This window comes from Klebsiella sp. HMSC16C06 (assembly GCF_001808325.1).
Lineage (GTDB): Bacteria > Pseudomonadota > Gammaproteobacteria > Enterobacterales > Enterobacteriaceae > Klebsiella > Klebsiella variicola.
The window spans coordinates 281,631-339,067 of record NZ_KV793012.1 but is presented as its reverse complement, the minus strand read 5'-3'; the positions used below and the strand labels follow the sequence as shown (position 1 = coordinate 339,067).

The 57,437-nt window shown below is 58.3% G+C and carries 51 protein-coding genes and 1 pseudogene (1 of these 52 only partly in view); 19 read left to right on the top strand and 33 right to left on the bottom strand.

The features are described 5' to 3' along the window. Positions 1-3,335, bottom strand: the 5' portion of a protein-coding gene (gene hrpA / locus HMPREF3142_RS20470) for an ATP-dependent RNA helicase HrpA (protein WP_070612506.1). Its footprint begins 568 nt before the window's first position; only the first 3,335 of its 3,903 coding nucleotides appear in the window; its start codon is at positions 3,333-3,335; the stop codon falls past the left edge of the window. A 203-nt stretch (positions 3,336-3,538) separates the two neighbouring features. On the opposite strand from hrpA, the gene azoR reads away from it, so the two are divergent. The 3 genes and pseudogenes from azoR to nadS all read left to right on the top strand — a co-directional run bounded on the left by azoR (position 3,539) and on the right by nadS (position 5,005). After that, positions 3,539-4,144 carry an FMN-dependent NADH-azoreductase gene (azoR, locus tag HMPREF3142_RS20465; protein ID WP_002902889.1) on the top strand — a complete coding sequence of 202 codons (606 nt, stop codon included), beginning with the start codon at positions 3,539-3,541 and terminating at the stop codon, positions 4,142-4,144. A 243-nt stretch (positions 4,145-4,387) separates the two neighbouring features. Continuing rightward, positions 4,388-4,708 (top strand): annotated as a pseudogene (locus HMPREF3142_RS20460) (type II toxin-antitoxin system RelE/ParE family toxin); the annotation flags it as partial. A 12-nt stretch (positions 4,709-4,720) separates the two neighbouring features. Further along, a complete protein-coding gene (gene nadS / locus HMPREF3142_RS20455; protein ID WP_023297513.1) occupies positions 4,721-5,005 on the top strand; it encodes a NadS family protein in 285 nt (94 codons plus the stop codon). A 32-nt stretch (positions 5,006-5,037) separates the two neighbouring features. Here the strand turns inward: nadS and paaY are convergent, their stop codons facing one another. From paaY to paaA, 13 genes are all read right to left on the bottom strand, one after another. Beyond that, positions 5,038-5,634, bottom strand: a complete 597-nt coding sequence (paaY, locus tag HMPREF3142_RS20450; protein ID WP_008805114.1) for a phenylacetic acid degradation protein PaaY — start codon at positions 5,632-5,634, stop codon at positions 5,038-5,040. 9 nt (positions 5,635-5,643) lie between these two features. Continuing rightward, entirely contained in the window at positions 5,644-6,570 is a 927-nt protein-coding gene (gene paaX / locus HMPREF3142_RS20445; protein ID WP_162493262.1) for a phenylacetic acid degradation operon negative regulatory protein PaaX, read from the bottom strand. Between the two features lie 99 nt (positions 6,571-6,669). After that, positions 6,670-7,986, bottom strand: a complete 1,317-nt coding sequence (paaK, locus tag HMPREF3142_RS20440) for a phenylacetate--CoA ligase PaaK (RefSeq protein ID WP_008805116.1) — start codon at positions 7,984-7,986, stop codon at positions 6,670-6,672. 26 nt (positions 7,987-8,012) lie between these two features. Then, positions 8,013-9,218: a 3-oxoadipyl-CoA thiolase gene (pcaF, locus tag HMPREF3142_RS20435; protein WP_039103256.1), complete on the bottom strand. Its 1,206-nt coding sequence runs from the start codon at positions 9,216-9,218 to the stop codon at positions 8,013-8,015. Beyond that, positions 9,218-9,640: a hydroxyphenylacetyl-CoA thioesterase PaaI gene (paaI, locus tag HMPREF3142_RS20430; protein WP_070612505.1), complete on the bottom strand. Its 423-nt coding sequence runs from the start codon at positions 9,638-9,640 to the stop codon at positions 9,218-9,220. The genes pcaF and paaI overlap by 1 nt, the downstream gene beginning before the upstream one ends. Next, complete coding sequence (gene paaH / locus HMPREF3142_RS20425) at positions 9,630-11,054, bottom strand: 3-hydroxyacyl-CoA dehydrogenase PaaH (protein WP_176747625.1); 1,425 nt, start codon at positions 11,052-11,054, stop codon at positions 9,630-9,632. The genes paaI and paaH overlap by 11 nt, the downstream gene beginning before the upstream one ends. After that, positions 11,055-11,843, bottom strand: a complete 789-nt coding sequence (gene paaG / locus HMPREF3142_RS20420; RefSeq protein ID WP_023297510.1) for a 2-(1,2-epoxy-1,2-dihydrophenyl)acetyl-CoA isomerase PaaG — start codon at positions 11,841-11,843, stop codon at positions 11,055-11,057. Between the two features lie 2 nt (positions 11,844-11,845). Next, positions 11,846-12,613 carry a 2,3-dehydroadipyl-CoA hydratase PaaF gene (gene paaF, locus HMPREF3142_RS20415; RefSeq protein WP_016160909.1) on the bottom strand — a complete coding sequence of 256 codons (768 nt, stop codon included), beginning with the start codon at positions 12,611-12,613 and terminating at the stop codon, positions 11,846-11,848. Beyond that, complete coding sequence (paaE, locus tag HMPREF3142_RS20410; protein ID WP_070612504.1) at positions 12,610-13,680, bottom strand: 1,2-phenylacetyl-CoA epoxidase subunit PaaE; 1,071 nt, start codon at positions 13,678-13,680, stop codon at positions 12,610-12,612. Before paaE ends, paaF begins: the two co-directional genes overlap by 4 nt. A gap of 7 nt (positions 13,681-13,687) precedes the next feature. Beyond that, positions 13,688-14,185: a 1,2-phenylacetyl-CoA epoxidase subunit PaaD gene (gene paaD, locus HMPREF3142_RS20405; RefSeq protein WP_042948403.1), complete on the bottom strand. Its 498-nt coding sequence runs from the start codon at positions 14,183-14,185 to the stop codon at positions 13,688-13,690. 11 nt (positions 14,186-14,196) lie between these two features. Next, positions 14,197-14,952, bottom strand: a complete 756-nt coding sequence (paaC, locus tag HMPREF3142_RS20400; protein ID WP_023340056.1) for a 1,2-phenylacetyl-CoA epoxidase subunit PaaC — start codon at positions 14,950-14,952, stop codon at positions 14,197-14,199. Between the two features lie 7 nt (positions 14,953-14,959). Then, on the bottom strand, positions 14,960-15,247 hold the full coding sequence (gene paaB / locus HMPREF3142_RS20395) for a 1,2-phenylacetyl-CoA epoxidase subunit PaaB (protein ID WP_004224492.1): 288 nt from the start codon (positions 15,245-15,247) through the stop codon (positions 14,960-14,962). Positions 15,248-15,258: 11 nt separating this feature from the next. Continuing rightward, positions 15,259-16,188, bottom strand: coding sequence for a 1,2-phenylacetyl-CoA epoxidase subunit PaaA (gene paaA, locus HMPREF3142_RS20390; protein WP_070612502.1), 930 nt, complete (start codon positions 16,186-16,188; stop codon positions 15,259-15,261). 286 nt (positions 16,189-16,474) lie between these two features. On the opposite strand from paaA, the gene paaZ reads away from it, so the two are divergent. Both paaZ and tynA read left to right on the top strand, forming a co-directional pair. Continuing rightward, positions 16,475-18,520, top strand: a complete 2,046-nt coding sequence (gene paaZ, locus HMPREF3142_RS20385; protein WP_048267849.1) for a phenylacetic acid degradation bifunctional protein PaaZ — start codon at positions 16,475-16,477, stop codon at positions 18,518-18,520. 493 nt (positions 18,521-19,013) lie between these two features. Then, positions 19,014-21,281 (top strand): primary-amine oxidase, encoded by a 2,268-nt coding sequence (gene tynA, locus HMPREF3142_RS20380; protein ID WP_064323454.1) that lies wholly within the window; start codon positions 19,014-19,016, stop codon positions 21,279-21,281. Between the two features lie 2 nt (positions 21,282-21,283). On the opposite strand, the gene HMPREF3142_RS20375 is transcribed toward tynA, so the two are convergent. The 7 genes from HMPREF3142_RS20375 to HMPREF3142_RS20345 form a co-directional block, all read right to left on the bottom strand. Beyond that, positions 21,284-22,267: a zinc-dependent alcohol dehydrogenase family protein gene (locus HMPREF3142_RS20375; RefSeq protein ID WP_162535955.1), complete on the bottom strand. Its 984-nt coding sequence runs from the start codon at positions 22,265-22,267 to the stop codon at positions 21,284-21,286. A gap of 22 nt (positions 22,268-22,289) precedes the next feature. Next, complete coding sequence (locus tag HMPREF3142_RS20370; protein WP_023322510.1) at positions 22,290-23,108, bottom strand: phytanoyl-CoA dioxygenase family protein; 819 nt, start codon at positions 23,106-23,108, stop codon at positions 22,290-22,292. A gap of 24 nt (positions 23,109-23,132) precedes the next feature. After that, positions 23,133-24,305, bottom strand: coding sequence for an acetylornithine deacetylase (gene argE / locus HMPREF3142_RS20365; protein ID WP_124038086.1), 1,173 nt, complete (start codon positions 24,303-24,305; stop codon positions 23,133-23,135). Continuing rightward, on the bottom strand, positions 24,283-24,957 hold the full coding sequence (locus HMPREF3142_RS20360) for a DUF1028 domain-containing protein (protein WP_008805132.1): 675 nt from the start codon (positions 24,955-24,957) through the stop codon (positions 24,283-24,285). The genes argE and HMPREF3142_RS20360 overlap by 23 nt, the downstream gene beginning before the upstream one ends. Continuing rightward, complete coding sequence (locus tag HMPREF3142_RS20355; RefSeq protein ID WP_004190423.1) at positions 24,954-25,388, bottom strand: RidA family protein; 435 nt, start codon at positions 25,386-25,388, stop codon at positions 24,954-24,956. The genes HMPREF3142_RS20360 and HMPREF3142_RS20355 overlap by 4 nt, the downstream gene beginning before the upstream one ends. Before the next feature lie 24 nt (positions 25,389-25,412). Beyond that, a complete protein-coding gene (locus HMPREF3142_RS20350) occupies positions 25,413-26,672 on the bottom strand; it encodes a flavin-containing monooxygenase (RefSeq protein WP_022065437.1) in 1,260 nt (419 codons plus the stop codon). Between the two features lie 168 nt (positions 26,673-26,840). Then, the gene (locus tag HMPREF3142_RS20345) at positions 26,841-27,755 is read right to left on the bottom strand and encodes a LysR substrate-binding domain-containing protein (RefSeq protein ID WP_004190428.1); all 915 of its coding nucleotides are present in this window, start codon (positions 27,753-27,755) and stop codon (positions 26,841-26,843) included. Positions 27,756-28,243: 488 nt separating this feature from the next. Between HMPREF3142_RS20345 and HMPREF3142_RS20340 the strand changes: the two genes are divergently transcribed. The 4 genes from HMPREF3142_RS20340 to HMPREF3142_RS20325 are packed head-to-tail and all read left to right on the top strand — an operon-like array spanning position 28,244 to position 32,254. After that, a complete protein-coding gene (locus HMPREF3142_RS20340; protein ID WP_004190429.1) occupies positions 28,244-29,764 on the top strand; it encodes an amino acid ABC transporter permease/ATP-binding protein in 1,521 nt (506 codons plus the stop codon). A gap of 26 nt (positions 29,765-29,790) precedes the next feature. Continuing rightward, positions 29,791-30,663, top strand: coding sequence for a phytanoyl-CoA dioxygenase family protein (locus HMPREF3142_RS20335; protein ID WP_004224469.1), 873 nt, complete (start codon positions 29,791-29,793; stop codon positions 30,661-30,663). 23 nt (positions 30,664-30,686) lie between these two features. Further along, on the top strand, positions 30,687-31,517 hold the full coding sequence (locus HMPREF3142_RS20330) for an ABC transporter substrate-binding protein (protein ID WP_012541942.1): 831 nt from the start codon (positions 30,687-30,689) through the stop codon (positions 31,515-31,517). A gap of 5 nt (positions 31,518-31,522) precedes the next feature. After that, positions 31,523-32,254: a class II aldolase and adducin N-terminal domain-containing protein gene (locus HMPREF3142_RS20325; protein ID WP_004224462.1), complete on the top strand. Its 732-nt coding sequence runs from the start codon at positions 31,523-31,525 to the stop codon at positions 32,252-32,254. Between the two features lie 17 nt (positions 32,255-32,271). On the opposite strand, the gene HMPREF3142_RS20320 is transcribed toward HMPREF3142_RS20325, so the two are convergent. Both HMPREF3142_RS20320 and HMPREF3142_RS20315 read right to left on the bottom strand, forming a co-directional pair. Further along, on the bottom strand, positions 32,272-33,162 hold the full coding sequence (locus HMPREF3142_RS20320) for an oxidoreductase (RefSeq protein ID WP_016160898.1): 891 nt from the start codon (positions 33,160-33,162) through the stop codon (positions 32,272-32,274). Positions 33,163-33,286: 124 nt separating this feature from the next. Continuing rightward, entirely contained in the window at positions 33,287-34,786 is a 1,500-nt protein-coding gene (locus tag HMPREF3142_RS20315; protein WP_012541945.1) for an aldehyde dehydrogenase family protein, read from the bottom strand. 235 nt (positions 34,787-35,021) lie between these two features. Here HMPREF3142_RS20315 and feaR point away from each other — a divergent pair, with 235 nt between their 5' ends. Beyond that, positions 35,022-35,924 (top strand): transcriptional regulator FeaR, encoded by a 903-nt coding sequence (feaR, locus tag HMPREF3142_RS20310; protein ID WP_012968374.1) that lies wholly within the window; start codon positions 35,022-35,024, stop codon positions 35,922-35,924. Here feaR and HMPREF3142_RS20305 read toward each other — a convergent pair whose 3' ends face one another. The 3 genes from HMPREF3142_RS20305 to HMPREF3142_RS20295 are packed head-to-tail and all read right to left on the bottom strand — an operon-like array spanning position 35,925 to position 39,077. After that, complete coding sequence (locus HMPREF3142_RS20305) at positions 35,925-36,248, bottom strand: YdbL family probable chaperone protein (RefSeq protein WP_070612500.1); 324 nt, start codon at positions 36,246-36,248, stop codon at positions 35,925-35,927. A gap of 7 nt (positions 36,249-36,255) precedes the next feature. Further along, a complete protein-coding gene (locus HMPREF3142_RS20300; RefSeq protein WP_012541949.1) occupies positions 36,256-36,441 on the bottom strand; it encodes a YnbE family lipoprotein in 186 nt (61 codons plus the stop codon). Further along, positions 36,438-39,077 carry a YdbH family protein gene (locus HMPREF3142_RS20295; protein WP_070612498.1) on the bottom strand — a complete coding sequence of 880 codons (2,640 nt, stop codon included), beginning with the start codon at positions 39,075-39,077 and terminating at the stop codon, positions 36,438-36,440. Before HMPREF3142_RS20295 ends, HMPREF3142_RS20300 begins: the two co-directional genes overlap by 4 nt. Positions 39,078-39,283: 206 nt before the next feature. On the opposite strand from HMPREF3142_RS20295, the gene HMPREF3142_RS20290 reads away from it, so the two are divergent. From HMPREF3142_RS20290 to hslJ, 3 genes are all read left to right on the top strand, one after another. Beyond that, positions 39,284-39,784, top strand: a complete 501-nt coding sequence (locus HMPREF3142_RS20290; protein ID WP_004204015.1) for a DedA family protein — start codon at positions 39,284-39,286, stop codon at positions 39,782-39,784. 147 nt (positions 39,785-39,931) lie between these two features. Next, positions 39,932-40,921, top strand: a complete 990-nt coding sequence (locus HMPREF3142_RS20285; RefSeq protein WP_008805143.1) for a 2-hydroxyacid dehydrogenase — start codon at positions 39,932-39,934, stop codon at positions 40,919-40,921. Positions 40,922-41,043: 122 nt separating this feature from the next. Further along, positions 41,044-41,484, top strand: a complete 441-nt coding sequence (gene hslJ / locus HMPREF3142_RS20280) for a heat shock protein HslJ (RefSeq protein ID WP_008805144.1) — start codon at positions 41,044-41,046, stop codon at positions 41,482-41,484. A 45-nt stretch (positions 41,485-41,529) separates the two neighbouring features. On the opposite strand, the gene HMPREF3142_RS20275 is transcribed toward hslJ, so the two are convergent. Then, on the bottom strand, positions 41,530-41,793 hold the full coding sequence (locus HMPREF3142_RS20275; protein ID WP_070612496.1) for a putative hemolysin: 264 nt from the start codon (positions 41,791-41,793) through the stop codon (positions 41,530-41,532). Between the two features lie 362 nt (positions 41,794-42,155). On the opposite strand from HMPREF3142_RS20275, the gene nifJ reads away from it, so the two are divergent. The 5 genes from nifJ to HMPREF3142_RS20250 all read left to right on the top strand — a co-directional run bounded on the left by nifJ (position 42,156) and on the right by HMPREF3142_RS20250 (position 49,355). Continuing rightward, positions 42,156-45,683, top strand: coding sequence for a pyruvate:ferredoxin (flavodoxin) oxidoreductase (gene nifJ / locus HMPREF3142_RS20270; protein WP_070612494.1), 3,528 nt, complete (start codon positions 42,156-42,158; stop codon positions 45,681-45,683). A gap of 358 nt (positions 45,684-46,041) precedes the next feature. After that, on the top strand, positions 46,042-47,166 hold the full coding sequence (gene ompK37 / locus HMPREF3142_RS20265) for a porin OmpK37 (RefSeq protein WP_070612492.1): 1,125 nt from the start codon (positions 46,042-46,044) through the stop codon (positions 47,164-47,166). Positions 47,167-47,308: 142 nt separating this feature from the next. Then, positions 47,309-47,521, top strand: a complete 213-nt coding sequence (locus HMPREF3142_RS20260; protein ID WP_008805148.1) for a KTSC domain-containing protein — start codon at positions 47,309-47,311, stop codon at positions 47,519-47,521. Between the two features lie 82 nt (positions 47,522-47,603). Then, complete coding sequence (uspF, locus tag HMPREF3142_RS20255) at positions 47,604-48,038, top strand: universal stress protein UspF (RefSeq protein WP_070612490.1); 435 nt, start codon at positions 47,604-47,606, stop codon at positions 48,036-48,038. 630 nt (positions 48,039-48,668) lie between these two features. Beyond that, a complete protein-coding gene (locus HMPREF3142_RS20250; RefSeq protein ID WP_070612488.1) occupies positions 48,669-49,355 on the top strand; it encodes an SOS response-associated peptidase in 687 nt (228 codons plus the stop codon). Positions 49,356-49,862: 507 nt separating this feature from the next. Here the strand turns inward: HMPREF3142_RS20250 and HMPREF3142_RS20245 are convergent. From HMPREF3142_RS20245 to HMPREF3142_RS20230, 5 genes are all read right to left on the bottom strand, one after another. Next, positions 49,863-50,615, bottom strand: a complete 753-nt coding sequence (locus HMPREF3142_RS20245; protein ID WP_070612486.1) for a hypothetical protein — start codon at positions 50,613-50,615, stop codon at positions 49,863-49,865. Between the two features lie 424 nt (positions 50,616-51,039). Beyond that, on the bottom strand, positions 51,040-52,305 hold the full coding sequence (locus tag HMPREF3142_RS20240; protein WP_070612484.1) for a Y-family DNA polymerase: 1,266 nt from the start codon (positions 52,303-52,305) through the stop codon (positions 51,040-51,042). 1 nt (position 52,306) lies between these two features. Beyond that, positions 52,307-52,726: a translesion error-prone DNA polymerase V autoproteolytic subunit gene (locus HMPREF3142_RS20235; RefSeq protein WP_040219432.1), complete on the bottom strand. Its 420-nt coding sequence runs from the start codon at positions 52,724-52,726 to the stop codon at positions 52,307-52,309. 661 nt (positions 52,727-53,387) lie between these two features. After that, a complete protein-coding gene (locus HMPREF3142_RS29975) occupies positions 53,388-53,810 on the bottom strand; it encodes a site-specific integrase (RefSeq protein WP_032422722.1) in 423 nt (140 codons plus the stop codon). A gap of 50 nt (positions 53,811-53,860) precedes the next feature. After that, positions 53,861-54,439: a recombinase family protein gene (locus HMPREF3142_RS20230; protein WP_064182669.1), complete on the bottom strand. Its 579-nt coding sequence runs from the start codon at positions 54,437-54,439 to the stop codon at positions 53,861-53,863. Positions 54,440-54,530: 91 nt separating this feature from the next. Here HMPREF3142_RS20230 and HMPREF3142_RS20225 point away from each other — a divergent pair, with 91 nt between their 5' ends. After that, entirely contained in the window at positions 54,531-56,870 is a 2,340-nt protein-coding gene (locus tag HMPREF3142_RS20225; protein ID WP_064182647.1) for an SGNH/GDSL hydrolase family protein, read from the top strand. Positions 56,871-56,904: 34 nt separating this feature from the next. On the opposite strand, the gene HMPREF3142_RS20220 is transcribed toward HMPREF3142_RS20225, so the two are convergent. Then, on the bottom strand, positions 56,905-57,437 hold a 533-nt coding region (locus tag HMPREF3142_RS20220; RefSeq protein WP_228706483.1), incomplete at its 5' end, for a TBP family protein.

Genomic DNA, 57,437 nt, shown 5'->3' with positions numbered 1-57,437 from the left:
CAATCGTCAATCAGATCCAGCACTTTACCGTACGGGTTAAAATAGAGCCCAAGCTTGGCTTTGTTCGGCAGTTTTTCGTGCAGATACTTAATCGGCGACGGGATGTTGAGCAGCAGCAGGCGGCGCAGACCACGCCACATGGCCTGCTGCTGTTCCTGTGGATTATCAAACAGCTTGATAGCCACGCTGTCGCGCTCGTCCACCAGCGCCGGCCAGGCTTTCACCTTATAGTTGCCGCGTTTCTGTTCGTAACTTTCCGCCAGCGTACCAAAGCTCCAGATATGCAGCCCGCTCTGCTCGATGCCGTCATCGGCCACCGCCGACAGCGTCTCCTGAACTTTGCCCTTCAGCGCGTCTTTCAATGCCTGCAGCGAGCGCCCTTCCTGCAGCTTCTTGTTTTTGTCATCCACCACCCGGAAGGTGATTTTGAGGTGATCGGGCACCTGATCCCACTGCCAGGCCTCGCGGTCGATGGTCACGCCGGTCATCTTACGCAACTCACGCTCCAGCGAATCAAGCAGCGGCAGCTCAAGCGGCGTCGCCCGGCCGAGAAACGCTTCCGCATAGTTAGGGGCCGGGACGAAATTGCGCCGCACCGGCTTCGGCAGCGATTTTATCAGCGCGATAATCAGCTCGCGACGCAGGCCGGGGATCTGCCACTCAAATCCGGCCTCCTCCACCTGGTTCAGCAGCGGCAGCGGAATATGCACCGTCACGCCATCGGCATCGGCGCCCGGTTCAAACTGGTAGCTAAGCCGCAGCTTTAGGTTGCCCTGATGCCAGAAGTTCGGGTAGTCCAGCTTGCTGACCTGCTCCGCCCCCTCTTTAATCAGCATGCTCTTTTCAAAATTGAGCAAGTCTGGCGTTTCGCGGCTGGCCTGCTTCCACCAGGCATCAAAATGACGGGCGGAGATGACGTCGTGGCTAATGCGCTGGTCGTAGAACTCGAACAGGGTTTCGTCATCCACCAGGATGTCGCGGCGGCGCGATTTATGCTCCAGCTCTTCGATTTCCGCCCGCAGCTTCAGATTTTCCCGGAAGAAGGCATGCCGCGTCTGCCAGTCGCCCTCCACCAGCGCGTGGCGGATAAACAGTTCGCGGCACAGCGCCGGGTCGATCTGGCTGTAGTTGACCTTGCGTGCGCCAACGATCGGCAGGCCGTAGACGGTGACCTTCTCCGTCGCCATCACCGCGCCCTGCGCCCGCTCCCAGTGCGGTTCGCTGTATGAGCGCTTGATCAGGTGCTGCGCGACCGGCTCAACCCACTCCGGCTCAATGCGGGCGGCGATGCGCCCCCACAGCCGGCTGGTTTCCACCAGTTCCGCCACCATCGTCCATTTTGGCGGCTTTTTAAACAAACCGGAACCCGGGAAGATGGAGAAGCGGGCGTTGCGCGCGCCGGTAAACTCCTGCTTATCGGCATCCTTCATGCCGATGTGCGACAGCAGACCGGTCAGCAGCGCAGTATGGATCTCGCGATATTCCGCCGGCTCGCTGTTGATCGGCAGGCCGAGCTCTTTCACCACCTGGCGCAACTGGGTGTAGATGTCCTGCCACTCGCGCACGCGCAGATAGTTAAGAAAATCGACCCGGCACTGGCGGCGGAACTGATTCGACGACAGCGCCTTCTGCTGCTCGCCAAGGTAGTTCCACAGATTGACGAAGGCGAGGAAATCGGACTCTTTATCGTGGAAGCGGCGGTGCTTCTCATCGGAGGCCTGCTGTTTGTCCATCGGCCGCTCGCGCGGGTCCTGAATCGACAGCGCGGAGGTGATGATCATCGCTTCCCGCACGCAGCCGTGCTTCTGCGCCTCCAGCACCATGCGCGCCAGACGGGGATCCACCGGCAGTTGGCTGAGCTGGCGGCCCATCGGCGTCAGCTTATAGGCGGTGGCCTGCTCATCGGTGGTGATGGCGCCCAGCTCTTCCAGCAGGCGCACGCCGTCCTGGATATTGCGCTTATCCGGCGCTTCGACAAACGGGAAGGCGGCGATATCGCCTAAGCCCAGGGCGGTCATCTGCAGGATGACCGACGCCAGGTTGGTACGCAGAATTTCCGGGTCAGTAAACTCCGGGCGCGACAGGAAATCGTCTTCCGAATAAAGACGAATACAGATCCCTTCCGAGACGCGGCCGCAGCGGCCCTTACGCTGGTTGGCGGACGCCTGGGAAACCGGCTCGATCGGCAGGCGCTGCACCTTGGTGCGGTAGCTGTAACGGCTGATACGCGCAGTACCGGGATCGATAACGTATTTAATGCCCGGCACGGTCAGCGAAGTTTCCGCCACGTTGGTCGCCAGCACGATGCGTCGTCCGCTGTGCGGCTGGAAGACGCGGTTCTGCTCGCTGTTGGACAGGCGGGCATACAGCGGCAGCACTTCAGTATGGCGCAGATCCAGCTTATTCAGCGCATCAGCGGTATCGCGAATTTCCCGCTCACCGCTCATAAAGATCAGAATATCGCCGGGCCCTTCGCGCCCCAGTTCGTCAACCGCATCAAAAATCGCCTGTAATTGATCGCGCTCGGTGTCGTCCGCCTCTTCCACTATCGGCCGGTAGCGGACTTCCACCGGGTAAGTCCGCCCGGAGACTTCGATAATGGGCGCATGATTGAAATGCTTTGAGAAACGTTCCGGGTCGATGGTCGCCGAGGTAATGATGATTTTCAGGTCCGGGCGGCGCGGCAGGAGCTCTTTCAGATAGCCGAGCAGAAAATCAATGTTCAGACTGCGCTCGTGCGCTTCATCGATAATGATGGTGTCGTACTGCATCAGCAGGCGATCCTGCTGGATCTCCGCCAGCAGAATACCGTCGGTCATCAGCTTGACCATGGTGTTGTCGCTGACGTGATCGCTAAAGCGAACTTTATAGCCGATGCAACTGCCCGGCTCCGTTTGCAGCTCCTCGGCGATACGGTTGGCGACGGTTCGCGCCGCCAGACGACGCGGCTGGGTATGGCCGATCAGCCCTTTCAGCCCGCGGCCCAGCTCCATGCAGATTTTTGGCAGCTGGGTGGTTTTACCCGAACCGGTCTCTCCGGCGACGATCACCACCTGGTGATCGCGCACCGCCTCGAGAATCTCTTGTTTTTTCTGGCTAACCGGCAGGTTTTCCGGATAGTTGATGGCCGGACGCGCCGCTTCGCGCAGCAGGACTTTACCGGCTGCCTGGCTTATCTCCTGCGCCATCTCGTGGAGGATGGCTTGTTGCGATTCAGGATTTTTAACCTTCTTCACGCCGTGCAGACGGCGGGCGAAGCGCGTTTTATCGCGCAGCATCAGGCCATCGAGCTGTTGATAAAGCTGGGGGAAGGTGATTTTTTGTTGTTCTGTCATAGCGTTATCGGGCAGAGCTCTGCCGGGAAAATCTCTTTTGATGTATTGCCTTAGAGTACCACATCTGTGTCATCCGTGCCTTGTTCAAAAAATCTGAACATAGGATTCGATATATTGCGCTATCTCTGTGGCGCGATTGTGAATACAGTGTCAACAAGCACCAGGGCATTGACCCGTCAATCACATTAAAAAAGGAAACACCCATGAGCAAAGTATTAGTTCTGAAATCCAGTATTCTGGCAGGGTACTCACAATCTGGTCAGCTTTCCGACTATTTTGTTGAACAATGGCAGGAAAAACACCCGGGCGACGAGATCACCGTGCGTGACCTGGCCGCTAATCCGATCCCGGTTCTGGATGGTGAACTGGTTGGCGCCCTGCGTCCGAGCGACGCGCCGCTGACTCCGCGTCAGCAGGAAGCGCTGGCCCTTTCCGACGAGCTGATCGCCGAACTGAAAGGCAATGATGTGATTGTTATCGCTGCGCCGATGTACAACTTCAACATCCCGACGCAGCTGAAAAACTATTTTGACCTGGTGGCTCGCGCCGGCGTCACCTTCCGCTACACCGAGAAAGGGCCGGAAGGTCTGGTGACCGGTAAACGTGCGGTCGTCGTGACCAGCCGCGGCGGTATCCATAAAGATACCCCGACCGACCTGGTCACCCCGTACCTGTCCACCTTCCTCGGCTTCATCGGCATCACCGACGTGAACTTCGTGTTCGCCGAAGGTATCGCTTACGGCCCGGAAGTGGCGGCCAAAGCGCAGTCCGACGCGAAAGCGGCCATCGACAGCGTGGTTGCAGCCTAAGATTTCCACTCCCGCCGCCCGGCGGGAGTGTTTTTTCCCCCTCGCCCATCCCCCTTTTACGAGCCGCCTCGTAAATTCACACATCATTCCAACGCCTTAAGCCACCAGCCTGTACCATGGCTGTAGCCGCGCGAATCTGGCTCACTCCCGGTCGCTGACGGCAACCGTTGTCATGGTCAAAAACAGGAGTGCGTACTATGTACACTCGATGGTGTACATGGTACCTTAGCAAGGAGCGTTTTCGTGTGTCATGCCATTGAATTTATCGAAACGTCGCTATTTACCCGCCAGATAAAACAGCTGGCCAGCGATGAAGATCTGAGGGCACTGCAGAGGCAACTCATAGGCAATCCGGATTTCGGCGATCTTATCCAGGATACCGGTGGGTTACGGAAAATAAGAATGGCGACAGGCTCACAGGGAAAAAGCGGCGGCGTGCGGGTGATTTATTTTCTGGCAACCCGCGAGATCATCTATCTCGTCTTAGCCTACCCCAAGCTCACCAAAGAGAGCCTGAGCGCAGCGGAAAAAAACGAACTCAGGAAACTGACCCGGCGACTAAAAATGAGGTTTGAAATGGGTTACTTCGACGAGCTTAAAGCGTCCCTGGAAGAGGCTGTTGAGATCAAAGACGGCAACAAGGCCCCAGCCCGAGCGACGCGCTATGAAGTTGCTGATGTGAAAGCCATCCGCACGCAGCTTAATGTTTCGCAGGCGGAAATGGCAAAAGCGCTGGGTACCAGCGTGGATACTATCAAAAGTTGGGAGTCCAGGCGGCGCAACCCGACAGGCCTGGCAGCAAAAGTACTGGCGGTTATCCAGGCCAACCCGGCGTTCTTTCGCGAACTGGCTGAGCACTAATCCACTGAGCCCCTCCGGGTTGCCCTGGAAAGTTAGCGCTGCGTTTTTGGCCGCAGGTTTTCATCAAATTCCAGTCGCTTACGCCCTGCTTCCACTTCCCGTAATGGCTCCACCTGATGCAGCGTCTGCTTACAGCGCTCCACCAGCACCTGGTATTCACGGGTACCCTGTTTTTTCCACGCCAGCTCCTGTTCGCTCAGGGTGCGAATCGCTTTTGCCGGGCTGCCGATAATCAGATGGTTGGCGGGCATCTCGGCGTTGGCTTTGACAAAGGCCGAAGCGCCGACAATGCTGTTTTCGCCAATGACCGCCCCGTCGATAATCACCGCGCTCATGCCCACCAGCGCGTTGCGGCCAATCACACAGCCGTGCAGGATTGCACCGTGGCCGATGTGACCGTCCTCTTCCACCACCGTATCCTGGCCGGGGAATCCATGCATGACGCAGTTGTCCTGAATATTGGCGCCGTCTTTAACTACAATACGGCCGAAGTCGCCGCGCAGGCTGGCATTTGGCCCAACATAGACCCCTTTACCGAGGATCACGTCGCCAATCAGCACAGCGGTTGGGTGGACGTAGCTCTCCTCCGGCACCACTGGCGTCAGTCCATCAATCTGATAAATCGGCATGCAACCTCCTTATGCGCCCGGCAAACCGCCAAAGCGCTGATAATAGAGCGGGCCCGGCGCCGGAAGCTCGCCCACCGAGCTTTCCCCTTTCTCGCTGACGAACGCCAGCGCGCCGGGATTCACGCGTTGATAAATATTGATACACAGCTGGCGGGCGGTTTGCCCCGCCCAGTGCGCCGGCAGCAGCTCTTCCGGCAGCAGCGGATCTTTGAGCACCACCCGGCGATAAAAATGGATCAGCAGCAGCTGGATCTGGAAACAGCGCTCAGGCGTCAGCTCGGCCGGGTCGCAGTCGCGCAGCAGCGGCAGTAACGGTCGGAATAGCGAGATGAAAGATTCATACATCTCGTTTTGTTCAGTGAGATGCCAGCACTCCTCCACGCGGCTGCGCAGCGCCGCACGGGAGAGCGCCAGCGGCGAATGGGCTTCAAAACAGATGACGTTTTCGGCGACGCCCGCTTCGTGGAGCAGCGACTGGACATCGGCCAGTTTTTGCGACGGCGAGGCCAGCAGGCTGGGCGCCAGCGCGCCAAAGCCCTGCCACAGCAGCTGCTTTTTGACGTCGGCGAGCACATTTTTCTCCAGGCCTTCCGAAAGCAGCAGCAGCCAGGTACCGTCCCATTCCGGGGCACTGGCGCGATAAATTTTATGTTCCGCGCGCCGGGTCAGGCGCAGCCCTTTATCGCTCAGGCGATAGAAGCTGCGCCGGCCGATACGGACGACATCGAGCCACTCTTCTTTATTGAGGCGAAATAGCGCGGTGCGGACAAAGCGCTCGCCGAAGCCTAATCCTTCCAGCAGCGCCGCAACGCTGCCCAGCCACACTTCCCCACCGCGCTGCAATAAAGCGTCGCCATACAGCGAGGCAATTAATGACGTGCCGCTGATCGGCATCGCCGTCACCGCTTGTTGAATAAAGGCGTCGAGTTTACTCATCTGATTCATTCTGTTGTTATTTTTTTCCTTTATGAATCATAGCACAGGAAATTCCCGGCTTACGGCGTAAAGGCCTCAGCCGGGCTACCGGGGAGAGAATTAACCGCTGACCACCGCTTTACGCAGGTCGAATACCCGACAGGCTTTCCCTTCAGAGCGAGGAATGCTGCCGCAGTTGACGATAGTAATATCGGTGGAGATCCCGACCATCGACTTAATACGGTGACGCAACTGATGACAAATCTGGCAGCGTTGTTCATGACTTAACGCCAGCCCGCTCTCTTTCAGCTCAACGCGTACCGCCAACGAATCAAGATGACCACGGCGATTGACCTCTAACTGATAGTGCGGCGCCAGGTGTTCAAACTTGAGGATCTCCTCTTCCAACTGCGAGGGGAAGACGTTAACCCCGCGGATAATCAGCATATCGTCGCTGCGTCCACTGATGCGATCCATGCGGCGCATGGTCCGCGCGGTTCCCGGCAGCAGGCGAGTCAGATCGCGGGTACGATAGCGGATCACCGGCAGTGCTTCTTTGGTCAACGTGGTAAACAGCAGTTCGCCATGCTCGCCATCTTCCAGCGGCGTACCGTCGTCCGGGTTGACGATTTCCGGGAAGAAGTGGTCTTCCCAGATGGTCGGGCCGTCAACGGTTTCCAGACATTCCATCGCTACGCCCGGCCCCATGACTTCCGACAAACCGTAAATATCCAGGGCGGTGATCCCCAGGCGGCGCTCGATCTCCGCGCGCATCGCCAGCGTCCACGGCTCGGCGCCAAACACGCCGACGCGTAACGAGCAGCCGCGGGCGTCACCGCCCATCTGGCGCTCCAGCTCTTCAATCAGATTCAGACAGTAAGACGGCGTCACCATGATCATATCCGGCTGGAAGTCGCGGATCAGCTGCGCCTGTTTTTCGGTCTGTCCGCCGGACATCGGGATCACCGTCGCGCCTAAACGTTCCGCGCCGTAGTGCGCGCCAAGACCGCCGGTAAACAAGCCGTAGCCGTAGGCGACGTGAATTTTATCTTTCGCCGTGCCGCCGGCGGCGCGCAGCGAACGAGCGACGATATTGGCCCAGTTATCAATATCGTTTTGCGTATATCCCACCACCGTCGGTTTGCCGGTGGTGCCGGAAGAGGCGTGAATGCGCACCACCTGCTCCATCGGCACCGCGAAGGTATCGAAGGGATAGTTGTCGCGCAGATCTTGTTTGGTGGTACAGGGGAATTTTTGCAGATCGTTTAATTCCCGAAAGTCGTCAGGGTGCACGCCGGCGGCGTCGAATTTGCGGCGATACATCGGCACATTGTCATACGCATGCTTCAGCGTCCATTTCAGGCGCTGGGTTTGCAGGGCCTGCAGTTCGTCACGCGATGCGGTTTCAATCGGATCTAATTTTGTAGTAGTTATCATTGTAGGGTACTCGCAGGTAAATTAGCTCACACTCGCTCGAGGATCATGGCAATGCCCTGACCCACGCCAATACACATCGTACACAGCGCATAGCGCCCGCCCCGGCGTTGCAGCTCAAGGCTGGCGCTCAGCGCTAACCGCGCGCCGCTCATGCCCAGCGGATGGCCTAACGCGATGGCGCCGCCGTTGGGATTCACATGCGCCGCATCATCCGGCACGCCGAGCTGTCTGAGCACCCCCAGCGCCTGCGCGGCGAAGGCCTCATTCAGCTCAATCAGATCCATATCGTTAATATTGAGTCCGGCCCGCTCCAGCACTTTACGCACCGCCGGTACCGGCCCCAGCCCCATCAGGCGCGGTTCAACACCCGCCGTCGCCATCGCCACGATACGCGCCCGCGGCGTGAGCCCCTGGATAGCGGCCTGCTGTTCGCTGGCGATGATCAGCGCCGCGGCGCCATCGTTGACGCCGGAAGCATTGCCCGCGGTAATGACGCCGCCCTGGCGGAACGGCGCTTTCAGTTTCGCCAGCTGCTCAAGCGTGGTTTCCGGGCGGGGATGCTCATCATCGCGTACCGCGCTGACCGCCCCTTTCTTGCCGATGATCTGCACCGGCACGATCTCCTGCGCCAGAATGCCGTCGCGCTGGGCCTGCGCCGTACGCTGCTGGCTGCGCCAGGCGAAAGCGTCCTGATCGATCCGGCTGATATTTAACAATTCAGCTACATTCTCGGCCGTTTCCGGCATGCTGTCAGTTCCGAAGTGTTGCGCCATGAGCGGGTTCACAAAACGCCAGCCAATCGTGGTATCGAAGAGTTCCGCCTGACGCTGATAAGGCGCGCTGGCTTTTCCCATCACGAACGGCGCGCGAGACATCGATTCCACGCCGCCGGCAATCAACAGATCGGCCTCGCCGGCTTTGATCGCCCTGGCGGCAAAGCCGATCGCATCCAGCCCCGATCCGCACAGGCGGTTAATCGTGGTGCCCGGCACGCTATGCGGGTAACCGGCCAACAGCGTCGCCATGTGCGCCACGTTGCGGTTATCTTCACCGGCCTGATTCGCACAGCCGAAAATCACATCATCAATTGCTGCCGGGTCGAGCCCGGGGTTACGGCTCAGCAACTCACGTAGCGGGATCGCCGCCAGGTCGTCGGCGCGGACGCCGGCCAGCGCGCCGCCGTAGCGGCCAATCGGCGTGCGGATCCCGTCACAAATAAAGGCGTCGCGCATTACACTTCTCCCGTGATTGTGCCGCCGGTACGGTGCGATTTGCCGCGGAACAGGGCCACAATCTTTTGCTGTTGATTAACAATTTCGATGTCGTAGACGCCGGTCAGCTTGCCCTGCTGTTTGACTCTTGCGGTGGCGACCAGCCTGTCGCCGGCAAACGCCGGACGAAGAAAATCAATATTTGCCGCCGAAGCCACCGCCGCCAGCCCCTGGCTGTTACAGGCGTAAGCGAAAGCGGTATCGGCGAGCGTAAATAGCTGACCGCCGTGACAGGTTTGATGGCCGTTAAGCATGTCCGCCGAGACGGTCATGCTCATCTGCGCAAAACCATCGTCCATTTCGATAAGTTCGATCCCCATCTTTCTGGCGCAGGTATCTTTTTCGTACATCACGCGCGCGTTGCGCCACGCATCATTGCTCATGGTGCTTCTCCATCAGCGCCTTCTGGCGCAACAGGGAACAGGGACGATAGCGCTCCTCGCCATAATGGTGTTGCAGGTTCTCCAGCAGTTGCAGCACCCGTCGCCAGCCAAGGCGTTCTCCCCATGCCAGCGGGCCGTGCGGATAATTGACGCCAAGGCGCATCGCGGTATCGATATCCTGCGGGCTGGCGACGCCTTTTTGCAGCGCATCCAGCGCTTCGTTAATCAGCATCGCCACCGTGCGCCACACCAGCAGGCCGGGATAATCGGCAATATGCAGGACTTTCTTGCCCTGCTGTTGGAAGTAATGCACGGCCTTATCAGTGGCCGCAGGCGCGTTGGTCGCCGCTGCGGCCAGCACCACCGTATCGCTGGCGCACAGGTCATACACCACCACCGGGCGGTGATGCTTAACGCTTAGCGCCAGCGCGGTCTCACCTTCGGTCTCCAGCAACAGCAGTTCGTCCAGCTCAGTGACACTGTCACCTATCGTCATCACGGATTGAGCGCCATTGGCAACCGGCGGCAACGCCGCGTCCGGCAGTGTCTCAGCGGGCCAGCGATAGACGCCGTAACCGCTCTTTTTACCCAGCCGCCCGGCCAGCGCCAGCTCTTGCTGGAGGAGCGATGGCAGGTAGCGGCGGTCCTGCCAGAAGGCGTTAAACACCGAACAGGTCACGGCGAAATTGACGTCCTGGCCAATCAGATCAGTCAGCGCCAGGGGTCCCATCGGAAAACCGCCGCCGTCACGCAAAGCGGCATCGATAACCTCCGGGGCGGCAACCTGCTCTTCCAGCGCGCGCCAGGCCTCAGCGTAGAATGGACGCGCTACGCGGTTAACAATAAAACCGGGCGTTGAGCGGCAGCGTACCGGCTGTTTCCCCCAGCCGCTTACGCACTGGCACAGCTGCTCTACCACCTCAGCAGACGTCTCCAGGCCGCTGACCACCTCGACCAGCTTCATCACCGGCGCCGGATTAAAAAAGTGCAGCCCGGCCACCCGCTCCGGGTTTTTGACCCCGGCGGCGATGGCGGTAATCGAAATAGACGAAGTGTTACTGGTCAACAACGTTGACGGCGCGCAGATCTCCGCCAGCTGCGCGAACAGCGCCGTTTTGACCTCCAGCCGTTCAGAGGCCGCTTCAATCACTAAATCCGCGCCGGCAAGCGCGGCTAAATCGTGAGCCGGATGCAGGCGCGCCAGCAGCGCGTCGGCCTGCTCTGACGCCAGCTTGCCGCGCTCGACCCGCCACGCCAGACGCCTGGCAATGCCGTCGATCGCCCGGGCAATGGCCTGATGATCGATGTCGTAAATCAGCACCGGATGTCCGGCGGCAGCGGCTACTTCGGCAATACCGGCCCCCATGGTGCCGCTGCCGATCACCGCCACGTTGGCTAAGGATGTCGTCATCATCTATTTCCCGCTGAACTGTGGTGGCCGTTTGGCCAGAAACGCGCTGACCCCTTCGCGGTAATCATCGCTGCGTCCGGCCAGGCGCTGATAATCGCGCTCCAGATCCAGCTGCGCATCGAGACTGTTGGTTTCAGAAGCCAGCAGCGCCTTTTTAATCAGCCCAAGACCAAACGTCGGCTGCGCCGCCAGATGGCGCGCCAGCTGCAGACTGGTATCCGCCAGTTCTGAGTCGTCCACCAGCTGCCAGATCATTCCCCACTGCGCGGCCTGTTCCGCGCTGAGGCTATCGCCCAGCAGCGCCAGCCCCATCGCGCGCGCGCGGCCGGCCACCCGCGGCAGGAACCAGCTACCGCCGCAGTCCGGCACCAGGCCGAGCTTGCTGAACGCCATCACAAATTTGGCCGAACGCGCGGCCAGCACGATATCGCAGCCCAGCGCCAGGGTGGCGCCAGCGCCGGCGGCAACGCCGTTGACCGCGCAGATAACCGGCTTCGGCAGCGCCGCCAGACGGCGCACTAACGGGTTGTAAAAGCGTTCTACCGACAGGCCGAGATCCGGCGGTGGGCCGCTGGGGTCGACATTGCGATCGTTCAAATCCTGGCCTGCGCAAAAGCCGCGACCGGCGCCGGTGATCAGCAGGCAGCGCACGCCATCATCGCGCTCGGCCTGCTTCAGACATTCCGCCAGCTGGTGATGCATCAGATCGTTAAAACTGTTGAGACGGTCCGGGCGATTGAGGGTAATGGTCATGACGCCCTGTTCCACTGCGCTGAGAATGAAAGCTTCCACGATTAGCGTCCTTTAAAGTCCGGTGTACGTTTTTGTAAGAAGGCGTCGATGCCTTCGCGGCGGTCCTCGGTGGCGCTCAGCAGGCTAAACAGCTGGCGCTCCTGTTGCAGACCGGCCTGCAGGCTGACTTCCTGCGACAGGCGCAGCGACTGTTTTGCCGCCCGGAGCGCCAGCGGCGAGTGGCGGGCAATGGTGGTTGCCAGTTTCAGGGCATACTCATCGGTTAACGCCGCCGGATGGATATCACTAACCAGCCCGGCCTGCTGCGCCTGGCGGGCGTCAATACTCTCGCCGCTCAGCACCATTCGGCTGGCCAGCGCCTTGCCTACGCTGCGGATCAGCCGCTGGGTGCCGCCCGCGCCCGGCATAATGCCGAGGGTAATTTCCGGCAGGCCAAAACGGGCGTTGTCGCCGGCGACAATCAGGTCACACAGCAGGGCCAGCTCGCAGCCGGCGCCAAGCGCGTAGCCGTTGACCGAAGCGATGAGCGGTTTAGTGAAAGCATCAATTCGCGCCCACAACCGTGGGCGAATATCATCCAGGGTGGCAGGCAGATCTTTCTCCGCCATCTCATTGAGGTCGGCCCCGGCGGCAAAAAAACGCGGGTTGCCGCTGATAACGCAGACGCCGACGCTGTCATCAACTGCCGCAACCTCCAGCGCCTCGGCAATCTGGGTTAAGAGGGCATTGTTCAGCGCGTTGCGGGCCTGCGGGCGGTTTAGCGTCAACTGAAGCACCCGGCCATGACGGTGGATCAGCAGGTCACTCATGCCATCCCCCGCGCGTCAAAGTCGACCACCACATCGCCGCTGGTCGGCAACGACTGGCAGCTCAGGACATATCCCGCCGCCAGCTCATCTGCTTCCAGGCTGTAATTGGCGGCCATCGCCACTTCACCGCGTAGCACTTTGCATTTACAGGTGGCGCATACCCCGCCCTTACAGGCGAACGGCAGATCGGCGCCCTGACGCAATGCGGCATCCAGGATGCTGTCGTCTTCGGCGCTGAGGGCGATAAGCCGATCGCGCCCGTCCTGGCGGATGGTCACCGTGCGCCCTTCCGCCTGCACGCCGGCGGCCCGCTTCACATTGCCGCCTGGTGTATTAAAGCGTTCGAGATGAATCGATTTCTCCGCTACGCCAAGTTCACGTAACGCCGCTTCCGCCACATCCATCATCGCCGCCGGACCGCAGATAAAAGCCTCGTCGAAACGGCTAAAATCCAGCAGATGGTCAGCGAGCTGGCGCAGTTTGTCGCCGTCAATGCGCCCCTGTAGCAGATCGCTGTCCATCGACTCCTGGCTAAACAGGTGTATCACCTGCAGGCGCTGCGGATAGCGGTCTTTTAAATCGGCCAGCGCCTGGCGGAACATCATGCTATGGCTGCTGCGGTTGCCGTAGATCAGCGTGAAGCGGCTTTGCGGCTCGGTCGCCAGCGTCGCGCTCATGATCGCCATCATCGGCGTGATCCCGGAACCGGCGGCAATCGCCAGATATTCACCCTGCCGTTCAGCCTGCGGTTGATAACCGAAATGCCCCTGCGGCACCATCACCTCCAGCTCCATACCCTGCTGGATATCGTGCTGGGCGTAGCGCGAAAAGCGCCCGCCGTCGATAGCTTTGACCGCGACGCTAATTTCGCCTGGCGTGCGGCTGCGACAAATGGAGTAACAGCGGCGCAGTTCTTCGCCGCCCAGACGGGCTTTTAGCGTCAGATGCTGGCCCGGGCGAAAACAGTATTCCGCCTGCAGGGCTTGCGGGATCGCAAAAGTGATGGTCACCGCATCGCGGGTTTCCGGCTCGACTCTCGCCACCTTAAGCGAATGGAACGTCGTCATGGCAACCTCAAATACATTTAAAGTAATCAAAAGGTTCGCGGCAGCTGTCGCAGCGATAGAGCGCTTTGCAGGCCGTGGAACCGAATTCGCTAATCAGCGAGGTATGGGTGCTGCCGCAGCGCGGACAGCTCACCTCAGCGGGCATGTCCGCATGGCAGGCGTGCCCCTGGGGCGGGCTGATTCCGTACTGGCGCAGGCGCTCGCGGGCCTCCTGACTCATCCAGTCGGTGGTCCACGGCGGATCCAGCTGCAGGACGATATGCACCGGCAGAAAGCCATGCTCGCTCATGACCGTACGGATCTCGCCCAGCAGATGCTCCGTCGCCGGACAGCCCGAATAGGTCGGGGTAAAGCCAATCACCCACCCGTCGCCGTGACGCGCGACGCTGCGTACCATACCGAGGTCGGTGATGGTGAGTACCGGCACTTCCGGATCCGGGATTGCGCTTAATAATCCCCAGATGGTGCGAACCTCTGCAGGAGCGATGTCGGCAAGACGTTGCATAGTCACCTCACTTACCACTGCAGTCCGGGATGCGAACGCTGCAGATATTGCATCTCCGCCAGCAGCGGGCCGAGATGTTCACTGTGCAGCCCCTGTTTGCCGCCGCTGCGGAAGGCCGCTTCCTGCGGGATTTGTAAGCCGGAGTCGAGCAGCGCCGTGTGTACCGCGCTTTGCCATTCGGCCTGAAGCTCGCGCGGATCAACCGCAATGCCCTGCTCAACCAGGCTGAGATCCACTTCATCGGCAAGGAACAGTTCGCCGGTGAAGCGCCACAGATTGTCGACCGCCTGCTGCATTTTGCGATTTGATAACTCGGTGCCGTTACCCAGACGCTCCAGCCAGCCGCGGCTAAAGCGCTGGTGGTAACGCACCTCTTTCAGCCCTTTGGCGGCAATGGCCGCCAGCTGCGTGTCGCGGCTGTTCACCAGCCGGCTGTACAGGGCGACGTGCCAGACATCGATAAAGAACTGGCGGGCGATGGTGTCGGCAAAATTGCCGTTTGGCTGCTCCACCAGCAGCAGGTTGCTGTACTGGCGTTCATCGCGGCCAAAGGCCAGCGTATCTTCGTCGCCGCAGCCGTTAAGCTCGGCGGCATAGCTTAAAAAATTGCGCGCCTGGCCGAGCAGGTCGAGGCCGATGTTGGCCAGCGCAAGATCGATCTCGAGCTCGGGAGCATGGCCGCACCAGGCGCCTAAACGCTGGGCCAGAACCAGACCATTGTCGCCAAGCCGCAGGGCGTAGGTGGCTACGGGGTTAGGGTTATTCATCGCCGCCTCACATGTGTTCCATGCCATCCGGCACGGTATAGAAAGTCGGATGACGGTAGACTTTGCTTTCCGCCGGGTCGAAGAATTCGCCGCGCTCTTCCGGCTGCGAAGCAACGATTTCGCTGGCCTTCACCACCCAAATTGAGCAGCCTTCGCTGCGGCGGGTATAGGCATCGCGGGCATTCTCCAGCGCCATTTGATCATCAGCGGCGTGCAGACTGCCGACGTGACGATGGGATAACCCCTGTTTGCTGCGAACGAACACTTCATATAACGGCCAGTAAACTTTGCTCATGTTGTCTCTCCTCATGCCGCGCTGCGGGCCTGCTGTTTTTGCGCATGGGCCAGCGCGGCCTCGCGCACCCATTCGCCCTCTTCCCAGGCCTTACGCTTGGCGGCCAGCCGCTCGTGATTGCAAATCCCACGGCCGCTAATCACCTCGTTAAATTCCTGCCAGTCGATTTCGCCGAAGCGGTAGTGGCCGCTGGCTTCATCAAACTGCAAATCCGGGTCCGGGACGGTCATACCGAGGATCTCTACCTGCGGCACGGTGTTATCGACGAAGCGCTGACGTAGCTCGTCGTTGGAGTGCAGTTTGATTTTCCACGCCATGCTGCGGGCGCTGTTCGGCGAGTTGTCATCGTTGGGGCCAAACATCATCAGCGCCGGCCACCAGAAGCGGTTAATGGCGTCCTGCAGCATCTGCCGCTGCGCATCATTGCCCTGCGCCAGCGCCATGCTGGCTTCAAAACCCTGACGCTGGTGAAAGCTCTCTTCTTTGCAGATTTTGACCATCGCCCGGGCATAGGGGCCATAGGAGGTCCGGCACAGCGCCACCTGGTTGACGATGGCCGCGCCATCGACCAGCCAGCCGATCACGCCGATATCGGCCCAGCTCAGGGTCGGGTAGTTAAAAATGGAGGAATATTTCATCTGCCCGTCGAGCATTTTCTGATACAGGTCTTCCCGCGCGCAGCCGAGCGTTTCCGCGGCGCTATAGAGATAAAGCCCATGCCCGGCCTCATCCTGTACCTTAGCCAGCAGGATCGCTTTGCGGCGCAGCGTCGGCGCGCGGGTGATCCAGTTGCCTTCCGGCAGCATGCCGACGATTTCCGAGTGCGCGTGCTGGCCTATCTGCCGAATCAAGGTCTTACGGTAGGCATCCGGCATCCAGTCCTGCGGTTCGATGGCCGTTTCCTGCGCGATGCGCTGGTCAAAGCGTTGTTCTTCTGTCACGTCATCACCTTTATGATTCCTATATTCACAAATAAAACATTTATGTGAATCACTTTGTTTATTGAAGGTTACATATTGGTTAAATAAAACCACAAATTTTGTTTGTTCTTTTTGTGATGCTAACCGCAAAACCTTTTGTAAACAGCCGATAAATCAGTAGCATAAACGCAACACCCCATCGACCGCCGATCACAATGTTAATAAATTATTAAATACAGGCTTGATTTTTATGATTCATAAAAGAACTATTTATAGATATCACACGTAACACATTTGGAGATTTGCGATGCAGCAGTTAGCCAGTTACTTATCCGGCGCCTGGCAGACCGGCCGGGGCCGCGCCCGTACTATCCATCACGCCATCACCGGGGCGGCGCTGTGGGAGGTGACCAGTGAAGGCCTGGATATGGCGCAGGCGCGCCGCTTCGCGATTGAGCGCGGCGGTAAAGCTTTGCAAGCCATGACCTTTATTGAACGCAGCGCGATGTTAAAAGCGGTAGCAAAACGGCTGCTGGAGCAGAAAGACGAGTTCTACGCCATCTCCGCGCAAACCGGCGCGACCCGCGCCGATAGCTGGGTGGATATTGAAGGCGGCATCGGCACCCTTTTCACCTATGCCGGGCTCGGTAGTCGCGAATTGCCGGACGATATCCTGTGGCCGGAGGACGAGCTGATCCCGCTCTCCAAACAAGGGGGTTTTGCCGCGCGTCACGTGCTGACCTCGAAATCAGGCGTCGCCGTCCATATCAACGCCTTCAACTTCCCCTGTTGGGGAATGCTGGAAAAACTGGCGCCGACCTGGCTTGCCGGCATGCCGGCGATCATTAAACCGGCCACCGCTACCGCCCAGCTTACCCAGGCGATGGTGAAAGCGATTGTCGACAGCGGCCTGGTGCCGGAAGGCGCCATCAGCCTGATTTGCGGCGGCGCGGGCGATCTTCTCGACCATCTCGATAGCCAGGACGTGGTGACCTTTACCGGCTCAGCCGCCACCGGCCAGCAGCTACGGACGCACCCTAACCTGGTGGCCAAATCGATTCCCTTTACGATGGAAGCGGATTCGCTCAACTGCTGCGTATTAGGTGAAGACGTCACGCCAGAGCAACCGGAATTCGCGCTGCTTATTCGGGAAGTGGTCCGCGAGATGACGGCGAAAGCCGGGCAAAAATGTACCGCTATCCGTCGTATCATCGTGCCGCACGCACAAATCGATGCGGTACGTGAAGCGCTGATCGCCCGGTTGCAAAAAATCACCGTCGGCGACCCGGCGCAGGAAGGCATAAAGATGGGGGCGCTGGTCAACACCGAGCAGCGTCAGGACGTGCAGAATAACGTCAATAAACTGATCGCCGCCGGCTGCGAAGCGCTGCTTGGCGGACAGGCAGATCTTAATGCTGACGGCGCATTCTTCCCGCCGACCCTGCTGTACTGCCCGCAGCCGGATGAAACGCCGGCAGTCCACGCCATTGAAGCCTTTGGCCCGGTAGCGACGCTGATGCCGTATCGCGACCGCCAGCATGCGCTGACGCTGGCGCGAGCCGGCGGCGGTAGCCTGGCCGGTACGCTGGTCACCGCCAGCGGCGAGCTGGCGCGCGAGTTTATCCTTGGCGCCGCGCGCGCGCATGGTCGTATTCAGCTCCTTAACGAGGAGTCCTCGGCAGAGTCGACCGGCCACGGCTCGCCGCTGCCGCAGCTGGTACACGGCGGCCCCGGCCGCGCTGGCGGCGGAGAAGAGCTTGGCGGGCTGCGCTCGGTGAAACACTATATGCAGCGTACCGCGGTCCAGGGCAGCCCAACGATGCTGGCGACCATCAGCCAGCAGTGGGTGCGTGGCGCGCAGGTTAGCGAAGACCGCATTCACCCGTTCCGTAAATACTTCGAAGAGATCCAGCCTGGCGATAGCTTATTAACCCCGCGCAGAACCCTGACCGAAGCGGATATCGTTAACTTCGCCTGCCTGAGCGGCGACCATTTCTATGCGCATATGGACAAAATCGCCGCCGCTGAGTCGATTTTCGGCGAGCGGGTGGTCCACGGTTATTTCCTGATCTCCGCTGCGGCCGGGCTGTTCGTCGATGCCGGCGTCGGGCCGGTTATCGCCAACTACGGGATGGAAAACCTGCGCTTTATTGAGCCGGTCAAACCGGGAGACACCATTCAGGTTCGCCTGACCTGTAAGCGTAAAACCGTTAAGCGTCAGCGTAGCGCCGATGAGAAAGCCACCGGCGTGGTGGAATGGGCGGTGGAGATTTTCAACCAGCACCAGCAGGCGGTGGCGCTGTATTCCATTCTGACCCTGGTGGCGCGCCAGCAAGGGGATTTTCCGGCGTGATGGCAGAAAATAAGCCGCTGGCGCTCTGTTGGCCGATCCTTGAGCCATTGATCCTGCAATCGGTTTGCAACGGTTTCGCCCCGGGAAGTCCTTTATGTTATCTGTGGCTTCAGCGCACATTGCGCTCCCGGTTAATCGTCTGCGTTATGTCACTCATGGCGCAGGGAGCGCACAGGGGGCGGCCAGCCGCCACCCGGCGACATCACGGGTACCGTGCCTGGTATCTTGCCCGGCGGCGCTGCGCTTGCGCGGGCCTACAGACAGTCAGACCCGGTTGGGTAGGCCGGGTAAGGCGTCAGCCGCCACCCGGCAAAAAAATCAGCGCACGTTCTCAATGCCTCTGCGGAGGCATTTTTTACGCCCGTCTGGCAAAACTGACAAACAAGCTGGCAAAAGCAAACAAACGCCCCGGCGCCGCTGGCTGGTAGCTTAAGGGTGACAAAGCCGACATTCGCAGCGGCAAGAGACAACACAACAATAAGATGAGGTCACAATGGCAAACGGCTTGAAATTTTCTCCTCGTAAAACCGCGCTGGCGCTGGCCGTCGCGGTGGTTTGCGCCTGGCAATCACCGGTCTTCGCCCACGGCAGCGAAGCCCACATGGTACCGCTGGATAAAACGCTGCAGGCGTTCGGCGCCGATGTGCAGTGGGATGACTACGCGCAAATGTTTACCCTGATAAAAGACGGCGCTTACGTCAAAGTGAAGCCCGGCGCCAAAACCGCGATCGTCAACGGTAAAACCCTTGACCTGCAGGTGCCGGTGGTGATGAAGGAAGGAAAAGCCTGGGTCTCCGATACCTTTATCAACGATGTGTTCCAGTCCGGTCTCGATCAGACCTTCCAGGTGGAAAAGCGCCCTCACCCGTTAAACTCGCTCTCGGCGGCGGAAATCAGTGAAGCGGTGACCATTGTTAAAGCCGCGCCGGAATTCCAGCCCAATACCCGCTTTACCGAAATTTCCCTGCACGAGCCGGATAAAGCGGCGGTGTGGGCCTTTGCCCTGCAGGGTACGCCGGTCGATTCACCGCGCACCGCCGATGTGGTGATGCTGGATGGTAAACATGTCATTGAAGCCGTCGTCGATCTGCAAAACAAAAAAATTCTCTCATGGACGCCAGTTAAAGGCGCCCACGGGATGGTACTGCTCGATGATTTTGTCAGCGTGCAGAACATCATCAACGCCAGCAGCGAATTCGCTGAGGTGCTGAAAAAGCACGGTATTACCGATCCAGGCAAAGTGGTCACCACCCCGCTCACCGTTGGCTATTTTGATGGCAAAGATGGCCTGCAACAGGATGCGCGTCTGCTGAAGGTGGTCAGTTATCTCGATACCGGCGACGGCAACTACTGGGCGCACCCGATTGAAAACCTGGTGGCGGTGGTCGACCTTGAAGCGAAGAAAATTATCAAAATTGAGGAAGGCCCGGTGATCCCGGTACCGATGGAGCCACGTCCGTATGATGGCCGCGACCGCAACGCCCCGGCGGTGAAACCTCTGGAGATAACCGAACCGGAAGGCAAAAACTACACAATCACCGGGGATACCATTCACTGGCAAAACTGGGATTTCCACCTGCGCCTGAACTCGCGCGTCGGGCCAATCCTCTCGACGGTGACCTACAACGATAACGGCACAAAACGCCAGGTGATGTATGAAGGTTCCCTCGGCGGGATGATCGTCCCCTACGGCGACCCGGACGTCGGCTGGTATTTCAAAGCCTACCTCGACTCCGGCGATTACGGCATGGGCACCCTGACCTCGCCGATTGTCCGCGGCAAGGATGCGCCATCGAATGCGGTGCTGCTGGATGAAACCATCGCCGATTACACCGGCAAACCGACCACGATTCCAGGCGCGGTCGCCATATTCGAACGCTATGCCGGGCCTGAGTATAAGCACCTGGAAATGGGCAAACCCAACGTCAGCACCGAACGCCGGGAACTGGTGGTACGCTGGATCAGTACCGTCGGGAACTATGATTATATCTTTGACTGGGTGTTCCACGACAACGGCACCATCGGTATCGACGCCGGCGCCACCGGCATTGAAGCCGTTAAAGGCGTGATGGCGAAGACCATGCATGACCCCAGCGCCAAAGAGGATACCCGCTACGGGACGCTGATCGACCATAATATTGTCGGCACCACCCATCAGCACATCTATAACTTCCGCCTCGACCTCGACGTGGACGGCGAAAACAACACCCTGGTGGCGATGGATCCTGAAGTGAAGCCCAACACCGCCGGTGGCCCGCGCACCAGTACCATGCAGGTGAATCAGTACACCATTGACAGCGAGCAGAAAGCGGCGCAGAAATTCGACCCGGGAACCATTCGCCTGCTGAGCAACACCAGCAAAGAGAACCGCATGGGTAACCCGGTCTCTTATCAGATCATCCCGTATGCCGGCGGTACGCACCCGGCGGCGACCGGCGCGAAGTTCGCCCCGGACGAGTGGATCTACCATCGCCTGAGCTTTATGGATAAACAGCTGTGGGTGACGCGCTACCACCCGACAGAGCGTTATCCGGAAGGGAAATACCCGAACCGTTCCGCCCAGGATACCGGCTTAGGGCAGTACGCAAAGGATGATGAGTCGCTGACTAACCACGATGACGTCGTGTGGATCACCACCGGCACCACTCACGTGGCGCGCGCCGAAGAGTGGCCGATCATGCCGACCGAGTGGGCGCACGCCCTGCTGAAGCCGTGGAACTTCTTTGACGAAACCCCAACCCTTGGCGAGAAGAAAAAGTAATCTTAGCCCGCGGTGAAATCGAGCAGGATTTTACCGCCTCTTCCCGGCTGGTCGGCGGCGGCAATTGCCTCCCGCCAGTCGTTCAACGCTATGCGCTGGGCCGGCGGCTGGGTGGTCGTTGGCAAGCGCAGCCAAATCTCGTCAAACGCCGCCCGCCACGCCGCCACGCTGAGTGTCGGCAACGCCTCCCGCAGATGAAACTTGCGCACCGTCGCGCTACCGCGCGTCTGGGTCAGCGGCTGCCCGGATAACAGCCCATAGGAGATCAGGATCGACGATGCGGGCAGCACCGACAGCAGCGTATTCGCCAGTTCGCCGCCCACCGCGTCAAACACCAGATCGCTGTGCTGGCTGACCTTCTCCATCAGCGCCCGGTCGGTATCGAGGATCGGATAGATCCCGGCCTGTTCCAGGCGCGCCCGGTGCTGCGGCGAGCGAATAATCCCGCTCACCGAGCGGGCGCCCATCGCCAGCGCCCACTGTCCCAGCAGACTGGCGCAGGAGGACGATGCCGCGGTCAGCACAAGGTGTTTTCCGGCAACCGGCCAGCGCTTGAGCATCAGCATAGCCGTCAGCGGATTGATATACCCGCGGGCGGCCAGCAGATCGTCAACCGCTGGCGGCACCGGCACCAGCCAGGTCTCATCCAGATCGATAAACCGCTGCCAGGTGCCGCCTCCGCGCAGAGGCAGTACCCGCTGTCCCGCGGACAGCCGGCTGCCGTATGGCGCGGCGACCACCTCGCCAAGGCCTTCATAGCCAGCGACGGCCGGCAGTCGGGTGCGGTGGCGATAGGCGCCGGTCACGGGGATCAAATCCGAGGGATTCACCGGGGCATAGCGCATCCTGACCCGCACCCGTCCGCCCGCCAGCGGCGCCAGCGGCAGGCGTTTCAGGGTCAGCACAGCGGCCGGCGGCCCGTAGCGATCATAAACAATGGCGTCGTTGAACATCGACAGGCTCCAGACAGCGAAAGGCGGGATCATAGCAGATCCCGCCGCCAGTGGCTCACGCCCGCGGCCAAACCAGGGGGAACAGCGGGGAATCCAGCGGGTCGCCGTCCCGCAGGGTCAGCTCGGGGAACGGTGGCGACGTCACGCCGCCGCGATCGGCAAACGCGGCGTCATCCCCCACCCAGCGGGCGGAGAAGACCCGTCGCGCCCGCGCGCCGGGGTTGCCGCGGGCGCCATGGACGGTGCGGAAATGGAAGGCCACCGCATCCCCCGGCTCCAGCGCCCAGCTGACGATATCGTATTCGTCCTCATGGGCGTCGATATCCGGCAGGGTGCTGAACCGGGTGTGCTCGTAAAGCTTAGTGCCATTGAAACGGGTAGGACTGAACTCCTCCTCCCAGCGATGCGACCCGCGAATGCAACGCAGCGAGGTGGCCTCCGCCACCGGGTCCAGCGGGATCCAGAAGCTGACGTTCTGCCTGCCGGAGACGCAATAGTAAGGCTGGTCATGATGCCAGGGAGTCACCGTGCTGCCTCCGGCCGGTTTGACCAGCGTATGTTCATGGAAAAATTTCGCCGTCTGCGACTGCATCAGCGCCGCCGCGATCTCGGCGGCCGCTGACTGAAAGACAAACTCGCTAAACGCCGGGATCCGCGACCAGTTGCAGTAGTCCTGAAAAAAAGGCGGCGAACCATCTTTGGGGATCACCGTGCGCGCATGACCATACTCGCTGGGGCTGGCCATCAGCGCCGTGACCCCCTCGGCGAGGCGATCGACCCAGGGGGTAAAGACGCCTTTTAATAACACCGCGCCATCCGCCTGCCAGCGGTCGATGGTCGCTTGATCGATGTGGGGAGAGTGTTGATTGTGCATCGCTTGGGTTCCTGTGTTGAGGGATCAGGTGAGCGGTTCCGCCGGTTCGGCACGCATCCACGCGCAAAGCTGTCTCAGCATCGTCATACAGCGCTCGGTCTGCGCGATGCTGATGTACTCATCGGCCTTATGGCCCTGGGCCATGCTGCCCGGTCCGCAGACCAGGGTCGCGACGCCCATCTCATCGAACAGCCCTCCTTCGGTGCCGAACGCCACGGTGGAGAAGCGATCACTGCCGCACCACTGTGACAGCCAGCGGGCGAAGTCGGACTGCGGATCGCTGAGCAGCGGCGGATAGTGGCTTAACAGCTGGAACTGGATGTCGCTCCCGCTGCCTACCCGGCGCATCTCCGGCAGCAGCTGGCGGCGGGCGTAGGCCGCCAGCGCCTCGGTGACCGCTTCGGGACGCATCCCCGGCAGGTAGCGGATCTCAAAATCAAAGCGGCAGGACTGCGGAACAATATTCAGCGCGGCCCCACCCTGAATGGTGCCCACCTGCAGCGTGCTGAAGGGCGGCGAAAAGCGGCTGTCCTGCTGCCGGGCCAGACGCACGCCCAGCCGATCCAGGTGGTTGATCAGTCTCGCCGCGTAGCGGATGGCGTTCACCCCCTGCGGGGCATAGGCCGAATGGCAGGCCTGCCCCTCGATGCAGCAGCGCATGGCCAGTTTGCCTTTATGACCGAACACCGGCTGCATCTCCGTTGGCTCGCCGATGAGGCACAGCGCCGGTTTCTCCGGCGAGGCCTGCAGAAAATCCACCAGGCTGCGCACGCCGAGACAGCCGACCTCTTCGTCATAGGAGAAGGCCAGATGCAGTGGCATGCGCAGCGGCGCCGCCAGAAAGTCATCCACTGCCGCCAGCACGCAGGCGAGAAACCCCTTCATATCGGCGCTGCCGCGGCCATAGTAGCGGCCATCGCGCTCGGTCAGGCTGAAAGGCGGAACGCTCCAGGCCTGGCCGTCCACCGGGACCACGTCGGTGTGGCCCGAGAGCATCACCCCACCGCCGCCGGACGGCCCCAGCCGGGCGTAGAGATTGGCCTTACCGCCCGACGGGTCATAAAAGCGGCGGGACGCCACGCCGCGGGCAGCGAGAAAATCGGCGATCCAGTCGATCATCGCCAGGTTCGAATGGCGGCTGGTGGTGTCAAAAGCCAGCAGCGCGGCGAGGATGTTATTCATCGCCGGGGACGCCATAGGCGGGCGCATCGCGAGGGTCGAGCGCCCGGGTAATATAGGCGTCCATTTGCGGCTCCCAGGCCAGCCACAGTTGCTCAAGGGCCGCCAGCGGATCCGTCTCCGCCCAGTCAATACGCAGATCGACCACCGGCCACGGGTAATCGTCCACCACCTTCACCGCCGCCGAGTGGACCGGGCCGGCCTCGCCCCCGGCGGCAATCCCCGCGCGCAGCCCGGCCAGCAGCCGGCTGGCCAGTTCACCGCTCGCCGTCTCGAAGGCGGCCACCATCGCGGCGATCACCTCGTGACTGGCCAGCATGTTGCCCGCCGCCACGCAGTTATCTCCCGCCAGGGTGCCACCGATCCCGAGAGTATGTTCTCCGCTGAACGCCGCCACTTCACCGTTGGCATCAATCGCCGCGACCTGGCGATATTCGCGGAAGCGGTCCTCCGCCAGGGCCAGGTTCAGAGCCTGCTCAACGGAGGCCCCCGCCTCAAGCGCACCAAGAATATGCGGCCCCAGCGACGGTAAGGTTATGTTCTGACTGGCGACTGCGCCGACGCCGGGCAATAGCCACGGACAGCGCGATCCCACGGCCATGCTCGACGAACTAATGGCAATGCCCAGCTGACCTGATTCCGGGCAGCGGGCGCTAATAGAGAGAGTCATTCTGCTGCCTCCCCCTGCCAGTCGTCAGGGATCACCGCCGTAACGTCAATCTCCATCAGCCACTGCGGCTGCGCGAGGGCCGACACCACCACCCCGGTGGAGATGGGAAAGACGCCTTTTAACCATTTGCCCACCTCCTGATAGACCGGCTCGCGATAGCGGGGATCGATCAGATAAGTGGTGGTCTTGACGATATGCGAGAGGTCGCTTCCCGCCTCTTTCAGCAACTGTTCAACATTCTTCATCGCCTGCTCCGCCTGCGCCCGCGGGTCGCCGAGGCCAATCAGATTGCCGGCGAAATCGGTGCCAACCTGGCCGCGAACGTAGACGGTATTGCCGGCCCGCACCGCCTGGCACAGATCGTTGTTCAGCGCCTGGTTCGGGTAGGTCTCTTTGGTGTTAAACATGCGAATACGGGTATGAGTTGGCATCAAAGCACTCCTTAAGGAAAACGGTTAACAGGACGGCTGGTAACGCTGGTACTGGCGCTGAATGGCGATCTGGTCGGCAATATATTTAGCATCGTGCCAGACGCCCCAGATAAAGGTGGACCCGCGCCGCGAGAGCCACGGCAAGCCGAGGAAATAGACGCCCGGCTCCGTCGACACGCCGCGATGATGCTGTGGCCGCTGTGCATCATCGAAAGCATTGACCTTCAGCCAGCGATAGTCGGTGGTGTAGCCTGTCGCCCAGATGATGGTGCCGATCCCGGCCTCCGCCAGATTGAGACTGAGCAGCGGGTCGGTAACGCAGGCCGGATCGGGCAGAAATTCGCGGGCGGAGGGCTCTTCGGGCAGGTCCATGCCGTTGCGGGCCACCCACGCGTCCGCGGCGTCGAGCAGTGCAAGGTAGGAGGCATCGCCGCGGCGGATATTCTCCGCCAGGTCGTGGTGAAACAGTGCTTTGTCACCGTCAAAGCCGCGGGTCTGCCCCACTAACGTGACCCCCTGATGCGCCAGCTGGCGAAAATCGACGGTATGGCCGCCGCGCGCGCCGCTCACCGCGATAGTGACATGCTCTTTACCCGGCGCATTGGCCGCGGCATCCCACATTCCCAGCACCCCGAGCCACCAGCAAAAATCGCGCTGACGATAGCGACGCGGCGGGCGGTCGTGCGCTCCCACCGACAGCCACACCGCGCGTCCGGCTCGCTGTAGCTCATCGGCAATCTGCACGCCGGAGGAGCCTGCGCCAATCACCAGCACACCGCCCTCCGGTAGCTGCTGCGGGTTAAAATAGTGCGCGGAGTGGAGCTGCTGAATAGCCTGACTCTGTGGGGCGATGGCCGGGATCACTGGCCGCTGAAACGGCCCGGTGGCCGCTACGATCCGCTGCGCTTCAATCACCCCCTGCGAGGTGTCGATACGAAAGCCCGGCCGTCCGACGAGGCGTTCGGCGCTGAAAACCTCCACCCCGGTACGGATCGGCGCATTGAAGCTGCGGGCATAGGCGGCAAAATAGTCTGCCACCTGCTCTTTGCCGACAAAGCTGTCTGCCGGGCAGTCCGGGAACACCATGCCCGGGAACCGATCGTGCCAGGCCGGGCCGTTGGCGACCAGCGAATCCCAGCGTCCGCTGCGCCAGGCCTGGGCAATACCCTGCTTTTCCAGCACCAGGTGGGGGATATCCAGCCGGGTCAGATGCTCGCTCATGGCGACGCCCGCCTGCCCCGCGCCCACCACCAGGGTATCGATCTCGGTAATCTGTTCAGTCATTTCGCTATCCTTCAAGCACAGTTGCCGACGACGTCGCCGGAATTGACGGCTTTCAGGTTATTTAACTGTGACGAATTGGTAAAATATTATAAAACGATCGACTGAATAGAATTTTACGAGGCTGAGTGACGACAAAAAATAAGGCCTGCCGGATCGACAGGCGTTATTTCAGGCGTGAGTTGGGGTTAATTCGATGCTGCGACAATAATCCATAAACAGTTGCGTCGGCCGCGTGGGCTCATTATTCGCGAGATGCGCCATAATTAAGGTCGAGGCGGGCATCTCGTCGGCAATATCCCGCTGCACCACTCTTTCGCCATCGTAGGTCATATCGCAGCAGGGCCGGGTGACCAGCACCGAAAAACCCAACCCCTGACCCACCATACAGCGCACCATTTCAATGGAGGGGGAACTGTAAGCCACTTCCGGGTGATAACCCTTTTCCTTAAAGATGGAGATAAAATAATTTTTACTGGGGACCGCATCGAGGAGGATCATCGGCTCGCGGCTCAGCTCCTGCAGCGTCACCTGCGCCTTCTGCGCCAGCGGATGCGCGGCGGGCAGCAGCGCGTAGGGTTTATGCGGGGCATTGAGCCGCTCTTTATTGATCGAATGGCCGAGCTCCAGATCGTAAACCAGCGCGAGGTCGAAGCGGCCGCGGTGCAGGCCATGCATCAGCTCATGCTGTTCGCCGTCGTACAGATGCAGGGTGATTTCCGGATAGCATTTCTTAAACCCGGCCACCAGCTTCGGCATATACAGCGGAGCCACCGATTCGAAGCAACCGATGGAGATCATGCCAGAAACCAGCTCTTTATCCGCTCGCGAATTCTGTTCGAACTCCCAGGACAGGCGCAGCAGCTCTTTCGCTTTATCGTAGATCCGCCGACCGCTGGAGGTGAGCGAAACGCCCTGCGCATGGTGGCGAATAAACAGCTGCTGGTCGAAGGTGCTCTCCAGATTCTTGATGGCAATCGAAATCGACGGCTGCGCAATGTGCAGCTGGCGGGAGGCCTCGGCGATACTCTCCGTCTCCACCACGGTGACGAAATATTTGAGCTGCTTCAGGGTAAATCGGTTCATAGCATCACCATTGATAAAATATGGTCCGGCGCACACGGGGAATAGTTTTCCTCTAAGTCCCAAGCAATCCGCGTGCCACCCCCGGAAAAGAGCGGCGCATTGCCCGACAAGGGGCGACAATATTTATTATTGCTCTACGCCCGCGTGGTTTATTTCCACCATTGCACCATCATGCGCCACGCTGCACGCCAGACTGGCAGCGTCTGCCCCAGTTTCGCGCAAAATAACCTGTCTGCGCAAAATAGCGTTATTGAATTACAGTCATTGTTTTTAAATTGTTTACGCAAAGTATCTTAACAATCACTTTAAATTCCATATCGTTAATATCGCTGTATAGTTTTTTTAAACTTAAAGGCCAAAAATTTACTAATTGCCTCTGAAAGCATCCTGCCAGCATAGTGTATTCGCACGATGAATACCGGTGGCTCCCCATTACGGCACAGCCGAGCCACTTTCATTTTTGATAATTATGACGAGTGAAATAGCCCATGACGTTTAACTGGAACTACATGTTAAGCCTGCTCAGCGATGCCGATTTTTGGTGGGCCACCTGGACCGTCATTAAATTAAGTCTGCTGACCTGGGGCTGCAGTATTGTGCTCGGATTTATTCTGGCGCTGGCCAAACAGTCGCCGCGCGGCTGGTTATCCACCCCAGCCCGGCTGTATATCTGGTTATTTCGCAGTATGCCGCTGCTGGTCCTGCTGATTTTTGTCTACAACATGCCGCAGGCGCTGCCCTCCTTCGCCCCGGTGCTGAACGATCCCTTCTGGGCCGGCCTGCTGGCGATGGTCCTCAGCGAAGCGGCTTATATCGCCGAGATCCACCGCGGCGGATTGCTCTCCATCCCTCGCGGGCAGAGCGAAGCCGCGCGGGCCCTGGGGTTGCGCTACGCCGGGATCCAGTGGCGGGTGATCATCCCCCAGGCGCTGCGCGTCGCCCTGCCGGCGCTGGCCAATGAATATATCGCCATCGTGAAGCTCAGTTCGCTGGTGTCGGTGATCTCCCTGACCGAAATATTGATGGTCGGCCAGCAGCTCTACTCGCAGAACTTTCTGGTCATGGAGACGATGACGGCCGTGGCGTTTTATTACATCTTTATCGTCACGGTGTTCGATTTTCTGCTGAAACGGCTGGAGAACTACCTTGACGTGACCCAGCGCAATACCGCTCGTCCGGTAGATGCCGAGATGCAGCGGCTGGCCAGCGCCCGCCGCCCGGCGATGGCGCGCAGCGTCACCCAGAGTCATGAGCCGGCGCTGCAGGCCTCTAAGCTGCATAAGGCCTACAACAACGTCGAAGTGCTGGGGGCGGTGAGCCTGCAGATCCAGCCCGGCGAGGTGGTCTCGGTCATCGGTCCGTCAGGCTCGGGGAAAACCACCCTCATTCGCCTGCTGAACGGTCTTGAGCAGATCGATAACGGCGAAATTCAGATTAACGGCCAACCCTTTATTCACCTCGACCGTCAGGGGCAGCAGAAGCCGCGCTTTATGGAGAATGCCGAACATCGCCTGAACATCGGCATGGTGTTCCAGAGCTTTAACCTGTTCCCGCATCTGACCGTGTTCGGCAATCTGCTGCTGGCCCCGCGCTATCACCATCTGGCAAGTGACGCGGAGCTGCGCCAGCACGCCTGCGAACTACTGCACAAAGTGGGCATGCTGGAGCACGCCTGGAAGTATCCGCACCAGCTCTCCGGCGGACAGCAGCAGCGGGTGGCGATCGCCCGCGCCCTGATGATGCGTCCGCAGATCATGCTGTTCGATGAGCCCACCTCGGCGCTGGATCCGGAAAAAGTGAATGAAGTGCTGCAGGTTATCGAATCCCTGGCCCACGAAGGCATCACCATGGTCATCGTCACCCACGAGATGAACTTCGCCTTCAAAGTGTCCGACCGGATCGTGTTTATGGAGAAAGGCCGGGTGGTGTGCGATGACACGCCGCAGGCGATGCGTAGCGGGCAACACCCGCGGGTCGAGGCCTTTCTCAAAGATGTTTCTCTGGCTTAACTATCGGAACGTGAAGAGGAAAAACTATGATTGCGCAGTGGCAAATTGATCAGTTTCATCAGCAGGGTTTTCTGGTGGTCGAAGAGGTGCTTTCCAGCGCCGACATCGCCGCCCTGCAGAGCGATTTCGACGGCTGGGTCGAGGAGAGCCGCGGTCACGCGACGGTGTGGGGAGAAACCCTCGACGGGCGGCCACGCTTCGATATCGAGCGCGATCATGCTCCTGACCATCCGTCGCTGCGCCGGGTCGCCTCCCCGACGGAGATCTCCGAGGCCTATCGCCATACTGCGCTGAACTCGCGGATGGCGACCATCGCCGCGCAATTGATCGGCGGCAGCGGCACCCGCTTTCATCACAGTAAAATTAACTCCAAGCTGCCGCACACCGCCACCGAGGTGAAATGGCATCAGGATTTCCTTTTCACCCCACACAGCAATGACGACATCATCACCGCCCTGCTGATGGTCAGCGAGGTGACCCCAGAGAATGGCCCGCTCAACGTGGTGCCTGGCAGTCATCAGGGGCCGCTGTGGTCCCACTGGCAGGAGGGGCGCTTCACGGGGGCGGTGGATGATGAGGTGGTGGCGACGCACTGCCAGCAGCCGCAGGCCTGTTTTGGCCCGGCGGGCTCAGTCTGCTTTATGCATACCCGCCTGCTGCACGCCTCCAGTCCCAACGAAACCGCCCTGCCGCGCACCCTGTTCATCAGCGTCTACGCCGCGGAGGATGCGCTACCCTACGGCGAAAACCCGCTGCCGAGCCGCCATGCCGGCCAACTGGTCGCGGGAGAAGAGAGCGGTCTGGTGCGCAGCACCAATAACCAGCTTCGTCTGCCGCAGAAGCCGCGCGGCGCTTCGTTTTTTGTTCAGCAGGCCGGCGCCGATCGCGCCAGCATGTAATTTGCCCACACTCCGGAGGTTTTATGACACGCATTTTCGCACCACGCCCGCTGACCCTGCTGCTCTGCGCAGCGGCTGCTCTGACATCCTTTAGCGCACTGGCCTTTCAGCAAAGCGGTAAGATCACCGCCGGTTCGGACATGACCTTTTTTCCTTACGAGTACATGGAAAACAATAAGCCAGCCGGTTTTGACATCGAGCTGCTCGATGGTCTGGCGAAGACTATGGGCCGTGAAGCAGTGAATATCGATACCCGCTTCCCCAACCTGATCCCCGGGCTGCAGGGCGGGCGCTTCGATATCACCAACTCGTCGATGTACATTACCGCCGAACGCCTGAAGGTGATCGATATGGTGCCGTACCTGAAAAGCGGGGAAGCGATCCTCGCCCGCAAAGGCGGCGACTACCAGCCTAAGACCCCGGAAGCGTTCTGCGGCCATAAAATCGGCTCGATGGGCGCCACCTCCTGGCTGGCGCAATTGCAGAAGCTCTCCACCGACTACTGCGTGAAGAAGGGGCTGAAGCCGATTGCGCTGAGCGTTTATACCACCGACCCGCAGACCACCCAGGCGCTGTTGTCGCGCGCGGTGGATGCGCAGATCACCGACGCCGCCGTGGCGCGCGGGGTGGTGGAAAAACTGGGTGACCGGGTGGTTATCTCCTCTGACACGCTGATCTATCCGGTGCTGAACGGCTTTGGCGTTAAAAAAGGCAATACTGAGGTGAAAACCGCCCTCGAAGAGGCGCTGAAAAAATACAGCGCGACGCCGGAATATGCCGCCCTGCTGAAGAAATATCACTTCCAGGCGCCGACGGCGGACGATCTGCAGACCCTGATGCCGAAAGCGGAGTAATGCCCATGCGCGATTCCGATGAAGAGCAGATCCGCATCGACCTGGCGGCCACCTTTCGCATCATTGCCCATCTTGGCATGCATGAGGCGGTGGCCAACCATTTCAGCGCCGCGCTCTCCGCCGACGGGAAAACGTTTTTACTCAACCCGAAGTGGAAACACTTTTCGCGCATCCGCGCCAGCGATCTGCTGGTGCTGAACGCCGATGATGAAGGTTGCGCCGCGCGCCCTGACGTCGATGCCACCGCGTGGGCTATTCACGGGCAGATCCATCAGCGGCTCCCGGACGTGCGGGTGGTGCTGCATCTGCACCCGGTGTACACCACCAGCCTCGCCTGTCTGGCGACGCCGCAGATCCTGCCCATCGACCAGAACACGGCCCGCTATTTTAACCGGGTCGCCGTCGATACGCTGTACGGCGGGATGGCGGACACCGCGGCAGAAGGCGCCCGGCTGGCGGGCCTGCTGGCGGACAAACGCCGCCTGCTGATGGGGAATCACGGGGTGCTGGTGACCGCCCCGACCATCGGCGAGGCGTTCGATGATATCTGGACCCTGGAGCGCGCCTGTCAGATCCTGATCACCGCCTGGTCCACCGGCCAGCCGCTGAAGGTTCTGTCAGACGCGGTAGCGGAAAAAACGGCCCAGGACTGGGAGAAGATTGCCGATTTCTCGCGGCAGCATTTTGCCGAAATGAAGCAGTTAATGATCGACCTCGATCCCTCCCTGGTGGACTAACCCCGCGCCTGCCCGGGTCAGCCCGGGCCGTCGCTGGCTGCCGCCAGCAGCGGCACGATGATATCGCTGAGCGGTGTCGGAATGCCGTGCTGACGTCCGCGACGCTGCACCACGCCGTTACGAATATCCCACTCCAGCGGTCGGCCATTCAGGCGATCGATCAGAATAGAGGTGCTTAAGTCGGCAGGCGCCCGGTGAAAGCCGGCGATAATCTCCTCCGGCACGCTGTCGCCCAGGGCGGCCCCTTCCGCCCGCGCCACCTGCAGACATTCGCGCAGATAAGCCAGTCCGAGGGCAGTAATGTCTTCCCGGGCAAACATCCCGGCGCGGCGTCCGGTCAGCACCATCAGTCCGGCTACGGCGTTCTGCAACAGTTTACGCCAGGCCACGGTGGTAAAATCCGCCGCCAGGTCCACCGCGCAGCGGGTCCCCGCCAGCGCCTGCTGCACTCGCTCTGCCCCCGGCAGATCCGGGAGGGTCAGGCGCGGCGTGGCGCGCAGCCAGACAGAGGCATCGGCATCGCGCTGCGCCGGAAACCAGACCACCGAGGGCAACACCGTCGCGCCGCCGGTCAGGGGGGCAAACTGCTGGCGCTGCTCAACGCCGTTTTGCAGCACGCACACCACGGTGTCCGTGGAACACAGGGCCGTCAGCCAGGAGGCGATGGCCTCCGTCTGGGTAGTTTTCACCGCGACAAAGACCAGGTCGAAGGGGGCGGCTATCGCCGTTGGGTCGGTGTGCACCGGGCCGGGCACCACGATCTCGCCCTCGTCAGTGCGCAGCACCAGCGCCGAATGGGCGGTACGCCCGCAGACCATCGGCGCCCTCCCCACCTCAAACAGGGCGGCGGCGATAGTCGTGCCGATGGCGCCGGGACCAATAAGTGCAACCTTAGGAAATGCTGACATGCCGAAGACCTCCTGATGATTCACCGCCCTGGTTGGGCAAAGATTGCCCTCCACAGTAGCGAGAAAGACCGGAGGTCGGCAAGCGGCGCGTCGGGAAAAGCCATTCGCTTTCCCCGACAGCGGTCTAGTAACGCACGCAGACGGATTTGGTTTCGCACCAGCCGTCGAGCCAGTCAGGGCCGAAATCGCGGCCGGTACCAGACTGCTTCATGCCGCCGAAAGGCAGGTTGGCGTCAATCAGGGTATGGCTGTTGACCCATACCGTCCCAGCCTGCAGACGGTCGGTGTAGTTCAGGGCCTGGGTCAGATCGCGGGTCCAGACGCTGGCGGTCAGGCCAAAATCGCTGTCGTTGGCCAGACGCAGCGCCTCCTCGCCGTCGGCCACCCGCACCAGGTTCACCACCGGGCCAAACACCTCCTCACGGGTGAGGCGCAGTCCGGCGTCGGGGTTAACCACCAGCGTCGGCGGAATATAGTACCCCCCCGCATCCGGTCCGGCGCTGCCGCTGATGAGCTCTGCCTTCTGCTGGCGAGCCTCTTCGAGGTAGGCCGCCACCTTGTCGCAGTGGGCCCGGGAGACCACCGGGTTGATCTGCGCCGTCTCCTGCATCCCCGGCCCCACCTGCAGCGATTTTACCGCCTGCTCGAAACCGCTGACCAGGGTGTCAAACAGCGGCGCTTCGATGTAGATCCGCGAGCTGGCGGCGCAGACCTGTCCCTGATTGAGGAAGCTACCGGTCATCAGCCCCTCAATAACCCACTGGGGATCGGCATCTTTGAGCACAATCGCCGGGTTCTTGCCGCCCAGCTCCAGCGTCACGCGAGTCAGGCGGTCGGCGGCCACGCGGGCGATCTGTTTCCCGGTCGCCGTTGAGCCGGTAAAGCTGACCTTCGCTACCTGCGGATGGGCGGTCAGCGCCGCGCCGCAGCCGGCGCCGCTGCCGGTGACCACGTTGAACACCCCGTCAGGAATGCCCGCCAGGGTCGCCAGCTCCGCCACCCGCAGCAGGGTCAGCGGGGTGGTTTCAGAAGGTTTGATGACGATCGAACAGCCCGCCGCCAGGGCCGGCATGACCTTCCACATGCCGATCATCAGCGGGAAATTCCACGGGACGATACCCGCCACCACCCCGACCGGCTCTTTTTTGGTCCACGCCTGGTAACGCGCCCCTTGCGGGAACGGGATCGACACGTCCAGCGTCCGGCCGCTGATCTTGGTGGTCAGCCCCGCGGTGTAGCGCATCCAGTTCAGGGTGCAGCCGACCTCAAAGGCGCGAGAGATCGCAATGGATTTGCCCTGCTCAAGGGTTTCCAGTTGCGCCAGCTCTTCGCCGTGCTGCTCCACCAGGTCGGCAAAACGCAGCAGGATGCGTTCACGGTCGGCCGGGGTGCGCCCGGCCCAGCGGCGATCGACAAAAGCGCGCCAGGCGGACATTACCGCCCGGTCAACATCCGCCGGGCTGGCGTCGGCGGTGGTGGCAATCGCCTGCCCGGTGGCCGGATCCCAGACGGTTAACCGGTTTTCGCTCTGCGCGGCGCAGGGAGCGCCGTCGATATACAGGCCATGCTGACGGTCTAAAAACTGCTGGACGCTGGCAAGCAGCGCTATCTGAGAGGTGGACATACCCTTTCCTTATTCTTCGCGGATAGTGCTTTCAGTCTATGTCCGGTTGGCGGCTGGCGCTTTTTTCTCTGTGACATTCGTTTGCGCCGCTGTGACAGTCGCCGCAAATCCGCGGCTTACCCTGGCAGAAATGTGCCGCAGGTAATAGTTCTTTCATATACCCGCCATCGCGGCCTTGCCTGAGGCGGCATAAATGCAACAATGCGGAAACATTGTTATTACAGGAGAAGGGCGAATGATGACCACGGCAGAGGGAGGGCTGGCGTACCAGCGCTGGCTGGCGACGATCAATCAGGTCTGCGGCCATTTCGCCGCCCGGCCGCTGGAGGGGCGCTTCCACGGCGAGATTGACGCCCGCTACGCCGGTAACCTCAAGGTCAGCACGGTCACCGCCGCCGGCGTTAATCTCTACCGCACACACAATGAGATAAAACGCGATAACGACGCCTGGTTCTACACCGTATTTCAGCTTGCCGGCGAAGCCATCATCGAACAGGACGATCGCCAGGTGACGCTGGCGGCAGGCGATATCACGTTAATCGACGCCGCCCGCCCCTGCTCGATTGTCTGGCAGCAGACCTCGCGTCAGGCCTCCCTGCTGCTGCCGCGCCAGCGGGTGGCGCCCACAGGCGACATCGCCACCGCCTGCCGGCTGGACAAATCCCTGCCAATGGTGCAGCTCAGCCAGCGACTGTTGCTGGAAAGCATGGGCGGCACGACACTCTCCGCCAGCGAGAGTGAAGCGGCGCTGGAGGCGATCGCCTGCCTGTTGCGCCCGGTGCTGCATCAGCGCGAGCCTGCCCCTTCCCGGCGGGAAAAGCAGTTTCAAAAGATTATTGCCTTAATCGATGCGTCCATTCAGTCGGAGCATTTGCGCCCGGAGTGGCTGGCCAGCGAGACGGGGATGTCGGTACGCAGCCTGTACCGGTTGTTTGCCGACAAAGGGCTGGTGGTGGCGCAGTATATTAAGAACCGGCGGTTGGACCTGTGTGCCAGGGCGTTACAGAACGCCCATGACGACGAAAAGCTGGCGGGGATCGGCTACCGCTGGGGCTTCAGCGACCACAGCCATTTCTCCACCGCCTTTAAGCAGCGCTTTGGCGTCTCGCCGGGCGAATACCGCAAGCGCTGCCGCTGATCATTTACGCCGCCACTGGCCGTTCAGCCCCTGGACGTACTCCCCGGGCTGAGCCCGGGCCACCAGCTTCTGCCCGGCCATTTTCGCCACTTCATCTACCGGCAGATTGTTGTCATCCGCCAGCCGCTGGTAGCTTTCGCTGCGCGCGGCGTTGATCTGCTTCACCAGCGCTAAGGTCTCTTTATCCTGGCGCAGCGGCGCCAGATAGCCGTTCAGCGTTTCCCCCACCCGCCCCTGCTGCCGCGCTTCGCTCAGGGTCAACGCCAGCGCGGGCGCGCTGAGTAAGGTCAGCGCCAGCGCTGCGCTTAACAGTCGTTTTCTCATCGTCGCCTCAGAACAGATCGCTGCGGGATTTCAGCAGATTTTCCACATCCTTATCGACCTTGATATGGATCTCATGCTCAATTTTGACATTCATATTAATGGTGATGGGCTCTTTCGATGCCGCAATTTCGATACGCGGCGTACAGCCGGCGAGCAGCATCGGCGCCACCATGGCCAGTAGCAACTTCTTCATTTAGGTTCCTTACATGTCTTACCGTCCGTACAGCGCCGCACGGGCAGCATGGCATTCTGTTCGAGCCACGCCTGTAAATTGTCGCCGAAGCGTAAACTGCGCCACAGGTCGAAAATATTCTCTTCATGAGCGTAGTTTAAATGCACGGTACTGCTTTTCCCGTCCACCCGGCTGGTACCGTTGATGGTGGCCTTAAGCGTCAACACGCCCAGATTGTCGAGGTTAATCCGCGTCCACGAGCGGGAGATCTCCATATAGCGCAGCCAGTTAATCGCCGCCCCGGCGGAGACATTGTCCGCCACCAGCGCATCGGCAGTGTCTTTATCCAGCCGCAGGGTCATCGGCCCGTCATTACGCAGCCAGCCGTCGTGGATGATCCATTGGTTGTTTTCCAGCCACAGCGGCAGCGCGCCGCTCACCGCCCCGGACATGGCGAACTGCTTCACCTTGACGGCGCTGGTGAGTTCGCTGCTGGAGATATGTTGCAGACGGATCAGCGCCGGGTCGCGCTGCGGCATACGCAGCTGCAGCAGCGTCAGCTTACCGCCTAACAGATCGACGCTGACGTCGCTGAGCTGCAGCGGATTGGCCTCACTCCACGGCCAGGTGCCCTGCAGGTCCGCCGTCAGATTGCGCGCGGTAACCTGGTTGACGATTTCGCCAATACGCAGGGAGACCGGACGGCGGGTGCCCAGCTGCCAGTGGCCGTCGCTGAAACGGAATGGCAGCACGAAGTCGACGCCGTTAATCTGATTGTCCGGCATCCAGGCGCTGCCGCCCTTCAGCACGCCGTGGCCGCCCGCCTCAAATCCCTGCCCGGCTGCTGCCGAAAAGGCCACCTGCGCATAGAGACTGCCTTCCCGCAGATTCATCTTCCAGTCCGGTGGCACCAGCGGCTGGAACACCGTCAGCGACTGTTTTGGCCACCATGCCTGGCCGCGCAGCCGTTCGCCATCCCAGCGCCCGGTCAGCCGCACCGGGCCAATGGTATCGGCGTGCAGGGCGCCGGTGAACTGGAACCACGTCGGGTCCCGGCCGTCGAGGGCAAATTTCAGCGTTGACGCCGGGAGATAGCTGCCGCCGGAGAAGGTGGTCTTTGCCGCGTCCAGCGACATCGCGCCGGTCAGCCGCGGGTGCTGGGCATCACGCAGCCAGCGGATCGGCTGCTCGAGCGTCAGACGCGGCGTACTGACCCGCATCGTGCCGTACTCGAGCTTATCGAAGCCGGTGGAGAGGCTGCTCAGGGTAATAGCATTGTCGCGCCACTCCCCGCTGCCCTTCACATCCCAGCGTGCCTGCATCGGGGTGAAGTGTCCCTCACCCCAGTAGCGCCATTGCCAGCGGCCGCTGTCGGGCAGAAAATCGCTCGCCTGACCGTCCAGATGCAGCGTAAAGTCGCCCATCTGCTGCTCATGGGCGCGGAGGATCGCCTGCAGGCGGCCATCGACGCCCTGCTGGGTCACTTTCACCCCAGCCAGCGGCCAGCGAATTTCATCAATATTCAGCGCATCGATCACCCGTCCGCGCGAACGCAGCAGCGCCCCGGGATGAAACGCCAGCTGTGGGCTGACCAGCGACCCGCTGAGCTGCGCCGGCAGCGCCGCGTAGAAGATCATCTCCCCCAGCTTGGCCTCGCCGGTGAGCCGCAGCGGCATGTCGCTGTTATCCATGCTTAGCTTGCCCGGACCGATATTCAGCACCGCGTTGCCTTTGCCGGCATGCCCCTCGGTGAGGACATTTAAGCGACCGCTGACGGTCATCTGCTCGGTCCCCTGCTGCCAGTTGCCCACCGACAGTGCGACGCGCCCGCTGAGCGGATAGTTCTGGTAGCGGGTGCGCCAGCGACCGTCGCTGATGGTGATCCGCTCCGGGGTGATCTCCCACGGCAGGTCCAGGATCGGCTCTACCTCGCCGCGCGGCGTCACCAGCAGCTGGCCGCGATTGTGCTGCCACTCGAGCTCGGCATCGATCCATTCCGCGGTTTGTGGAAATTCAAAGGTGCCCTGCATCTGGCCGTCGACCGGCAGACCATCCGGTACCAGCGGCAGGTGGAAGGTTCCCACCAGCTTCACCGGCGGCTGATCGTCAGTCAGCCGGGCGCTGAACTGGCTGACGGTGAGGGCCTGGCCGCGCAGGCGCGCCTGCAGACTCAGTTCCTTACCGGCAAAGCCGATGTCCTGCTGCACTGGCGTCAACGACATCACCAGCCGCCCCTGCCATTTCTCCCACGGCGACAGCCGCAGGTTATCAATCGTTAACCAACTGTAGGGCAACATCGATTGCCATTCGGCGAGGGTGCGCGGCGATCCCGGCGTGGGCTCGCTGGCCGGCAGTTTGCTCAGACAAGCGCTGTTGATGTCCAGCTGGCCAATATGCAGCCGCCAGCGGCTGGGACGCGAAAGGCGGGTATCGGTCACCCGGGCGAGTTCACAGTCGCCCACCAGATAGCGCAGGTCGGGGATCAGCAGAGCCGACCGCGTCAGACGCGGGCTCTCCTGCAACGAGATACGAGTGCCCACAGGCAGCCAGATGCCCGCCAGCGTCGGCACCCAGTGGGTCAGCGTCAACAGCAGCGTTAGCGGCAATAACACCAGCACTAACACCAGCGCGATGGCGGCTTTATATTTACCCTTCATGGGCAGTTAATATCCTGATTCAACATAAGTAAAAGCCGAATGGCGCCCATTGTGACACGTTCGACCAGTGAGTGAAAGTTTGCGACCTGTTAAAGCATAGTTGCCAGCCGGACTCGCGGCGCTGCGATCGGCCGTCATCATTTAGCTTTTGTTTAAGCAGCGCCTGCCACACTCCAGCCAGACAGAAATGGCTTGCGGGAGAAACCGTGTCGTTAATTATCTCGCTCATTGAGAGCGCACAGGGCCACTATCCATTGGTATTACTAATGGTTTTCCTGCTTACCTTCACTAAATCCTGCGCGCTGGTGTCGCTGGCGATCCCGGGCACCTCCGGTCTGCTGCTGTTGGGGACATTCGCTTCCGCCAGCCTCGGTCATTTCCTGTTAATGTGGTCCAGCGCCAGCCTCGGCGCCATCGGCGGATTCTGGCTCTCGTGGTGGTTAGGCGTTCGCTATCGTCACCGCCTCACACAGTTACGCTGGCTCACCGCCGAGCGGCTGGCCCGCAGCCGACTCTTTTTTCAGCGCCGCGGGCTGTGGGCGGTCTTTTTCAGTCGCTTCCTCTCTCCCCTGCGCGCCACCCTGCCCCTGGTCAGCGGCGCCAGCGGCCTGCCGCTGTGGTCGTTTCAGCTAGCTAACGTCAGCTCCGGTCTGCTGTGGCCGTTTCTGCTGCTCTCCCCCGGCGCTTTAAGCCTCAGTTTGTGGTGAAAAAACTTTGTCTTTCAAAGAGATTCCGCAAATCCGCGATATGCTCTAGAATTAGCATAAGCACCTGACACTTAAACTATTTTTTAATAATTGTACGATTATTTTAAATATGCTACCGTGACGTTATAATCACTGGAGAAAAGTCTTATGAAAATCGCGGTTTACAGTACGAAGCAGTACGATAAAAAGTACCTGCAGCACGTGAATGATACCTACGGCTTTGAACTGGAATTCTTCGACTTCCTGCTGACAGCGAAGACCGCCAAAACCGCCAACGGTTGCGAAGCGGTGTGTATCTTCGTCAATGACGACGGCAGCCGCCCGGTGCTGGAAGAGCTGAAGGCCCACGGCGTGAAGTATATCGCTCTGCGCTGCGCCGGATTTAACAACGTCGACCTCGAGGCGGCAAAGGAGCTTGGCCTGCGCGTGGTCCGCGTCCCGGCGTACTCGCCGGAAGCCGTCGCTGAGCATGCGATCGGTATGATGATGTCGCTCAACCGTCGCATCCACCGCGCCTATCAGCGTACCCGTGATGCCAACTTCTCCCTCGAAGGCCTCACCGGTTTCACCATGTACGGTAAAACCGCCGGGGTGATCGGCACCGGGAAAATTGGCGTGGCGATGCTGCGGATCCTCAAAGGTTTCGGCATGCGCCTGCTGGCGTTCGACCCGTACCCAAGCGCCGCCGCGCTGGAGCTGGGGGTGGAATATGTCGACCTCGCTACACTGTACAAGGAGTCGGACGTGATCTCCCTGCACTGCCCGCTGACCGACGAAAACTACCATCTGCTCAATCGCGAGGCGTTTGACCAGATGAAGGACGGGGTGATGGTGATTAACACCAGCCGCGGCGCGCTGATCGACTCCCAGGCGGCCATCGACGCCCTGAAGCACCAGAAAATTGGCGCGCTGGGGCTGGATGTTTATGAGAACGAACGCGATCTGTTCTTTGAAGACAAATCCAACGATGTGATCCAGGACGACGTTTTCCGCCGCCTCTCCGCCTGTCACAACGTGCTGTTCACCGGCCACCAGGCGTTCCTCACCGCTGAGGCGCTGATCAGCATTTCGGAGACCACCCTGGGCAACCTGCAGCAGGTCGCCAACGGCGAAACCTGCCCGAACGCCATCGTCTGATTCCTTTCCCTTTTGTGCTCCTCTCCCGGGGGGAGCACATTCAGATAATCCCCACAGATCCCCGCTGCGATACCGTTACACTGGCTTGGTTTTATTAGAAATGTGAATGTTTTGGAGTGAAAATGAACAAATTGGCGGCGCTACTGGCGGCAGGTATGCTGTTGTCCGGCTGTGTCTATAACAGTAAGGTGTCCACCGGCGCGGAACAGCTGCAGCATCATCGCTTCGTGCTGACCAGCGTCAACGGCCAGGCGGTCAACGCCGGCGACCGGCCGCTGGAGCTGAGCTTCGGCGAGAAGATGGCTATTACGGGCAAGATGTATGTTTCGGGCAATATGTGCAACGGTTTTAGCGGGGAAGGCAAGGTGTCGGACGGCGAGCTGAAGGTGAAGTCGCTGGCGATGACCCGGATGCTGTGCCACGATGCCCAGCTTAATACCCTTGACGCGACGATCGGCAAGATGTTGCGCGAAGGCGCGCAGGTCGATCTGACGGAAAACCAGTTGACGCTGGCGACCGCCGACCAGACGCTGGTCTATAAGCTCGCCGACCTGATGCATTAGCCGGCCTTGAGGTGCCGCTGACGCTGCCCCGCGACGGGGCCGCCGTTAGTAGCCGCAGCTGCCGCCCGCCAGCGCCTGCTCGCTGCAGCGTTTGCCGTTCGGCAGCGCGCACATGCCAATCGCCGAACCATCGAGCTGACGAGCCACCGATAACGAGCCGCCTACCATGGCGCAGTTGGCCTGACCGGCGTCGCTCATCGCCGCCCGCATGCCTGGCGTGACGTGCGCCGCCGTGGCCTGCTGAACGGGTTCACTACTGCACGCCGACAGCAACAGCGCCGCACAACCTACTAATATCGCAGCTCGCATTCTCTCTCCCCTCGGAAACGTCTTAAAAAAGCAAACCCCAGAATAATAGGCAGCGTGGCGGGCGGCGTCGAGGGGGGAAGTACGTATTTATGCGCCTCATTAACATTTTCTAGCAAATTTTCGCCGAAAGCTTGATCTGCTCCGGCCTGGACGCCGGGCGCACGTGATTCGATACTCGGCAGGAAGCCATTTTCTCCGCGAACCATGCAAAATATTGATCTGGTCACGGGTGGCCGGCGCATTGAGGACACAAATGCAAAAATGGCCGCGCCAACGGTTTGCTAAACTACCCCTTATATAATTACAGGGCGCGTCGCGGTTTCACGTGTCCATTCTTTTGCGCAATGTAAGGGTGTCTTCATATGATTACGATTGATGGTAATGGCGCGGTCGCTTCCGTCGCGTTTCGCACCAGTGAAGTTATCGCCATCTACCCGATCACGCCCAGTTCAACGATGGCGGAACAGGCCGACGCCTGGGCCGGCAATGGGCTGAAAAACGTCTGGGGCGATGTTCCCCGCGTGGTCGAAATGCAGTCGGAGGCAGGCGCCATTGGCGCCGTACATGGCGCGCTGCAGACCGGCGCCCTCTCCACCTCCTTTACCTCATCGCAGGGTCTGCTGCTGATGATCCCCACGCTGTACAAACTGGCCGGCCAGCTGATGCCGTTTGTGCTGCACGTCGCCGCCCGCACCGTCGCCACCCACGCGCTATCGATCTTCGGCGATCATTCCGATGTGATGGCCGTGCGTCAGACCGGTTGCGCCATGCTGTGCGCCAGTAGCGTCCAGGAGGCGCAGGATTTTGCGCTGATCTCGCATATCGCCACCCTGCAAAGCCGGGTGCCGTTTATTCATTTCTTTGATGGTTTCCGCACTTCGCACGAAATCAACAAAATCGCCCCGCTGGCGGATGACATCATTCGCGCCCTGCTACCGCAGGATAAAATCGCCGAGCATCGCCAGCGCGCGCTCAATCCGGAACACCCGGTGATCCGCGGAACCTCGGCCAACCCCGACACGTACTTCCAGTCCCGGGAGGCCACCAATCCGTGGTACGACGCGGTCTATGACCATGTTGAGACGGCGATGAACGACTTCGCCGCCGCCACCGGCCGTCAGTACAAACCGTTTGAGTTTTACGGCCACCCGCAGGCAGAGCGCGTGATCGTCATTATGGGTTCGGCCATCGGTACCTGCGAAGAGGTGGTTGATGAACTGCTGAGCCGCGGCGAGAAAGTCGGCGTGCTGAAAGTGCGCCTCTATCGCCCGTTCTCCGCCGCCCACCTGCTGGCAGCGTTGCCGGAGAGCGCCCGGGCGGTAGCGGTGCTCGATCGCACCAAAGAGCCTGGCGCGCTTGCCGAGCCGCTGTATCTCGATGTGATGACCGCCCTGGCGGAAGCCTTTAACCGCGGCGAGCGCGAGACGCTGCCGCGCACCATCGGCGGCCGCTATGGCCTCTCCTCCAAGGAGTTCGGCCCGGAATGCGTGCTGGCGGTATTTAGTGAACTGCAGTCCGCTCAGCCGAAGCCACGCTTTACCGTCGGTATCTATGATGACGTGACCAATCTGTCGCTGCCGCTGGGAGAAAATACCCTGCCAGCAGAGGCCAAGCTCGAGGCCCTGTTCTACGGTCTCGGCAGCGATGGCAGCGTGTCAGCCACCAAAAACAACATCAAAATCATCGGCAACTCGACCCCGTGGTTCTCACAGGGCTATTTTGTCTATGACTCGAAGAAAGCGGGCGGCCTCACCGTCTCGCATCTGCGCGTGAGCGAAAAACCGATTCGTTCATCGTATCTGATTTCGCAGGCTGATTTCGTCGGCTGCCACCAGCTACAGTTTATCGATAAATACCAGATGGCCGAGCGGCTGAAGCCCGGCGGTATTTTCCTGCTTAACACGCCGTACGGCGCCGATGAGGTCTGGTCTCGCCTGCCGCAGGAAGTCCAGGCCACCCTGAATCAGAAAAAAGCGCGTTTTTACGTGGTCAACGCGGCGAAAATCGCCCGCGAGTGCAGCCTCGGCGCGCGCATTAATACCGTGATGCAGATGGCGTTCTTCCATCTCACCCGCATCCTGCCGGGCGACAGCGCGCTGGCGGAACTGCAGGCAGCCATCGCCAAAAGCTACAGCAGCAAAGGCCAGGAGCTGGTGGAACGCAACTGGCAGGCGCTGGCCCTGGCCCGGGAATCGCTGGCGGAAGTGCCGCTCCAGCCAGTGAACGCCAGCAGTCCGAACCGCCCGCCGGTGGTCTCCGACGCTGCGCCGGATTTCGTCAAAACGGTCACCGCCGCGATGCTGGCCGGCCTCGGCGATGCGCTGCCGGTCTCCGCCCTGCCGCCGGACGGCACCTGGCCCATGGGCACCACGCGCTGGGAGAAACGCAATATCGCCGAAGAGATCCCCATCTGGAAGGAAGCGCTGTGTACGCAGTGCAACCACTGCGTCGCCGCCTGCCCGCACTCGGCGATCCGCGCCAAAGTGGTCGCGCCGGAAGAGATGGAGAACGCCCCTGCCAGTCTGCACTCGCTGGACGTCAAATCCCGCGATATGCGCGGACAAAAATACGTTCTGCAGGTCGCCCCGGAAGACTGCACTGGCTGCAACCTGTGCGTTGAAGTGTGCCCGGCGAAAGATCGCCAGAACCCGGAGATCAAGGCCATCAATATGATGTCGCGCCTGGAGCATGTGGAAGAGGAGAAGGTCAATTACGATTACTTCCTCAACCTGCCGGAAATCGACCGCACAAAACTGGAGCGGATTGATATTCGCACCTCGCAGCTGATCAGCCCGCTGTTTGAATACTCCGGCGCCTGCTCCGGCTGTGGCGAAACGCCGTATATCAAACTGCTGACCCAGCTGTATGGCGATCGGATGTTGATTGCCAATGCTACCGGCTGCTCCTCCATTTACGGCGGCAACCTGCCCTCGACGCCGTATACGACCGACGCCAACGGCCGCGGCCCGGCATGGGCCAACTCGCTGTTTGAGGATAACGCTGAATTCGGGCTCGGCTTCCGCTTAACCGTCGACCAGCACCGTCAGCGCGTGTTGCGCCTGCTAAGCGAATTTGCCGACAAACTGCCGGCAGAGTTGAACGCGGCGTTACATGCCGAGGCGACGCCGGAAGTACGCCGCGAACAGGTGGCGGCCCTGCGCCAGGCGCTGGCCGGCGTGGACGGCGCTGAAGAGCTGCTGACCGATGCTGACGCGCTGGTGGAGAAATCCGTCTGGCTGATCGGTGGCGACGGCTGGGCCTACGATATTGGCTTCGGCGGTCTGGATCATGTGCTGAGCCTGACGGAAAACGTCAACATTCTGGTGCTGGATACCCAGTGCTACTCCAACACCGGCGGCCAGGCGTCAAAAGCCACCCCGCTGGGGGCAGTCACCAAGTTTGGCGAACACGGTAAACGCAAGGCGCGCAAAGATCTGGGCGTCAGCATGATGATGTACGGTCATGTCTATGTGGCGCAGATTTCGCTGGGCGCGCAGCTGAACCAGACGGTGAAAGCGATTCAGGAAGCGGAAGCCTATCCGGGACCGTCGCTGATCATCGCCTACAGTCCTTGCGAAGAGCACGGCTACGATCTGGCGCTCAGCCACGATCAGATGCGTCAGCTGACCGCCACTGGATTCTGGCCGCTCTACCGCTTCGACCCGCGTCGCGCCGACGAAGGCAAACTGCCGCTGGTGCTGGATTCTCGTCCGCCGTCCGACGCGCTGGCCGAGACGCTGCTAAACGAGCAACGCTTCCGTCGCCTGAACGCCCAGCAGCCGGAGGTGGCGGAGCAGTTGTGGAAAGACGCCGCCGCCGATCTGCAGAAACGGTATGACTTCCTCGCCCAGCTGGCCGGCAAAGCGGAGAAATCACCGAGCGAAGGCTAAGGTTATTTTCCATCCTGCAGCCATAAAAAAAGCCCGAACATGTTGTTCGGGCTTGTCGTTTTACCGATAAACAAAATCATTCCGCAGAATGAGACGGCAACAATAAATAATTGGCATGACAATAAAGGCATATAACGCGCGAATAATACGTGATTATCCTGGGCATGTATAATTTTTATTTTGTATATTATCCACGGATATATTCAACATAATTATCACCATTTCTTTGGTATTATTTATTTTAGATTTTACTTATATCGTAACAATTGAGTCTTACCATATCTCAGACCGCTCCTTTAGCATGAGTTCACTTCCTTCCCGGAAGCTAAAACATAAAAACAGTTAAAGGAATTTCTTCATGAAAAGAAAAGTACTGGCCCTCGTTATTCCGGCTTTATTAGCCGCCGGTGCCGTCCATGCGGCGGAAATTTATAATAAAGACGGAAATAAATTAGATCTCTATGGCAAGGTAGACGGTCTGCACTATTTCTCCAGCGACTCGAAAAAAGACGGCGATCAAACTTATTTGCGTTTCGGCTTTAAAGGCGAAACCCAGATCAACGATATGCTCACCGGTTACGGCCAGTGGGAATACAACGTTCAGGCCAACAATACCGAAAGCGCCGGCGATCAGGCGTGGACCCGTCTGGCATTCGCGGGTATCAAAGTGGGTGATTACGGCTCCTTCGACTACGGTCGTAACTACGGCGTGCTGTACGACGTCGAAGGCTGGACCGATATGCTGCCGGAGTTCGGCGGCGACTCCTACACCTATGCGGATAACTTTATGGCAGGCCGCGCCAACGGCGTCGCGACCTACCGCAACAGCGATTTCTTTGGCCTGGTGGAGGGTCTGAACTTTGCCCTGCAGTATCAGGGTAAAAACGAAGGTCAGAACGCGCAGGATATCAACGTCGGCACCAATAACCGCAGCAGCGACAGCGATGTTCGCTTCGACAATGGCGATGGCTTCGGTCTCTCCACCTCTTATGACTTCGGCATGGGCATCAGCGCGGCAGCGGCCTACACCTCTTCTGACCGTACCAACGATCAGATGACCCAGACCAACGCCCGCGGCGATAAAGCCGAAGCCTGGACCGCCGGCCTGAAGTACGACGTCAACGATATCTACCTGGCGACCATGTACTCAGAAACCCGCAATATGACCCCGTACGGCAATGACGGCGTGGCCAATAAAACGCAAAACTTCGAAGTCACCGCGCAGTATCAGTTCGACTTCGGCCTGCGTCCGGCCATCTCCTACCTGCAGTCCAAAGGCAAAGATCTCTATAATAACGGCCGCTACGCCGATAAAGATCTGGTCAAATATATGGACGTTGGCGCTACCTATTACTTCAACCGTAATATGTCTACCTACGTTGATTACAAAATCAACCTGCTGGATGACAACGACAGCTTCTACAAAGACAACGGTATCTCTACCGACAACATCGTCGCCCTGGGCCTGGTTTACCAGTTCTGATGCGCCAGCCCGCCGGTTCCGGCGGGCTTCTTCCTCCCGCCGTACAGTAGATAAAACAAAACAATATATCCCGCTGGTTAAAATAGCCGTCCATTTAGTGATATAGTCGTGCTCAGTCAGTGCTTGCCCGAGGACGTCCACCATGCATCATCACCCGGTAAAATCATCCCGAATTATCTCTGTCGCCTACGATGACGCCTCCGCCACACTGGAAATCTATTTTTATCACCAGCCGCCGTTGCAATATACCGGCGTGCCACCGCGTATTTTCCGCGATTTTTTACAGGTGGTGTCAAAAGGACGATTTTATGACGGCGTGATCAAAGGGAAATTCCCCGAACGCAAGCCACGTTAATGTCAAAGTGTGACCACGGTCATGATACAAAACGTGCTCTAATGCCGTACAATGTGAGGGGATACTTAAACAGGAGGTTTTTATGAGCAGAATGATTCTTGTCCCTATCGATATCTCTGATAAAGAATTTACTGAACGCATTATCAGTCACGTTGAATCGGAAGCACGGATTGACGACGCCGAGGTCCATTTCCTCTCCGTGATCCCTTCCCTGCCCTATTATGCCTCACTGGGAATGGCTTACACCGCTGAACTGCCGGGTATGGATGAGCTGCGCGAAGGAACGGAAACGCAGCTTAAACAGATCGCCAAACAATTTTCCATCCCGGAAGATCGGATGCATTTTCACGTCGCCGAAGGGTCGCCAAAAGATAAGATCCTCGCGCTGGCCAAGTCGCTACCCGCCGACCTGGTGATCATCGCGTCGCACCGGCCAGATATCACCACCTATCTGCTGGGCTCCAACGCCGCCGCGGTGGTCCGCCACGCCGAGTGCTCAGTCCTGGTGGTGCGTTAACGCCACAGCCCGCCGCCCGGCGGGCTTTTTATTTCCGCTTACACCGCCTCCGCCTGCCTGCCCGCAGCGGAAAGTGCCGGAAAGATGCTGACATTCCGCCCCTGAATCCGTACCATACACGCCACGGTTGTCTGTCAGACCTCATTAATTGCTACGCGCCAGCGCCACGTTGTCCAGGCTGGCAGAACGCGTGCTCTTCTGATGCCACACTATGAATTGAGCCACTATTACATGCTGCAAAATCAAGAAATCAGTAAAAAAGAAAAATACAACATCGATAAGTTGCCCAAATAATTCCAAGCCCCTGAATTTATTAATTTTATATTGTATTACAGTCAGTTATTACCCCATGCGAACAACGCCAACCGACGCAAGCCTACGAATTTAATGCCCTTTTTTGCCCCTTTTTCTTATCCGATGCCCCTTCTATGCCCCTCTTTTGCGAGCAGCTTTCCAGAAAGAAAAAGTGCATGTTTACGACAATATCCTCCCATGACATCATCTCCTGCGTTAATCATGTAATTTTCGGTGCGCACCACTCTTTCATGATAACGGCCTTCCCTAGGAAAACCCATCAGTTGGCCATCACTAGCAACGTCTATACTTTCAGTCTGAAGACTGGAGGCAACCATGTGCGGACGCTTTGCTCAATCACAAACCCGTGAAGAATATTTGGCATACCTGGCGGATGAAGCAGAGCGCGACATCGCATACGACCCTGAGCCAATTGGGCGTTACAACGTGGCACCTGGGACTAAAGTTTTGCTCCTGAGCGAACGTGATGAGCAACTGCATCTCGATCCCGTTCACTGGGGTTACGCACCAGGGTGGTGGGATAAACCACCGCTGATTAATGCCCGGGTGGAGACCGCAGCCACCAGCAGGATGTTTAAACCGCTTTGGCAGCACGGTCGAGCCATCTGTTGCTCTGATGGATGGTTTGAATGGAAAAAGGAAGGTGACAAGAAGCAGCCCTATTTCATTCATCGTGCTGATGGCCAGCCAATATTCATGGCAGCGATCGGCAGCGTGCCTTTTGAGCGCGGCGACGAAGCCGAAGGGTTTTTGATAGTGACCGCTGCGGCCGATCAGGGGTTGGTCGATATTCACGACCGCCGGCCGCTGGTTCTGACGCCGGAAGCAGCACGCGAATGGATGCGCCAGGATATAGGCGGAAAGGAAGCCGAAGAGATAGCAGTCGACGGAGCAGCGCCCGCCGACAAGTTTATCTGGCACGCCGTGACGCGTGCCGTGGGTAATGTGAAAAATCAGGGGCCAGAATTAATTGAGGCTATCGAGCCCCCAATAAATACGTAATGTCCGCAATGTGCCAAAACCGGACGTTGCTAACACCAATAAGTAAAACATTTTTCGTGATACCACTCATGCTATTGGTCCTGGCTCCGAATATGCTCCAGTCATAATCAGGAATAACCGGTTTCAGTCTTGACAATGAGATAGGGGACATCGAACCTTGCGCTGCTACAAAGCTAAGTAACACAGGATTTAATTTAAACACAGTATTTTCCTCAAATGAGAAATATAATTTCGTGCCACAGTAATTCGCTGCGCAAGAAGTCAAACTGCTTATATAAATTGTTTAAAAAATTTAATTCTTGTCATCTGGCGTAATGAACATCTACGTATTGCGAAAGAAAAATCTAGTAAGGTTAGGGTTAGGGTTAGGGTTAGGGTTAGGGTTAGGGTTAGGGAATTGTGAGATAGGAGGTGGGTTTAGGGATTTGGCTATATAAGGAATTGAATAGAATGGCTCTAAATATAAGAGCCATCACAATACAAAGCACGCTACATTAAAAAATAAAATTAGCCATCATCTTGAATAGCACAAATACAATTTGCTAGCCGTGTCGGTTTTAAAAGTCGATAAGCATATTTCTCTTTTAAACTCTGAATATGCCCTACCAATGTGTATCCACTACGTCTTGATAAGTTACTTTTTAAATCGGATTCAACTTTAGTATAGTCTTTCACAAAAGCATTGTTTGGTGACTCAATCATAGCTTCTATAATATCAGCTAACCCTTTAAAACCCATTTTTAAATTATCTAGAGCGACGACATTTAACTCTTCAATGGCTAGCGTCAAGTCAGAACTTATATCTGTTACACTATCACCTTGAAAAGCGACTACCCATTGCCCATGAGCAATCCTATTCCTGAGTGTGCTTGGTGTTTTCACATAGTCAATGATTAATTTTTTAATATAAATCTCAGCAGAAGATAATTGAACAGAATTGAATGTTGGCGCTGATAAAACTTTAGCCTTAGCTAGTTTTAAGCATCTACGCCATTTAGCTTCCATTCCTTTTATTTTTTTTATATCCTCTATTTCGCTTAATTCAAAACCATAAGGTGTATGAATTAATTTTGAGAATAACGCTTCAGTCCAGGCAGAATAAATTAGCGAAAGAGTTTTCGTATGGATTCTTGCCTCGGTATCTCGATCATTTTTTAAGGCAAGATTCAAACTAATCTTAGCGATGCGCCAAGCGCGATCCAATTCTTTTACGTTCTTTGTTTGGGATTGGAACACGATAAGTTGTTGGGCTCTATCCATAACGCGCCTTAGGATGAAATTTACGACTCACAAGTATGGAAAAAACACTTAGAAAATATTTTTTCCATACCTGGAATTGAACCAGGAACCTCCTTCAAACCTCAATAGATCCAGATTTAAAGGCGCTCTACCAAATTTGAGCTATATGGGCATATGCATGATTACAAGCATGTTAAGTTTTGTCAAGTTTTTTGTCGGCAACCCAATGTTCAGCCATATAATGGCTGTAATCGACTAATGCATGAGTAGGAAATTCAGACTGATAGCTATCATCAAAGCTATAAAATAAAGCTAGCTGTGCTGATCTGCTTCCTGTTGTTTAATACGCCACGTTTTAAGTAATAACTTCATCATACTGCGAATGTCTTCTCCTCGCTCTAAGCGGACTGTAGTAGCAGCATGACCACTACCGTTAATAGTCGAATCATCTAACTTTGAGCAGGTCACAGACCCTCGTAGTATAGCGCGGGGATAGCATTTCTCGTTTCATCTGCCAGGCGGTCTGGATCCCCTGCCCTGCAAAATATAGAGTCCCTCTTCCGTCTTTCGCATTGAGATGGTCAAGTACTTCCATGAGCTTTTCACTGTTCTTTCGTGGTGCATTATCATCGAAGAGGTTGAGCTGCGCTACGCCCTGGCTGTAGAAATCCCCAAGCATCACGCCTGCTTTCTGATAGCGATGCCCGTCTCGCCAGATTGCGTCGAGGCATTTTGTCGCCGCAGTGATTATGTCCCGGCTATCCTGGGTTGGGGTAAGCAATTTTAACGATGCACTGTTTCCGTAATACGGTTCATTCAGCGCAAAGGGGCTGGTTTTGACAAAAGCGGAAATAAATCTGCAATACTGATGCTCACCACGGAGTTTCTCCGCAGCGCGCGATGCGTATGAACATATAGCCTGCCTCATTTCATGGTATTCCGTGATACGACCGCCGAACGAACGGCTGCAAACGATTTCCTGCTTTACCGGCGCAAATTCTTCCAGCCCAAGGCAGGATTCACCACGCAGTTCCCGCACAGTTCTTTCCAGCACGACGTTAAAATGTTTTCGGATAAAATGAATGTCCGTATCGGCTAACTTAAGCACCGTGTCTATCCCCATGGACTCCAGTTTTTTACTGATACGGCGCCCAACTCCCCAAACCTCATTCACCGGCAGCAAAGACATCAACTTTCTCTGCCGTTCCAGGTTCGACAAATCAACCACGCCTCCGGTCTGCCGCTGCCACTGTTTCGCGGCGTGATTGGCCAGCTTCGCCAGGGTTTTAGTCTGGGCTATGCCGACGCCGACCGTGAGGTGCGTCCGGCGCAGAACCGTCTCGCGAATTTCCCTGCCGAAGTCGGTAAGGTCGCGACAGTTACGAACTCCAGTCAGATCGCAAAATGCCTCATCGATACTGTAAATTTCGCAGCGCGGAGAGAGCTCTTCCAGCGTGGTCATCACACGATTGGACATATCGGCATAGAGCTCATAGTTGCTACTAAACGCGATAATGCCGTGCCGGCGAAACATGTCCTTTTGTTTGAAGTACGGCTCCCCCATTTTGACGAAGGGCTTCGCCTCAGCGGAACGAGCAATCACACACCCGTCGTTATTGGAAAGGACGACTACTGGCCGCCCTTTCAGGTCAGGACGAAACACCGTCTCACACGATGCGTAAAAGGAGTTCACATCGCAAAGCGCAAACATCTTAGCCAGCCGATTTGATGATGTAAGTTACGACGCCGAACACATCGAGAGTATCCTCACTACCGACGACTATTGGGGAATACGCGCTATTCATTGGGTTAAGCTGAACCCGCGGTTGCAACTGCAGCTTCTTAACCGTGAATTCCCCATCTACAGCGGCAATGACAATATCACCATGGACTGCGGTCCTTGAACTATCCACGACCAGAAGATCCCCCTCACCAATGCCCGCATCTTTCATGCTATCACCGGCAGCTTTGACAAAATACGTCGCGCTGGGGTGGTTAACCAGCAGCTCGTTCAGGTCGATACGCTGCTCAACATAATCCTGCGCTGGACTAGGAAAGCCGCACTGCACAAGGTCACTGTACAACGGGAGCAGCATGATCTGGCGTAACTCAACGGGCGTGTAGAACTGCATAATAAACTCGCTCACAAAATACTGTTTTTATATACAGTAGTTTCATTCACTAATCTGATCAATAGAGGTTTCAACTATCAATCAGGAGCACAGAGGGGGGAAACCAGTCACCTTTGAGCCCCTGATATTGGTTTCACTTAGTGATTATGTTGTCTATGTGCCAGCTATGAACTATCTTTTCTCAAAACCTGCTACTGCAAAATGGATATAAGATGTCACAGACGGACTTGCTGATTGTTGTTTTTACGCTGGGCATTTTAGCCTTTGGCTATTCCATATGGTTCATTTCGAACAGAATACTCTGCTCAATATTTCATAGACTTAGAAAGAATGTATGAATTGGGATGGTATAGACCCAAATTCATGGTCCTTGCTCCTCGACGTCGGAAGGTACTTACAGATCATCTTCGCTCTTAACCTATCACATCGGCACCTACTCCATGATGTAACAGCTCGGACCAGAAATATCTGGAAGCTTTAGGCATATTCCTGGAAGATAGACTAGCGCAAAGACGCACACAGCAATGATGTTATGTAGTATTTTCCCCTTGAGTGTGCCTGCTCAGGGGGATTTTTTATCGCCGTATTGTACCGGCAAATATTTGTAAATAGTCTTCACCCCCACGCCTGTCACATCGGCCACACGCGACTGGACAGGCGGTTAGTCCGGTATGTTTCTCGCGCTACTACTGCTTACGTTAACGTCTGGTAATGATCTAGCGGCGCGACGTAAAGCGGCGTTGAAAGCAATTATAGTGACCGGCCGGCGTCGGTACTTCACACGGTTAGAATGACTCTGAAATAAAAAAACATCTTCTGGATAGCGTTCTCTTCTACGAGCAATGATCCCCTCCACTGGAGGGGTTGATTCAACACGTAGCTCCTTCAGGTGACCCTGTTTTCGTATCAGTATCAAGCCATCATCAATATCATCATATCGAATACTCAGCAGCCTTCCAGCGCTTAAACCTGTGTGAAAAATTAACGCCCACAAGTCTGCCCATGTATCTGAGATGGAAACAAGATTGCTGTTAATAGTTAAAAATTGTTCAAAACTTATTGTTTTCTTACCGTTCACGAACAAACCAAACTGTTTTCAAAACTGAAAGTACTTATTATCTCAAATGTTACATATCACGGGAAGGGCAGGAATCCTTGATCGCGGACGGCAGCAGGAAAGTATTTGTAGATCGTCTTCACCCTCACCCCTATCACATCTGCGATCTGTTGACGGGTAGCGCCGTTCTCCAGCATTCTGCGGCACCGCTCCACCACTACTTCAGTCATTACCCGGCGGCGGCCGCCGACTCTCCCCTGCTCCCTCGCAGCGGCTAAACCGGCTCGGGTACGTTCGACGATCAGCTCGCGCTCCATTTCCGCCAGGGCGCTCATGACGTGGAAGAAAAAACGGCCTGCTGGCGTACTGGTATCGATGCTGTCGGTCAGACTGCGGAAATTTACCCCGCGAGCCTGCAGCTCCGACACGAGCGTAATCAGATCGCGCACGCTGCGGCCCAGCCTGTCCAGCTTCCACACCACCAGCACGTCCCCCGCTCGGAGTCGCCGCATCGCGCGTTTTAGCCCTGGCCGCCTGGCATTCTTCCCACTGGCCGTGTCTTCAAAAACCAGCTCACATTCTGCGCGGATCAGCGCATTTTTCTGTAAATCGAGGTTTTGATCCCCTGTAGAGACGCGTGCATAGCCAATCAGCATGTTGTAACCCTTTGAAATAGCTGATTGTAAAAAGCTCCGCTCTTTCGCTCAAACCCTCGTTTGGGCGAACGCCTTTTTTGGAGCAAAAAACATGGCCGAACTTAACCCGCCACTGGGCACGACGACGCCGGAAATATTCATGGACAACGTTAAGCGCGCTGACGAGCTGGTTAACGGTCCGGCCGGAACGGTTGACGACCGCGGCGGTGAACCACTCGATACCTGGCGCCAGATGATGGCGAAAAACGATGAGGTCAGGCAAAACCTGATCCCGCTCAGTAAGCAATACCAGACGCTGGCAGCGGCGCAGGCGGATATCGCGAATATTCCGGTGGGGTCGACCACGTATTACCGTAGCCCGGATGACAACGCGTTAGCTGTAGAAGTGATCAATAACGCCGGTACGCTGCAGCCTACCGGGCGGAAAATGCCATCTTATTCTTCGCTACGCGGGGCGAACATTCTGTTTGATGCTCTGAATGAATATTCAGCAAATGATCCTAAATTCGGTGCGTGGGACTGGTATCGCGGAGCAGTGATCACCTTCAGCACTACTGATGCCAATATTTCGTTACCGACTCCAGTGGCACAGTATTCCGGCGTATGGTCTGCAGATAAATATTATGACCTTGCCCGCCTGCCTGTAAGGGTTGGTGATAAGTTAACCTTTTCCGTGCTGGCGTGGTTCCAGAATGCCGGTGCTAAGTTCCATATTTTCTGGATGTCCACCGCTGGCGCTGTTATTTCGTCTAAATCTCAGCTTGCTCTGGCCTCCGGTATAAATACGCCGGTTATCACAGATGTCATTCCATCCGGCGCATCCTACGTCAGGATCCGGGTTGAAAATACTACGGCAGGGATATTTAAGGTCGGTGCTTATGCTGCTGCGTTGGGGGCTATTCAGCCTGATTTTGTTCGCGCCACGCCGGATAAAACTTATCTGTCAGCCGTCATATCATCCGGTATTTCGGGGTTAACATCACGCGTCGATGCGCTGCAGGGGGCTATCTCTGTTGGTTATGCTTATGCAGCTGCCTGGCAAGTCGGGAAATTTATCAACCCAACTACAGGGGCCATCACTGATAACTCTGCGCTGAACTGCGCAATCATTCCGCATTCCGACGGGGATGGCTGGCTGGTGACAGCCCTTGTGACAGGATCGGCGACTGCTCTGGCCGTGTACATGAACAGCGCCGGGATGGTATTGGGTGTTGAAGGGCGGGGAACGGCAACCCCGCAGCAGTATACAAATTATCGTCTGAACGTTCCTGCCGGGACAACACAGATCGGTATAACCGGTCGTAACTCTGCGGAAATTGCTGTTAAAAAACTTGCTGTCGTTGAGACGGCCACAGTTCTGGCATCGATCGATTCTCTGGATGTCAGGGTACAGACAATAGAGGACTCTCTTGTATATGATTTTATTAAACAGGACGTCACGATTACCTCAGGAGCATATATAAACCGTGCTGATGGCAGTGTGGTGGTAAATGCTGCATTTGACTGTGCAATTTTTAATTACACAGCAGGAGACCGCTGGAAAGTCACAGCAAGGGTTAACGGCAGTGGAGTTTCTCTCGCGGTGTATATGAACAGCGCCGGGACGGTTATCGGCACCGAAGGGAACGGTACTACAGAATCGGTGGACTACACCGATTACGAACTTACCCCGCCGACCGGCACGGCTAAAATTGGTATCACCACCCGTATTGCCATCCCGATTATTGCCAAAAAATATGTTGTTGTGCCTGGCGGCGGTGCGGTCAGCCCGTGGTCAGGAAAAAAAATCGATGTCATGGGTGACAGCAACGTTGCCTATAACAAATGGCAGCCACTGGTTGCAAGTGAGCTTGGTTGTTCTTTCCTGAACCACGGCGTTGGCGGTTCGAAAATTGCCAAGCCGGACAGCTCATCAACGCAAATCAGCATGTGCGATGATGTGCGAATTAATGCCCTTGATACATCGGCAGCGGCGTGGATTTGCGGGCCGTGGGGGACAAATGACTTTGCGCAAAATATTCCGATTGGGAATATCTCCGATACAGTCAACACCACCGTTTACGGCGCGCTGAACATCATCGCTCAGAAGCTGCGTGCGCGAGCTCCAACAAAACCTATCCTGTGGGCCACGCCGTTCAATGGCGACTATGATTCGCCACGGTCAGCAGCATGGGCTGACGGCGAAACAAACGGATATGGGAGGGTTTCTGACTATGCGGCGGCGATCCGCGCCGTGGCGTTGCGATACGGTTTCCCACTGATTGATCTGAACGCGGATTGCGGCTGGACGAAATTCAACAGCACCAGTTTTTTGTTAACCGAGGGGGATACAAATCCGTCCCGTATCCACCTCAACGCTGACGCGGGACCTGCGCGAATTTCCTCACTGGTAACAGATCGACTCACTGCTCTCCAAAAACTGGTAGGTTAGTTACTCGTACCCCCCCGGTAAATTCCGGGGTGGGCTACAGTACAACGCCCACGGCGTTCGCCCAAGCAGTCCACTGTACTCCTGCTTTTGTAATCTCATCATCGGTCAACGCGACATTATGTAACGCAGACATTCTGTGAATCCCGGCGTTTGTCAGGTCAGGCTGGTAACTGCCGCCGATCCGCAATTTTGCCCCCAGGTCTGCCGGATCGCCCATGTCTGTCGTTTTCTCTGCCGACAGCACCTTGTTCAGGATTTTGAAATCCATTTTCTGGCCTGATTTAAAGCGTGCAGCCAACAAATAGTTTGTGTTTGCCTGCAACCCGCCGAGTGCAACTGTGCGCTGCGTCGATGTACTCCCGTTGATAGTGTTTACCGAAAAGTTCAGAGTCATGCTCGTTGCCCCGGGCTGCGTCCTGATAACCACACCTGATGTAGTACCAGACCCCGATTGCCGGGGGCCCTGGAAGTTACTCAGGAGTAAAATCTGGGACAGCGTCGGGCAGTTGAAGATGGTGAAAAAAGTAAAATCAAGAGACTGAAGAATACCCGTATCAAGCAATGTGC

Excerpts from the sequence above, each read along its gene's own strand:
- azoR (WP_002902889.1), top strand. The coding sequence starts at position 3,539 with ATGAGCAAAGTATTAGTTCTGAAATCCAGTATTCTGGCAGGGTACTCA.
- nadS (WP_023297513.1), top strand. The coding sequence starts at position 4,721 with ATGGGTTACTTCGACGAGCTTAAAGCGTCCCTGGAAGAGGCTGTTGAG.
- paaY (WP_008805114.1), bottom strand. The coding sequence starts at position 5,634 with ATGCCGATTTATCAGATTGATGGACTGACGCCAGTGGTGCCGGAGGAG.
- paaX (WP_162493262.1), bottom strand. The coding sequence starts at position 6,570 with ATGAGTAAACTCGACGCCTTTATTCAACAAGCGGTGACGGCGATGCCG.
- paaK (WP_008805116.1), bottom strand. The coding sequence starts at position 7,986 with ATGATAACTACTACAAAATTAGATCCGATTGAAACCGCATCGCGTGAC.
- pcaF (WP_039103256.1), bottom strand. The coding sequence starts at position 9,218 with ATGCGCGACGCCTTTATTTGTGACGGGATCCGCACGCCGATTGGCCGC.
- paaI (WP_070612505.1), bottom strand. The coding sequence starts at position 9,640 with ATGAGCAATGATGCGTGGCGCAACGCGCGCGTGATGTACGAAAAAGAT.
- paaH (WP_176747625.1), bottom strand. The coding sequence starts at position 11,054 with ATGATGACGACATCCTTAGCCAACGTGGCGGTGATCGGCAGCGGCACC.
- paaF (WP_016160909.1), bottom strand. The coding sequence starts at position 12,613 with ATGAGTGACCTGCTGATCCACCGTCATGGCCGGGTGCTTCAGTTGACG.
- paaE (WP_070612504.1), bottom strand. The coding sequence starts at position 13,680 with ATGACGACGTTCCATTCGCTTAAGGTGGCGAGAGTCGAGCCGGAAACC.
- paaD (WP_042948403.1), bottom strand. The coding sequence starts at position 14,185 with ATGCAACGTCTTGCCGACATCGCTCCTGCAGAGGTTCGCACCATCTGG.
- paaC (WP_023340056.1), bottom strand. The coding sequence starts at position 14,952 with ATGAATAACCCTAACCCCGTAGCCACCTACGCCCTGCGGCTTGGCGAC.
- paaB (WP_004224492.1), bottom strand. The coding sequence starts at position 15,247 with ATGAGCAAAGTTTACTGGCCGTTATATGAAGTGTTCGTTCGCAGCAAA.
- paaZ (WP_048267849.1), top strand. The coding sequence starts at position 16,475 with ATGCAGCAGTTAGCCAGTTACTTATCCGGCGCCTGGCAGACCGGCCGG.
- tynA (WP_064323454.1), top strand. The coding sequence starts at position 19,014 with ATGGCAAACGGCTTGAAATTTTCTCCTCGTAAAACCGCGCTGGCGCTG.
- HMPREF3142_RS20375 (WP_162535955.1), bottom strand. The coding sequence starts at position 22,267 with ATGATCCCGCCTTTCGCTGTCTGGAGCCTGTCGATGTTCAACGACGCC.
- HMPREF3142_RS20370 (WP_023322510.1), bottom strand. The coding sequence starts at position 23,108 with ATGCACAATCAACACTCTCCCCACATCGATCAAGCGACCATCGACCGC.
- argE (WP_124038086.1), bottom strand. The coding sequence starts at position 24,305 with ATGGCGTCCCCGGCGATGAATAACATCCTCGCCGCGCTGCTGGCTTTT.
- HMPREF3142_RS20360 (WP_008805132.1), bottom strand. The coding sequence starts at position 24,957 with ATGACTCTCTCTATTAGCGCCCGCTGCCCGGAATCAGGTCAGCTGGGC.
- HMPREF3142_RS20355 (WP_004190423.1), bottom strand. The coding sequence starts at position 25,388 with ATGCCAACTCATACCCGTATTCGCATGTTTAACACCAAAGAGACCTAC.
- HMPREF3142_RS20350 (WP_022065437.1), bottom strand. The coding sequence starts at position 26,672 with ATGACTGAACAGATTACCGAGATCGATACCCTGGTGGTGGGCGCGGGG.
- HMPREF3142_RS20345 (WP_004190428.1), bottom strand. The coding sequence starts at position 27,755 with ATGAACCGATTTACCCTGAAGCAGCTCAAATATTTCGTCACCGTGGTG.
- HMPREF3142_RS20340 (WP_004190429.1), top strand. The coding sequence starts at position 28,244 with ATGACGTTTAACTGGAACTACATGTTAAGCCTGCTCAGCGATGCCGAT.
- HMPREF3142_RS20335 (WP_004224469.1), top strand. The coding sequence starts at position 29,791 with ATGATTGCGCAGTGGCAAATTGATCAGTTTCATCAGCAGGGTTTTCTG.
- HMPREF3142_RS20330 (WP_012541942.1), top strand. The coding sequence starts at position 30,687 with ATGACACGCATTTTCGCACCACGCCCGCTGACCCTGCTGCTCTGCGCA.
- HMPREF3142_RS20325 (WP_004224462.1), top strand. The coding sequence starts at position 31,523 with ATGCGCGATTCCGATGAAGAGCAGATCCGCATCGACCTGGCGGCCACC.
- HMPREF3142_RS20320 (WP_016160898.1), bottom strand. The coding sequence starts at position 33,162 with ATGTCAGCATTTCCTAAGGTTGCACTTATTGGTCCCGGCGCCATCGGC.
- HMPREF3142_RS20315 (WP_012541945.1), bottom strand. The coding sequence starts at position 34,786 with ATGTCCACCTCTCAGATAGCGCTGCTTGCCAGCGTCCAGCAGTTTTTA.
- feaR (WP_012968374.1), top strand. The coding sequence starts at position 35,022 with ATGATGACCACGGCAGAGGGAGGGCTGGCGTACCAGCGCTGGCTGGCG.
- HMPREF3142_RS20305 (WP_070612500.1), bottom strand. The coding sequence starts at position 36,248 with ATGAGAAAACGACTGTTAAGCGCAGCGCTGGCGCTGACCTTACTCAGC.
- HMPREF3142_RS20300 (WP_012541949.1), bottom strand. The coding sequence starts at position 36,441 with ATGAAGAAGTTGCTACTGGCCATGGTGGCGCCGATGCTGCTCGCCGGC.
- HMPREF3142_RS20295 (WP_070612498.1), bottom strand. The coding sequence starts at position 39,077 with ATGAAGGGTAAATATAAAGCCGCCATCGCGCTGGTGTTAGTGCTGGTG.
- HMPREF3142_RS20285 (WP_008805143.1), top strand. The coding sequence starts at position 39,932 with ATGAAAATCGCGGTTTACAGTACGAAGCAGTACGATAAAAAGTACCTG.
- hslJ (WP_008805144.1), top strand. The coding sequence starts at position 41,044 with ATGAACAAATTGGCGGCGCTACTGGCGGCAGGTATGCTGTTGTCCGGC.
- HMPREF3142_RS20275 (WP_070612496.1), bottom strand. The coding sequence starts at position 41,793 with ATGCGAGCTGCGATATTAGTAGGTTGTGCGGCGCTGTTGCTGTCGGCG.
- nifJ (WP_070612494.1), top strand. The coding sequence starts at position 42,156 with ATGATTACGATTGATGGTAATGGCGCGGTCGCTTCCGTCGCGTTTCGC.
- ompK37 (WP_070612492.1), top strand. The coding sequence starts at position 46,042 with ATGAAAAGAAAAGTACTGGCCCTCGTTATTCCGGCTTTATTAGCCGCC.
- HMPREF3142_RS20260 (WP_008805148.1), top strand. The coding sequence starts at position 47,309 with ATGCATCATCACCCGGTAAAATCATCCCGAATTATCTCTGTCGCCTAC.
- uspF (WP_070612490.1), top strand. The coding sequence starts at position 47,604 with ATGAGCAGAATGATTCTTGTCCCTATCGATATCTCTGATAAAGAATTT.
- HMPREF3142_RS20250 (WP_070612488.1), top strand. The coding sequence starts at position 48,669 with ATGTGCGGACGCTTTGCTCAATCACAAACCCGTGAAGAATATTTGGCA.
- HMPREF3142_RS20245 (WP_070612486.1), bottom strand. The coding sequence starts at position 50,615 with ATGGATAGAGCCCAACAACTTATCGTGTTCCAATCCCAAACAAAGAAC.
- HMPREF3142_RS20240 (WP_070612484.1), bottom strand. The coding sequence starts at position 52,305 with ATGTTTGCGCTTTGCGATGTGAACTCCTTTTACGCATCGTGTGAGACG.
- HMPREF3142_RS20235 (WP_040219432.1), bottom strand. The coding sequence starts at position 52,726 with ATGCAGTTCTACACGCCCGTTGAGTTACGCCAGATCATGCTGCTCCCG.
- HMPREF3142_RS20230 (WP_064182669.1), bottom strand. The coding sequence starts at position 54,439 with ATGCTGATTGGCTATGCACGCGTCTCTACAGGGGATCAAAACCTCGAT.
- HMPREF3142_RS20225 (WP_064182647.1), top strand. The coding sequence starts at position 54,531 with ATGGCCGAACTTAACCCGCCACTGGGCACGACGACGCCGGAAATATTC.